Here is a 55,818-nt window from a genome sequence, read left to right on the forward strand (position 1 = left end):
CGCACGATACGCGCCATGTCCAGCCATTCCACCGCACCGACGGCAATGAACATCAGAATGAAGTTCCGGCCGAAGAACACGACGAGCATGATGACGAAGAAGATGAACGGAAGCGAATAGAGGATATCGACGACACGCATCATCATCTGATCGACCCGACCGCCGAGATAACCGGAGGTCGCTCCGTAGAGCACGCCGATGGAGATCGCCACGACGGTAGCCAGCAGACCGATGGTCAAAGAGACGCGCCCGGCAATGAAGGTCCGGGTCATCATGTCCCGGCCATTGGCATCCGTACCGAAGTAGAAATGCATGTAATTGACGTTGGCCCGGATGGTCGCCGACTTGTTGTCGTCTGAGAAATCCGTGACCTGCGCATCCTTGAACAGATCGCTGCGGTCGAAGTAACGCGACGTGCGCGGATCGATTTCACGGCTTGAGGTGACGCTGGCAACAACCGTATCGCCATCGCGCTCATAGCTGTCCACCGTCAGCCGCGCCCGCTTGGCAACCCGCTGGAAGGCCGGTTCGACCTGTTCCGGCCTCGGGTAAGCTTCCAGGCTTGCAGGCACCTTCACATAGTCACGGTAGACCGTATCGAACTGATGTGGCGACAGGATAGGCCCGAAGACCGAGATCAGCGCGATCGCCGCAAGAACGAACATGCTGGCAACCGCCGCACGGTTGGCCAGAAGCCGGTCTCGTGCATCGTCCCAAAGTGACCGCCCTTTTGCGGGCACTTCGTTGTTTGTTGCTGTAATTGTCATATCAGTGCCCTCCTCAATCGTAGCGCACGCGCGGATCGAGCAGCGCATAGAGCAGATCCACGAGGAGGTTGAACAGAATAACGAAGCAGGCGACGACCACGACGGTGCCCATCACCAGCGTGTAGTCACGGTTGAGCGCGCCCTGCACGAAGTAGCGGCCGATGCCGGGAATCCCGAAGATGGTTTCGATCACGACGGAACCGGTCAGCAATGCCGCGGCTGCCGGGCCGAGATAGGAAACCACAGGCAGGATCGCACCTCTGAGCGCATGAACCACGACGACCATGTAGCTGGTCAGACCGTATGCCCGCGCAGTCCTCACGTGATTGGACCGCAGAGCCTCGATCATCGATCCGCGGGTCAATCGAGCCACAACGGCCACCTGGGGCAGCGCGAGGGTAACAACCGGCAGGATAACATTGACGAAAGCACCGCCGTTCCAGCCACCGACAGGTAACCAGCCGAGCCAGACGCCGAGTATCAACGTCAAGATCGGTGCGACAACGAAGTTGGGAATGGTCACGCCAAGCGTTGCGGCAGCCATGATGGTGTAATCGGCCGGACGGTTCTGGCGAAGCGCGGCGGAGACCCCCAGAACTCCGCCGACGACCAAAGCCAGACAAAGCGCGGAAAGGCCGAGTTGCATCGAAATCGGCAAGCTCTGCGCAAACAACTCGTTGATGGTGAAGTCACGGAAGTAGAAGCTCGGGCCGAAGTCCAGCTGCGCGATGCTCTTCAGGTAGAGCAGGTACTGGTTCCAGAGCGGCTCGTCGAGATGGTAGATCTTGTTCAGATTCTCCATCACCTTGGCTTCAAGTGGACGTTCAAGATCAAACGGACCGCCTGGTGCGATCCGGATCAGGAAGAACGAAATTGTAACGATCAGAAAGAGGGTCGGGATTGCGCTGAGCAATCGACCGAGCACATAGCGGTGCATAGGCTTTGCCCCTGTTGTTTTGCCGGCGGTCTTTGCTTGCCGCCTTGCAAAAGACCGGCAGGGAATTCCCTGCCGGTCCTGGTGTTATCGATTATTCGGAGATGCTTATGAAGCGGGTCGGGTGAACATTGAGGAGGTTGTCCTCAAATCCGGAAACCTTGTCGGAAACCAGGTTCATGGAGCCGTAGTACATCAGCGGGATGAACGGCAGGTCACGCATGAACATTTCTTCCGCCTGCTTCAGGATCTCAGCACGCTTCTCCAGGTCAATGGTAGCTGCGGCTTCGTCCATAAGCGCGTCATACTCCGGGTTCTCGTAACGAGCGTAGTTGAAACCGGTGTTGTCGCTTTCGACCATGAACAGGAAGTTCTGCGGGTCGGAATAGTCACCAATCCAGCCGGCACGTGCGACGTCGAAGTCCTGACGGTCACGCAGCATGGCGTAGTGGGTCTTGGTGTCGGTGTTGAGCATGGAAACTTCAACGCCAAGCGGCTTCCACATGTCGGCAATTGCGACTGCCGTGTTCTTGTGGTTCTCGGAAGTGTTGTAGTTGATGGTCAACTTCAGCGGGTTAGATTCGCTGAAACCAGCCTTTTCAAGCATCTCGATCGCTTTTTCTTCGCGGTCGATCTGGGACATGTCCTTGTAGTCGGCAAATGCCGGATCACCGTAGTTGCCGATTCCCGGCGGTACGAAGGAGTAACCCGCAACCATCGTTGAACCCCAGATTTCGTCTGCAAGGAACTCACGGTCAATCGCCATGGACAGAGCCTGACGAACTTCCGGATTGCTCAAAGCCTCATCTTCGTGGTTCAGAGCATAGTAATAAGTGCCCAGATAAGGCGCTACGCGGAACTGATCGCCAAGGGTTTCCTTCATGAAGGCAACCTGCTCGGTCGGAGCATCGTTGTTTGTGTGCAGTTCACCAGCCTGGAAACGGCGGAGCGCAGCACCACGATCTTCTGTCGGATAGAAGAAGACCGTGTCGACGTTCACGTTGTCCGCATCGTGGAAGTTCGGGTTCTTCGTCGCCTTGACGTGCGCGTTCGGAACGAACTCGGCCAGGGTATATGCACCGTTGGTGACGATGTTTTCAGGCTTCACGAAGTCGGTGCCGTGTGCCTCAACTGTCGCCGGATGAACCGGCAGGCCGGTCTGGTGCGTCAGCTGTTCGATGAAGTAAGGCGTCGGCGCCTCAAGGGAAATTTCCAGCGTGTGGTCGTCAACCGCCTTCACGCCCATTTCTTCAGGCTTCAATTCGCCTTTGTTGACCTTTTCCGCGTTCTTGATCGGATAAAGGATATTGGCGTATTTGGCACCAGTTTCCGGTGTCATGATGCGGCGAAGCGAGTAGACGAAGTCACCTGCCACAACCGGGTCACCGTTGGACCACTTGGCATCGTCGCGCAGCTTGAAGGTGTATACCGTACCGTCGTCCGAAATCGTCCAATCGGTCGCAACACCCGGGATGACCTTGCCGTCAGCGCCGTAAGCAACCAAGCCTTCGTAAAGGTCGCGCAGAATGTGCGCTTCGTAGGTCGTGGAAGTCTTGTGCTGATCCAGAGTTTCCGGATCGGCGGTGTTGCCGCGGTGGTAAACCACCTCTGCAACTGCGGTAAGTGATGTAGCAGCCATTAGAGCAGCCGCAAGCGCTGTTACACGCATGGACTTGAACATATCGCTCTCCCCTCGTGGGTTATTGTTGAAGCTTAAGAAACGATGGCGCACAAGATTCCACGCTCTTTGCGCGCAATCAAGCATCCCCCAACGACACATTTCGACCTTTGCTGCAAAAAGGCGATGTTTTTGCACATTTTTCAACAATCCAGGAAAAATTTTTCGCCATTTTACTGCGTAATCAAAAATTCTGGTGTTGCGGTGAGAAATTATATTTCAAACCTAACGGCAAAATCGATACTTTCCGCTATAGGCCAAATATGTCCCCGTGTTGGGGTTAAACGATTTGAACTTATGGGAGCAGTAAGCCACCCATTGGGGCGTGAACGGAGCAAGCCCGTTTTTAGTATAAGGCACACGTTGCGGTTGTCCAACATATCTGCGCGGGGCGACATAGCGCGGTGGCGCGACGTAACGCGGCGGGTTCACATATACCCTTGAGCGGTAGGGATAGATGCGTGAGCGATAAGGATACGCGCGCCGGTCATAGGGATGGTAGTAGTAGGGTGGACCGTAAGGTCGATAAGGAGGGCCGTAAAACCCGAGTGGTCCATAGAAGAACGAGCCGCGATATCCACGATAACCGCCTGTGCCGAAGGCAAAGCCGACACCGCTGCCGCCGAAGTAGACGGCATCCGCCCTGACTTGCGAGGTCCCGGACATGACCGCAAGGCCGGTGCCGACAGCTAACAGAGACACTGCCAGGGTACAGGATTTCAATATTTTCCGCAGGCCACCGCAACCGGTATAGCCTCTGCTCAGTTCAAACATCGCGCCTTCTCCGACCGCCCATCCGGGCGGCATCAGGTGATCGGCCCTGTCCACTTCCTCAGATCTTATCTCAATTCTCCCGGAAAATCTCGGTGCGGCAATTCAAAATTGCGCGCGTTCCTTCCTGAACCGCTTGCGCGGCAGAGGGGCTACAAGTAAACCGAACGCCGATCCGAAACTTTGATCTAGCGCATCATAGGCACACATGGCCCCGCCCCTGCTGACACTCCGTGATATCCATCTGACTTTTGGCGGTACGCCGCTGTTGACCGGCGCCGAGCTTTCGGTTTCCGAAGGTGACCGTCTTTGCCTGGTCGGGCGCAATGGTTCCGGAAAGTCCACGCTGCTGAAAATTGCAGCCGGGCAGATCGAAATGGACAAGGGCGAGAGGTTCTTTCAGCCCGGACGAACGGTACGTTACCTACCGCAGGATCCGAATCTTTCCGCCTATGCTTCAACGCTCGACTACGTCAACGAAGGCCTGACTGAGGGCGACGACCCTTACCGCGGCGCCTACCTTCTGGAAGTGCTCGGGCTCAGCGGCAAGGAACACCCCAATGCGCTGTCTGGCGGAGAGGCTCGCCGGGCCGCCCTCGCCCGCACGCTTGCACCGGAGCCGGATATCCTGCTTCTGGACGAGCCGACAAACCACCTGGACCTTCCGGCGATCGAGTGGCTGGAAGAAGAGCTCAAGAGCCTCAAATCCGCACTTGTCCTGATTTCGCATGACCGCCGGTTCCTGGAGAACCTGTCACGCGCTACTATCTGGATCGATCGCGGCGTTTCCAGACGCATGGAAAAGGGCTTCGGTCATTTCGAAGCCTGGCGCGACGAGGTCTTCGAACAGGAAGAGATCGACCAGCAGAAACTGGCGCAGAAGATCAAGCGCGAAGAACACTGGATGACCTACGGCGTCACCGCTCGCCGAAAACGCAATATGCGCCGTGTGCGTGAGCTGGCGGAACTCAGAAAGCAGAAGCGAGAGCATCGGGGACCGCAAGGGTCCGCCAAGCTGAGTGCGACCGACGCGGAAGTTTCCGGCAAGCTGGTCATCGAAGCCAAGGGCATTTCCAAGACCTATGGCGAACGCGCCATCGTCAAGGACTTCTCCACGCGTATTCAGCGCGGAGACCGCATCGGTTTCGTCGGCCCCAACGGAGCCGGAAAGACGACGCTGCTCAAGATGCTGACCGGTGAACTGGCCCCGGACACCGGCACCACCCGGCTCGGTACCAATCTGGAAATGGTGACACTGGACCAGAAGCGTGAAAATCTCGATCTGAACGATAGTCTGGCAAGCACCCTGACAGGCGGCCGTGGCGACATGGTCGTCATCGGCACCGAAACCAAGCACGTTATGTCCTACATGAAGGACTTCCTGTTCTCTCCGGAACAGGCACGCACGCCCGTTGGAGCCTTGTCAGGCGGCGAACGCGCCCGTGCCATGCTTGCTCGCGCTCTTGCCAACAAGTCCAACATGATGGTGCTCGACGAGCCAACCAACGACCTTGACCTGGAAACGCTCGACCTTCTGCAGGAACTGCTTGCCGATTACCCTGGCACTGCACTGATCGTTTCGCACGATCGTGACTTCCTCGATCGGGTCGCGACCTCCGTCATCGTTTCGGAAGGCGACGGCCTGTGGCGCGAATATGCCGGCGGCTACACCGACATGCTGGCACAGCGCGGAGAAGGCGTCACGGCACGCAAGGTGGAAAAGCCATCATCGGTGAAGAAGGAAAAAAGCTCTTCAACGAACGGCACAATCTCAAAGCCTCAGCAAAAGTCCAAATTGACCTTCACCCAGCAGCATCTGCTCAAGACGCTGCCCGACACGATCGAGAAACTTGAAGCAAAGCTTGAAAAGCTTCAGTCGGAAATGAACGATCCGGCGCTTTACGCCAAGAACCCCGACAAATTTGCCAAGATTTCCCAGCAAATTACTGATCTGACAGCGGAAAAAGAGTCCGCAGAGGAACAGTGGCTGGAACTGGAAATGCTGAACGAAGCTGGCTAGGGGCTCTTTGTGGATTGCCGGATGCGCTCTGGCGAAGACAGAGCCAGCAGCAAATTCGGGATCACAACAACGCCAGGCCTCATTCTCCGATGAACGAGGCCTAGCTTGCTGCCTCAATTGGCCGGAATGTAGCTGATTGGCAATCCGGTTTCGTCCTGATTGACCATGTAATACTGGTTCTCGCCCGTGTCCCAGACAAGAAACGCATCCTGGCCTTCCGGCTTGGTCTGTTCGCCCCAGGGGGCCTGAATGGTCAGCGGAGCGTCGTTTGAGTAACCGATTGCCGATGTGCGGATCATTTCGACCGGAACTGTTTTCAACGCACCGACAAGACCCTCGGTCTTGGCGTCGTACATCGCCTTGACCTCCGGGATCAGCCTTTCCATCAGGCGGCTGTTTTTGGCGGCAACCTCTTCCAAGGCCACGACGGTGTATTTGCCGTCAAAGGTTTCCTTGCCGATGATGTAGAAGTCCGGTCCATCCTTGCGCATCTGCAAGGCAACTATCGACCCCTTGTTGGCGGCCACATAGGCATCGTCATACTTGGTCGCATCGGTGCTGCCCAGGACATCGCGGATGGGACCGGGAATATCCTGCAGACTGTCACCGCTCAGCGTCCAGCCGAGGATCGGACGATCCTTGATGTAGGGTTCCTTGGCAGGAGAATGCTCAGATACACGTGCTGCCAGGGTTTCCTGGTTCTGCACGTCTGCGGACAGAACAGGCGATGCCAGTAACCCGAACGCCACGACAGCGCCGGCCAGACTTTTTGAAATCGTTCTCATTTGAAACCTCGTGCGAAATCCCGTGAAGGAAGTCACGGGGCGAACCGCTTGTTACCCTTGAAATGTAACAGAAAAATTTCCTTCGCTCACTTAAAATGAGCGGGCTTATCCGGCTCTGAGATCCTTGTAGAACACCGTGGTCGCGTCCAGGGATCCATGACTGCCATATGCATAGTCCGGTATAATACCAACCTTCCTGTAACCGCATGTCGGGTACAGTCTTTCGGCACGATCGCCTGTGACGGTGTCCAGAACCAGAAGCCAGCGATCTAGCGACAGCGCGAGCCCGTCGACAGCCGCCATCAACTTGCGGGCAACGCCCTTTCTCCGATGATGCGGATGCACCATCAGCTTGGCGACTTCTGCTCGATGCCGGCCGTTGTCCTGAGGTGCGAGAACCAGCATGACAACGCCGGATATCTCCTCCCCTTCCCTGGCCACCATCATGAAGGCGTCACCATTTTCAATGCCCGATATGCGGCTGGTCCAGAAAGCTTCGGCCTGTTCCTGCTCTAGCGGAAGAACGAAACCGATGCCGGCTCCATCTTCGACACAGGCTCTCAGCAGCCTTCCAAGTTCCGGCATGATCTGCCGCAGGTCTTCCGGCTCACACAGAAAAACCGGAGGTTCAGGCAGAAAGCCTTTTGCGGTCCGGGAAGAGAGTACCACGGTCTCGTCAGTTTCAGTCATGGCGTGATCACCGTCAGGAGGTAGCGCGCCGGAGTATTGCCGGTCGCCGAATAGCTGTTGGATGTTTCAAGCCGAAAACGAAGCGCGTCGCCAGGTGTCATGTCATAGACATCCCGGCCCAACGTGCAGCGCAGATCACCTTCCAACAGAACCAGATGATGCTCCAAGCCGGGCATCGGAGGAGCCGCGTAGGATATCGTAGAACCGGCCGGCAGAACGCCTTCAATCACGGTGCCTCGGTAACCGCTTGTCGCAGGTGTCAGCGAGCGTCTCTGGAAGCCCGTTTCCGGATCCTGCCAGATTGGTTGACTGTCTCGCGGCAAATGCCGGTCGGCAACGACCGCGTCAGCGCCGAACAGCTCTCCCATGGACACACCGAAGGCGCTTGCCAACCGGCCAAGGACGGAGGCCGTCGGGCTTGTGTCACCGCGCTCTATCCTCGAGAGTGTCGCCCGGCTGATACCCGTCTTTTCGGCCAACTCTTCCAATGGCCAGTTGCGAGCCCGGCGAAGGTCAACGAGCCGCCGGGCAAGGTCTTGTTCAAGATCGGACATCACAAAATCCCATTTATGAGATTATTCTCATATACGAGATTCTGTTTTCTGCCAAGGTCTCTGGTTCTTGAAAGACTTTAAACTTTCGAGAACACCGCGCTGGCATTCACTCCGCCAAACCCGAAGCCGTTGGTCAGAATGTGGTTCACGTCCCTGGCAATAGCCTTGCCGGGCACCAGCTCAAACCGGGTCATCGCCTCGTCGGCGGCTTCGAGGTTTCTGGATGGCGGCAACAACCCGCTCAGAAGAGATTTCACGCAGACAATGGCTTCGACCGCTCCGGCTGCCCCGAGCAAATGCCCGAACATCGACTTGGACGATGAAACGGCAAGGTCCTTTCCTCTGCCCTCGAACAGGGTCGTCAGAGCTGCGATTTCTGCGGCATCACCTACCGGCGTGGAGGTCGAATGAGCATTTACATATCCAATGTCCGAAGGCGCGAGATTTGAACTTGCCAGGGCCTGTCGCATGGCCCGCAAGCCTCCTTCTCCATCGGGAGAAGAGGCCGTAACGTGATAGGCGTCAGCGCTTGTTCCGTATCCACTCAATTCCGCCAGAATATTCGCACCGCGAGCTTTGGCATGTTCATAGTCTTCGAGGATCAATATGCCTGAGCCTTCCCCCATGATGAAGCCGTCGCGATCCTGATCGAACGGCCTCGAAGCATGGGCCGGATCGTCATTTCTTTTTGACGACATGGCCTTGGCCGCGCAGAAACCAGCGTAAGACACCTTGTCGATACAGGCCTCCGATCCACCGGCGACCATGACATCAGCTTCGCCGCCGCGGATCAGGCGCGCGGCATCGCCAATCGCCTGTAGGCTGGCAGCACAAGCCGTGACAGGTGCACCCAGCGGGCCTTTCAATCCGTGACGGATGGACACCTGCCCGGCGGCGAGATTTGCCAGAAACGACGGCACCAGAAATGGAGATGCCCGGCGCGGGCCCTTTTCGTCAACCAGCCGGGTGCCGGCAGTCATGGCCGGGAAGCCACCAACACCGGTTCCGATGATCGTTCCGGTGCGCTCCTTCTCCTTGTCGGTTTTCGGTTCCCATCCCGCATGTGCCAGGGCTTCCTGCACAGCCCCCATGGCGAAGTGGATGAAGCGGTCCGACCGGCGCTGCTCTCGCGGTTCCATCACCGCGTCAACGTCGAACCCGTGCTCATCTTCCGCCTTGGTCGGTACTTCGCCCGCAATCTGACAAGCAAGACCTTCAGGATCGAAGTGACTGATTTTGCGGATACCGTTTTCACCCGCGGTGATCCTTTGCCAGAAAGCATCCAGACCGGTCCCGACCGGTGAAACCACACCCAGACCTGTTACTACGACACGCCGCATATCCTACCTCGCTCTGGCTCTTGTCCATTCGTGTGCTCAGCGCACATGGTGATGTTCAAACGTTCTTCCAAGTCCTTCACAAACTGATTCAATTCGTCGAACTCAAAGCTGCGAAAGTTTCTTCAAAGTATTGATTGTCTTTAGAAACTCGTCCTGACCCAAGAGGTTCCTGACGTCACTTTGCGCTTGACGCCACAACGGAACCGCCTCGTCCAGAAGCTTCTTTCCCTCATCGCTCAGCTGGTAACTCTTGCCTCGCCCATCAGTGGACGGCGAAGAGGTCACAAGCCCCTTGCGCTCCAAAAGGGCGATGTTTCGAACCAGCGTTGTCCGCTCCATGGAGAGCCTGTCCGCCAATTCGCCAGTCGTTTCATTCCGGGCCTGACGGATGGCGACAAGCACGGAAAACTGACCTGCGGTCATGCCGACTTTGCGCGCCAACCGGTCATAGTGACGGCTGACGGCACGTGCCGCTTTTCGGGCGTTGTCCAGGACACAGAGGGAAAAATCATCTTCCATACCCTCTTGTGTGCATATACACACCGAAAGTCAAGACCGGAGATTGTTGCGGCCGAACTCACAGAAATGTCATCAGGAATTTGCGTTTTCCTGCAAAGCGGTTACCGTTGCAAAGAGCAACCGGAACGTGAGGAGATTCAAATGTCGGATGCGGTTCAGGCTGTGGAAGATATGAAAGCAAAGATCCAGGACAATTGGGGCTGGTTCCTGGCACTTGGCGTAGCGCTTGTTATTGGCGGAATTATTCTGATTGCAGCCCCCCTGGCGACCTCGATTGCCGTAACGATTTTGATCGCAGCCGTCCTTTTTATCGGAGGTCTGGTACAGATCTACAATGCCTTCAAGACCCAGGGCACCTCGAGTTTTCTGTGGAACCTGATCACCGGCATTATCGCGGTCATCGGTGGCGTCATCATCTACATCAATCCGCTTGCGGGAACCTTTGCTCTTACACTCGTCATCGCGGCCATTTTCGTCGCCCAAGGCGTGAGCCAGGTGTTGCTTGCGTTCAAGCTAAAGCCACATGAAGGCTGGGTCTGGGTGCTTATCGCCGGACTTGTTTCGCTTGCCGCCGGCCTGATGATCTGGATGGACCTGCCGGGATCGGCTGCCTGGGCACTCGGGTTGATTGCCGGTGTATCCGTTCTGGTCAATGGCTGGAGCTACATTGCAATTGCACTGGCGGCTCGCTCGGCAAAGGGCTGATGTTTCGTTCGCCAATTCAATTGTTTGAGATCTTTATGTTCACCCGGCAGATTCGCTCTTGCCGGGTGAATTTTTTGATGTAATTTCATCGAAAATGTTCAACCGAAGGCAGAGCCTTCAAGACGGTTTCAAAGTGGATGCTCTCTGTCCTCGGGCGTAATCCCGGCAATCCGCATAACAAAGCCTACTGGTGGTGGCCGCCCCCCGCCAACCGTTGACGTGCGCGCCCTAACAGGCAGCGCTGAACACATCTCAAGACACATCAACGGACCAATTAATGACAACCGCATCCCTGCGCGGCGGTGACCGCGTGCTCCATGTTGCCTGGCCGGACGGAACCAGCGCCGAATTCCCTTACATCTGGCTCAGAGACAATTGCCCGAGCGGCTTTCACCCGCAAACCCGGGAACGGCAGTTCGATCTCACCAGCATTCCGTTCGACATCTCGCTCACCGATGCCGCTCTGGAAAACGGCGAAATCATCCTGACCTGGAACGGTGGCGACCATGTCAGCCGATACGACCCGGACTGGCTCTTCGATCACCGCCCGGGTATCGGCCTTGCCGACCCTGCCCGGGTTGAACCTGTTCTATGGCGGAGCGACTTTGAACCAGGCAATCTTCCGCGAGCTGCGGCCGCTGATCTCATGACCAGTGACGACGCCTTGCAGGACTTTCTGATCGCGAGCAAAAGAACCGGTCTTTCGATTGTCGACGGTATGGCCAACGACAAGGATGCCGGCATGGCAATCGCCCGCCGTATCGGTTTCCTGAGGGAGACAAACTTCGGCACGACCTTCGAAGTGATGTCAAAGCCCAATCCGAACAACCTTGCCTACACCTCCCACGCCCTTCCGCTGCATACGGACCTGGCGAACCAGGAACTGCCTCCCGGCTTCCAGTTCCTGCATTGCCTCGCCAATGAGGCCGAGGGCGGCGGATCGACCTTCTGCGACGGCTTCGCCATTGCTTCCGACCTTCGCGACGACGACCCGGATGCCTTCAAGCTGCTGTGCGAAACACCGGTCCCGTTCCGCTTTCACGATACCGATTATGACATCAGACGCCATCACACGGTGATCGATTTGGATCCGTTCGGGAACCTGCAGGAATTACACTTCAATGCACATCTTGCCGGGATATTCGATCTGCCTGCCGACAAGATGGAACCCTATTACCGGGCTTACCGTAAAATCATGGAAATGACCCGGTCGGAAAAATACGTGATGACGACGAGACTTGAAGGCGGCGAAATGGTGATCTTCGACAATCGCCGCGTTCTGCATGGCCGCGCGGCCTTCGACCCGAATACCGGTTTCCGTCACCTGCGCGGTTGTTACGTGGATCGCGGAGAATTCGACAGCCGCATCCGGGTCCTCAGCCGCACAGGAAAGTAACGGCAAACATTCACTGTTTCCGAAACTGGACGCCCGGCAAGCGCCGGGCGTCTTCTTGGCAGCGATCCAACCGCAAAAATTCACTCGAAAATCTGAGCCTTGTCGGCCTCGGAGAGAACTTTCCATGTCCCCTCTTCGATACCTTCCAGACCAAGAGAGCCGATGCGGCTGCGGGACAGTTCGTTCACGTGGTTTCCGGTGGCAGCAAACATGCGGCGGACCTGATGATATCGGCCTTCGTGGAGCGTGAGACGAGCGCTTGTTTCTCCGAGCACTTCCAGTTCTGCCGGCTTTAGAGGCTTGTCTTCGCTTTCAAGCATCATTTCTCCGGAAGCGAAAAGATCTGCCTCATCCCCCTTCAAGGGACGATCCAGCACCACTTCGTACACTTTCGGCACATTTGACTTCGGCGAAATCACCTTGTGCAGAAATGTGCCGTCGTCGGTGAAGAGCAGTGCGCCGGACGTTTCCTTGTCCAACCGTCCGATCGTCGAAAGGGCCGGTTTGCGCATGCGGAATCGATCCGGCAGCAAATCATAGACCAGACGCCCCTGGTCCTTGGCCGAACAGGTGTAGCCGACCGGTTTGTTCATCAATATGACGACACCTTGTGCGGGGTCGAGCGGCTCATCATCGAACAGGATATCTTCGTGTGCAGTCTTGCTGTCTGCCTTCAGTCGATTTCCTTCCCGATCGGTCACCCAGCCGTTGCGGATCGCCATCTGGATTTCCTTGCGGCTTCCATAGCCGAGATTGGCAATGAGTTTCACCAGCCGCATATCAACGCCCTCCTCTGGACTTGACCGCCCGGATCACCTTGTAGCCCCCCTCATCGGCCAGTTGAACGACATCTGCGAAGACCTGTGAGAGCGTCTGTTCGTAAGGAAGATGCCGATTGGCGACCAAGTAGAACTCGCCACCTGGCTTCAATCCGGCACTTGCTGCCCGAATGAACCCCTGGCCGACATCCGCCCGGTCGGCTTTACCCGCCTGGTGGAAGGGCGGATTTGAAACGGCAAAGTCGTATGGCCCTTCAATACCCTTGGTGACGTCACACCAGATACCGTTCATCACACGCTTACCTTTGAAGGCGGAAAGGTTCTGCTCAGCGAGATCTAGTGCCCTCTTTTCGGCCTCGTACAGATCCATTGCCGACACGCTGGAGGCTTTTTCAAATACCGCGCGGGTAAGATAGCCGAAGCCTGCACCAAGATCGGCGCCACGTCCCTTCAACGTCTCCGGCAAATGATCGACAAGAAGTTTTGATGCCGGATCGATCCGGTCCCAGGCGAAAATCCCCGGACGACTGACATAAGCTCCATCCAAAATGGGCCTTGCAGCATCGAGAGCCTGCCAATCCTTCAGCAATGCCGCGTTAACGCTTGCTGATCGGACCGTTTCCCAAACGACCCGGCATTTGCTTTTGGTCATTTTTTCGGCACCACCAAGCAAAACCGCCAGGTCGCTTTCCAGCGTCTTGGCACCTTCAGTATTGGGAGCACAGGCCATCACGACGCCGCCGGGTTTCACCCTGGTAACAGCTTGCGCAAGTTGCGCACGGGCTTCCTGACGCTGCCGGCCGGGGAGCACGAGCACTGCGTCAAATGTATCTGTCGATATTTCCGCCTCGACTTGAAAGCCGGCTTTCTGCAACGCATCGCGGTCTGGCGCAAAACTTTGCACACACAGGATGTCATGCTTGCTCAACGTGTTCAGGGCGCGCCCTGCGCGGGCACGCAGGAACAACAGTCTTGCATCAGCGGCAAGCTCAACAGCTTCCAATTCGAGAGGCAGCAAAAGGGTGTCGAGCGCTGGATCGGACATGACGGACCTTATTCGGGAAAACCAAGTGCAGCGCTCATAGCGCCAGTTGGCCTGCCCGTCAAAAGGTGCCGTCGGACTTGAACGCTTTTCCATCGACAAGCAGCGTCACCGGCAGGGATTGCCCGTCTTCATCGATGGCGACTTCAAGCAGAACCCTGCTCTTGTCCATTCGCTCGATTGCGAGGCCTTCCCCTTCCGGCAGGAAGAAGGCGTCGATGCCATAATCAACCTGAATGAACTCGTCAGCGACCGTGCGCACTGTTCCGGCAATCGCCAGTTCTCCAGCCCCCTCTCTCAGTCTTGAGACCGTATGGGGCCGCACAGGCCCTTTGCCTTCGGAGATCAGACCGACATAGACCGGGTCTCCCGCCTCAACGGTTTCGCTGCCGGGAACATCCTTGGAAACCCGGGAAATGGCGAGATTGATGATCACATAGTCTCCCCGCAAGAGATCTCTGGGGTCCACCGGGACCAGTTCCATCGGAACGACGATTCCGTTCATTTGAACCTGAAGGCGGTCGACCAGCGGAATGGAGACCAGCAGAAGCTGGACCAGAGCCAGAATTCCCCATTTAAGATACGCCGTCCCAGCAACAGACTTTCGGTCCAAGCCGATTGCGTCGGTGCTCGTATTCATGACTGCACCTCCTGCGTAATCGTTGCATTTTCAGTTCCGCCTTTGCCTGTTCTGAACAGACGTGCCAGCCAAAGAGCAACGCCAAGCAACAGGAAGCCGGCAACTAGGAAGAAAACGGACTGCCCAAGGAGCGATCCGATCGTCACTTGCAGGAGCCAAAGAGCGATAGCGGTCAAACCCAGGTAGGCACACAGGGCCCAGAAGCGATTGTTGTACCAGGTCGCCAGAGCGCATAGTCCAATGAGTGCGGTGAGAGTACCGGCCGAGAGCAGCAGAATGTTCATCGTGAAGATCGGCACCACAATCACAATCAACGAAAAGCCAATAGCAGCAAAAAGCGCTGCCGACTTCGTCGTTTTATAGGAAAGAAGCAAACCTGCACCCGTCAGAAGCAGTGCCAGACCAAGCGGAAGAACGGCCGTCCAGGTCAACAGACCATGTATCGAGAGGCCCGAACTGAACTCCGGCACAACAACCAGTGCGACGACAAGCAGAAAACACAGGACCAGAAACCCGGCATCCTGCATTGATCTCGTCATCAGCCAATGGCCATGCTTCCGATTGGGCCGGTCGCTTGACCATTTGACAAACAGATCACCCAAAGGATCGATGACAACCGACAGAGCGGCAAGACCGCCGATGCCGGCCAGTGCCATGGACAGGAGCGTCTTGTCGCCTGTCCCCGTTGTGCTTTCCAGAAACTCCGCCGTTTCCGCAAACCACCTGCCATAGGTTACCCAAAGCAGGCTGATGGCGATCCAGCGAGACAAGCGGGATGGATAAACGATTGCATGAGCGAATATGGCGGCAAGGAAGGCCAATCCGATCGTCCCCTCGATCACGGTTCCCGCCCCCAGATCCGAACGGGTGACTTGCCAGGTAATGGCCGCGGCCGCTGCGACAACCAAAGACGACTTTGATCCCGTCAACCAGGCGGCCGCCAGGCCACCGAGACTTACGAGAAACGCACCACCGGCCCAATCGGAGGGTAGATGGAAGATCTGACCGACAAGCGCCATGCCACCAACGAAGACCAGCGTTGCGAAACCGGTCAGCAAATCTGCAAGACCCTTGCGCCCTTTTCGGGCAGCATGCGCCGCAACTCCGTGACTGGCTGCAATCAATACTGCAATACCGATCAGCTTGAGCGCTTTGGGAATTGCCTCCCAATTGGCCGCAATAAAGGCAAAAATCGCCAGCGCCACGCACACCAGGCCGATGCCAGCCAGCACCGTCGGCAACCTGGAACGGCCATCTTCCTGATCCTGTTCCTTCAGTATCGCCGAAGCCCCGGCAGAGGTGATCCAGCCATTGGCGACCCAGGTCTCCAGATCATCCTTCAGACGTTTCTTGTAAGCCCAATCGAACATGCAACCCCGGACATAGGTTTTTGAATTCTCTAGCGCAATTTTAACGTGCTGCCCACCACCGGCCTGTTTTAAATGGCGTTTGTGGTCGAGAAACGGCGAAGGGATGGCTTGGCCGGCGTTGATGCCGATCAGATACAATTTTATGATCTTTCTATCGGGTTTGGGCTTGCTGCAAGCTCTGAACTTGGTATTCTTACTTACACCAATCCAGCTAGGACGATTGCTCTATCGGCCCGGTCGCCGACGCGACAGAGGCTGGTTAAAATAGTGAAGTCTATTCAGTTCAGAGCCGCACTCCATCCATAATCCAGGGGGGCTCTGTGGGGCGTCCGAGAGGCCCGGGCGCCCCTTTCTACTTTATGTGACCTGCCTCATTCTGCAGGTTCTTCCGATTTCTTCGTCGTATTACGAGGCTTGTTGCGTGCTGCCGGTTTACGCGCGCTCTTTTGACCAGCAGCAGATTTGCGAGCCGTGGGTTTTGCCGTGGTCCGACGAGGTGTACGGCTGGCAGCGGACACTGCCTGCTGCGTTTTCTCTTCCGTCTCCGCCGGCCCCTGCTTCACAGCTGGCGCTGTCGTGACAGCGGCATTTTCCTTTCCGACTGCGGACAAGGCAGCAGAGTAACCTGAGGCGAGTGGATCTTCCGTGACATCACCGAAGTTCGGGTCCAGGCCAAGCACTTGATGGAATTTTTGCAGCATCTCGAGAGTGTGCGGATCCATTTCACTGATGGCGCCGGGGATGTAGCGCACAACTTTAGAAGCAAGCTCGCGTTCCGCTTTCGTCTTCAGCAACTCAGGCAAAGTGGTCACGGCCTTTTTCGGTGCAAACTCGACGATAAGCGTCTGTTCCTGAAGAATGAAGCTGCGCTCGTCCTGAGTAAGCGACTTGAACGGCTCCTGCTGATTAAGAAGTCTGGAGGAGCGCTCCAGCCTGTCCCGACGCACATTGCCCCGGCTTTCGGCCAGCAGGATCAGCATCCTGACGATTGCCTCGCAGAAACCACCCTTGTCGACATGCATAAGCGCGCCCTGGACCGGCGGCAGGCTGCGCAGCTCTTCCTTGCGCTTCAACGTTCGTCCCGGCTGATGCGTGCGGCCGAACCAGCGCATGTAAGGGGTGCCCCAGATCGAGAAGAACATGTTCTCATACGCGGCGTCGCGCATATCCCTGAAGAAGTCCATCGACTGCTCAAACAGCGCGGCATTGGCTTTCTGAAGTGCCAGGAAAGGATTGTCCTCCTCGACGGGTTCCCGTGTTTCCTTGACCTTTTCGGCCCAACCCGGAAGCCAGTTCAGGAACGGGTTCATGCTGGACAGCGCGGTGTGCTGCACTCTGAGAGGATGAGTCTTGCGGCGGAACTCCGCGCTTTGTTCTGTAACACCTGCTTGCACGAACGGACGCACACATACGTCGTAGAACTCGGCCTGATGCTCTGAGGCCCGCGCCACAGCGGCGAACGGAACTTCGTCTTCCCTGCCGTCGTTGATCTTCCTAAGATCGTCCATCTTGCGTTCGTGGAAGCTCACGGTGAAGGAGCGCTCCATGAGGTCTCCCTCATAGTCGTCGATGGTCATCTCATAAAGACCGGGAGCCAGGGCTTCTATCGTCTTCAGCGTCGAAGTGACTTCCGTGTGCTCCTTCTTGGCAATCTTTGAAGATACGAAAATGCCAAGATGGCCGACCTGATCATGGACCATGTAGATGATCCGTTGACCCCATATCGCAATCTCGCGCTCGTCGGTATAGTTGTCGACGATCCAGTCCAGTGCCTGGGGCGGAGGCGTGATGTTGTCGCCCCAACTTGCGAACACGATGATGGGCGCCTGGACCTTCTTGATATCGACATTGCGCCCGGGCTCCAGCTGGGCCTCGTTCTTGCAAAGCTTGTTGCCGACAAAGAGCTGTTCGACGATCCATTTCATTTCCGCTTCATTCAGCAGGAAATAACCACCCCACCAACGTTCGAAATCAAGGAAGCGCTGCGGTTCGGTATCGGCCTTGGCATAAAGATCGTAATATTTGCCGAAATAGTTCCTTCCCGGATTGAGCAGTTCGAAATTCTGAACAATGTCGGCCCCGTCGAAAATGCCGTGGCCGAGATCGGAATAGTACATTGCGTTCCAGGTGCCCCCCAGAAGACCGGCGTTGTAGCGCATCGGGTTTTCACCAATGAGTCCGGACCATGTCGCCACGGGAGCGCCGTTCAGGATCACCGGGCCGGTCAGATCCGGATTGGAAGCGGCAAGAAGAAGCGTTGCCCAGCCACCCTGGCAATTGCCGGTGACGACCGGCTTGGGCGCATCGGGGTGCAGGTCCATCACCTTGCGGACAAAGGCAGCTTCAGCGCTGGTAATGTCCGCAAGCGTCTGCCCTTTTTCCGGCATGCGCCGGAACGCCACGAAATAGACGGGGTGCCCATCCCTCAAGGCGACGCCAACCTGGCTGTCCGGCTTGAAGCCGCCGATACCGGCACCGTGACCTGCCCTCGGATCGATGATGATGTAGGGGCGCTTGAAGGATTTCGGTTCACGGAACTTGGAATCCTTCGGCGGGATGATTTTCAAGAGCACGTAGTTGCAGGGCTTCGGCAGATCCGCGCCGTCCATGACTTTTTCATAATCATAGACAAGGACCGGCGGACAGCCTGCATCCTCATGCTCCAGGAAATTGTCTCCACGCTGGCGCAGCGTATCCAGGGTCAGTATCATGCGCTGACCGGCATCTTTCCAGTAGCTTTCCAGTGCCTGTGGCAGTGTGCCGGCCCCTTGCGCCTTCGCAACTCCCGTCAGCGCATCGCCAAGTTCGCTCAGGTTCTTCTGCAGGCGATCCCTGTGTCCGTCGACGGCCTTCATGAAATGACTGGTCAGCTCAAGCCCAAGCGTTCCGGTAACATTGGAAATTTCTGTCGCCTGCGCCTCCAGGGCGGTTAGTCGCTCAGAGGGAGACCAAGCGGTCGCGTCGCTCAGAGCGTCCAGGAACTTGTTGTGACCAATTTCAAGAGCGTCAAAAATGTCCTTCATCAGGACCTCCTGTCATACGATGCTGTAGCCGCCGTCGATTGGATGTATTCCGCCGGTAACATTGTGGGCCTCCCGGCTGGCCAGAAAGGCTGCGTAGGCGCCGACGTCATCTATGGTTGCAAGCTGGTGTGTCGGTGCACGCTCCGCGGCATCATTGAGCAATGCATCAAATTCGGCAATTCCGGAGGCGGCTCTTGTTTTCAGCGGTCCGGGCGACAAGGCATGAACGGAGATCCCCTTGGGCCCCAATTCAGCCGCCGCATATCGGGTTGCCGCTTCCAGTGCGGCCTTGACCGGTCCCATGACACCATAGTTCTCAACGACACGCTGCGCGCCCATGAAGGACACAGTCATGCAGGTGCCACCTTCCGGCAAGAGAGGCTCGGCCTTGCGGATCAGACGCAGAAAGGAATGCACGGAAACGTCCATCGCGAGACCGAACCCATCGGCCGAGCAATCGATCACACGCCCGTGCAGATCTCCTTTTCTTGAAAAGGCGATCGAGTGAAGCAGCGTATCGAGCCTGCCCCATTTTTCGGTGATGGTCTGGAAAAGCGTGTCGAGCTCTTCATGGCTGGTCACATCGAGAGGCGCGATGATTTCCGCGCCCAGCTCTTCCGCCAACGGGCGCACGTGGGGCTCGGCTTTCCCGTTGAGATAGGTCACCGCAATGTCCGCGCCCTGTGCCCGGAAAGCCCTGGCACAACCATACGCAATGGATTGATCATTTGCGACACCGACAACAAGTGCCTTTTGTCCCGTCAAATCAAACATGGGTCATCAGTTTCCCGAGAAACTTCCTGCAATGGGAAGTTATTTCCTGCACTCGCGGTAGCCAAAGGAACAGGCGCAACCAGAGCCTGCTTCGCAGTGCAACATAAACCTTGTGACGAAATAATGACTTTTCAAGAGACGGAGAACGAGAACCTGTAAAACCTGTCCAAAATTTAAAGGAAACGGCACCTCAGATTGCTCTGAAGCACCGTTTCAATCATCGGGCATCAAGCCGGGTCAGATCATTTCAGATCAAATCGATCCGCATTCATGACCTTGGTCCACGCGCTGACGAAATCCTTGACGAATTTCTCCTTGTTGTCGTCCTGGGCATAGACTTCAGACAAGGCCCTCAGTTCGGAATTGGAACCGAAGATCAGGTCGACACGGGTCGCGGTCCACTTCAGATCTCCGCTCTTGCGGTCACGGCCTTCAAAGATGTCGGCCTCGTCGGAGGTCGGCTTCCATGCCGTTGCCATATCGAGCAGATTGACGAAGAAGTCGTTGCTGAGCGTGTCGGCCTTGTCGGTAAAGACACCATACCTGGAGCCTCCATAGTTGGTGCCGAGCATGCGCATGCCGCCGACCAGAGCGGTCATTTCCGGCGCGGTCAGCGTCAGCAACTGCGCCTTGTCGACGAGCATTTCCTCTGCCGTCGTAATGAAGGCCGCTTTCTGGTAGTTGCGGAAACCGTCAGCTTCCGGCTCCAGCGGATCAAAGGACCCTGCGTCGGTCTGGGCTTCGCTCGCATCCATGCGGCCCGGAGCGAAAGGAACAGTGATCGCATGACCGGCATTCCCTGCTGCCTTTTCAACCGCTGCCGCACCTCCAAGGACGATCAGGTCAGCAAGCGAGATCTTCTTGCCGCCGCCAGCTGAAGCGTTAAAGTCTTGCTGAACGCTCTCAAGCGTTTCCAGCACCTTGGCAAGTTTTGCCGGCTCGTTTGCTTCCCAGTCCTTTTGTGGAGCAAGGCGAACACGCGCACCGTTGGCGCCGCCGCGCTTGTCGGATCCACGGAACGTGGATGCAGATGCCCAGGCTGCAGACACGAGTTCGGAAACCGACAGGCCCGACGCAAGGATCTTTGCCTTCAGATCAGCAACATCTGCCTCATCTACCAGAGTATGGTCGACCGCCGGGATCGGGTCCTGCCAGATCAGATCCTCTGCTGGAACTTCGCTACCGAGATAGAGAACTTTCGGCCCCATATCGCGGTGGGTCAGTTTGAACCACGCACGGGCGAAGGCTTCGGCCAGCTGGTCCGGATTTTCATGGAAGCGCTTCGAGATCGGACCGTAGATCGGGTCCATGCGCATTGCCATGTCGGCCGTGGTCATGATGATCGGCACTTTCTTGCTCGGATCTTCTGGATCCGGTGCCATGTCTTCTTCTTTCAGGTCCTTCGGCGTCCATTGCCAGGCACCAGCCGGGCTCTTGACCAATTCCCATTCATAACCGAAGAGCACGTCAAAGTAGCCTGTGTCCCACTTCGTCGGGTTCGGTGTCCAGGCGCCCTCGATACCGGAGGTGATTGCATCGCGGCCCTTGCCGGATCCATAGGTGCTGATCCAGCCAAGACCCATTTCCTGGATCGGGGCAGCTTCCGGGTCCGGGCCGACATGCGACGGGTCACCGGCGCCATGGGTCTTGCCGAACGTGTGGCCGCCTGCCGTCAGTGCAACCGTTTCCTCGTCGTTCATCGCCATTCGGGCGAAGGTCTCGCGGATATCGCGGCCGGAAGCCAGCGGATCGGGATTGCCGTCCGGTCCTTCCGGGTTCACGTAGATAAGACCCATCTGCACGGCTGCCAACGGATTGGCAAGGTCGCGGTCGCCGGAATACCGGCTGTGCGGCTTGTCGCTTGTCGCCAGCCATTCGGTTTCTGAACCCCAGTAGATATCTTCCTCGGCATGCCAGACATCAGCGCGGCCTCCACCGAAACCGAAAGTCTTGAACCCCATGGATTCCAGAGCTGCATTCCCTGCCAGGATCAGGAGGTCTGCCCAGGAGAGCTTGTTGCCGTATTTCTGTTTGATCGGCCACAGCAGACGGCGGGCCTTGTCGAGATTGCCGTTGTCCGGCCAGCTGTTGAGCGGTGCAAAGCGCTGCGTGCCGGTCGAGCCGCCGCCGCGACCATCCGCGGTACGGTAGGTTCCTGCACTGTGCCAGGCCATGCGGATGAAGAGGCCGCCGTAGTGACCGTAGTCGGCCGGCCACCAGTCCTGGCTGTCGGTCATCAGGGCGTAAAGGTCTTCCTTCACCGCCTTCAGGTCGAGCTTGTTGAATTCTTCAGCATAGCTGAACTCCGGGCCCATCGGATCGGACAATGCGGAGTTCTGGCGCAGGATGTTGAGGTTCAGCTGGTTCGGCCACCAGTCCCTGTTGGAGCGAACCCCGAAAGTCGCGGCCAGAGGCTGGCCGTGCATGACCGGGCATTTACCGGTTTTGTCAGTTGGTGCGTCCATTTTTCTCTCCACTGTCGTAATCAATTTATCTGAGTAACTGAGCTGCGTGAGATGACCGTGAATTCCCAAGGGCATCGGGCTTGATGCCGGAACCGGATTTCCGCTGGCAGATCAGGTTCTTCAAATCTCCCAAAATTCGTATTGCAAGGACCTCAGCACCAATCACCGGACGTGGGGCATCCGGCCCGTGCCGGCCCTTGCAATTTAGAATCTATCAAAACAAATTCATCAGAAGAAGTTGAATTTTCTGATCGGTTTGATAGGTATTTCTTATGATAAATATCACCCTGAAACAGCTTCGCTATTTTGAGGCCCTGGCGCGGCACGGGCATTTCGGACGTGCGGCAGAAGCTTGCGCCATTTCTCAGCCCGCTCTTTCCATGCAGATCAAGGAAATGGAGGACGCATTGGGAGCCCCGCTGATCGAGCGGGGAGCCCGTCAAATCCGCCTGACACATTTTGGTGAAGTGGCGGTGGAGCGTGCAAGAGAGATCCTGCGGGCAGCAGACGAGCTGGGGGATCTGGCCCGCGCCTCGCGCGAAAGGCTCGTTGGACGGTTGCGAATTGGCGTCATTCCGACGATCGCCCCTTACCTGCTGCCGAAGGTTATCGGTGACCTGTCGGCCCGCCACCCGGAACTCGATATCCACGTTCGGGAAACCGTGACACCGAAACTGATCCAGGAGCTCGGGGATGGCCGCCTCGACACGGCAATCGTGGCGTTGCCGGTTTCTGAAACCACGCTCGCCGAGACGCCGTTGTTCCAGGAAAACTTCGTGCTGGTCAGACCGGCCAGCGAAGCGAATGTGCCATTGCCAAGCGCTGACACCTTGCGGGAAATGCGTCTTCTCCTTCTGGAGGAAGGTCACTGTTTCCGCGACCAGGCCCTCTCCTTTTGTAACCTGCCATCAGGTCCGCCACGGGAAGTCCTGGATGCAAGTTCGCTCTCGACCCTTGTGCAAATGGTAAGCGCCGGGATGGGAGTGACCTTGATCCCGGAAATGGCCGTTCCCGTCGAGACCCGTTCGGCATCGGTTTCCATTTCCCGCTTCGAAGCCCCGGAACCAACCCGCACGATCGGTATGGTCTGGCGAAAGACCAGCCCCCTGGCCGGACAGCTGCGCGAGATTTCCGAGATTGTGCGCAGTTCCGCAGACAATGGTCCGCTTCAAACACTGAGCCCCTAGCGGGATTGCCTCTCAAGCCGCAGGAGGAAACACGCGCCGAGCGCCGTTTCCAAATGTCAGAACCCCAAGCACTGCCATCGCACCGGCAAGACCCAACAAGACCGCGCGCGCATCATCTCCCGCAGCGAACATCGCCACCACCAGCCCAGCCAAAGGCTGGGACAGGTTGTTCAGGCAAATGATCACTCCCGTGGTCTTGCCGAAATCTTCTGCCGGAATGATTTCCTTGCGCAAGGTACGGACATAGATATTGAACATCTTGTCGAACCCGGCAATGAGCAGAAATCCGGCAGCGTAGATAAGCGGATGCGCTCCCGTCCCGGTCAGGATCGCACCGGCACAGATCAGACCATAGGCCGTCAGGCCGAGCGTTTTCAGGCTCAGATGCACATGCGCGGTCAATGTCAACACCGCCAGTGTGGCCAGGGCACCTGCGACCTGAAGCCAGGCATAGATCTGTTCGCTCTGGGAAAAGAAGCCTGTCATCATGGCCGCCGCTGTGGCCAGAGTTGCACCGATGATGAGATTGACGCCGGCGGCTTGCAGGATCGCCCGCATCAGTCCCGGCAATTGCCAGACAAGACCAAGAGCTGTTTTGAGGTCTCCTATTGGGTGACGCTCAACCTGAGTTTTCGGGGCCGCCTGCATCCGGGATTGTCCCGGCCACAGGATGAACATGATATCGGCCAGCACAAACAGCACTGTTGCAACGATCACAACAGCTTCCCAGGGCCAGATTGCCATCAGGTAGGCCGCGGTCAACGGACCAAGAACGACGCCCATCTGCGAGGCAAGTTGGCCGTAGCTGACGACCTTCTCAAACCTCTGATCGGAAAAGGCCCGCACCAAAACCATTTCCAGCGCCAACATGCCCTGCGTCGTCAAGACACCGACGACAGCGGAGAGCCCTATCAGCCACCAGACACCACCGAAGACAATCTGTCCGGCAATGCCGATGATACAGGCCACTGCCCTCAGGATGCGGCTGACCCGAAGAAGCAGGATCGGGGAGATCCGGTCACACAGAATGCCCGCGACCGGAAAAGTAAGATAGCGAGGCAATGTTTCGAAAAAGAAGGCAAGGCCGGACCAGGCGACATTCCCGGTAATCTGAAAAATGACAAGGGGCACCAGAAACAACAGGATCTGATCGGCCAGAACCGTCAGAAACATGGACGCGAAGAAGGCGCGATCGCGAAAGAGCATGGACAGCTTTCGGTGGGAGGGCCTCGGAGAGAGCTCAACTCCTAGCACTGGCTCCCCCACACGACAAGCTGCTCACTCGAGTAGTTTCAATCGATTTAAATGACTACGCTCGATGTCAGAGCGCCATCACCTCATATCTTCCTGGCGACCACAAAGCGGCTGCGTGGTTCCGGATAGGTTCCGGTCTCAATGATCTCAAACCCGGCCTTTGAGATCATATCTTCCAGGGATTGGAACGAGAGCATGCTGACAAAGGGTGCTTTGCCGAAAAGCTGCATGATCTTGATCATGGGCCCAAAGATCCAGGCCTTGTCCTTCAGGCAGACCGTTTTGGAAATGTAGAGGCCTCCGGGCTTCAACAGCCCCCTCACCCGCTCCAGCAAGTCCTCTGGATTTTCAACCAGATGCAGAAAATTATAGGCAAGAACCGCATCATATCCTGCCATTGAACCGGACGGTTGCACCTTGTCGCTGAAGCCGTCCGCTACCGCGAAGCGAAGTCCCGCCGGCCCGGCTCCATCGGCCATTTCTGTTGCGAGTTTTTCGTTCGCTATTTCAATCATGCCGGAGGAGAAATCGGTTGCCAGATAGGACGCTACGTTGCCGGCAAGCAACAGCGCGGTTGAACCGGTACCACAGCCCAGTTCCAGGACCGCGTCTTGCGGACAGAGGTGTTCGGTCGTTCGGGCCAGTGTCTTTTCATATGCCGCCTGGTTCTTGATGGGGGAAGCAGCATATTTGCGCGCTGCTCGATCCCAGAAGCTCTGTGAAGGCGTCAAATCATCGGTCCATGTTGTTGCCATGGTCAAACTTTCAATCCCTTTCGAGAAATTGTCCTGGTCGCCAGCATGGCGCTACTTCCGTGGGCGTCCACTGCCGCGCAGTCCGATCTTTTCCAACAGGTCACGGCCAATGTCTCGCCCTCCCGTCGGAGAGGACAGAAAATCCAGAACAGACACAACCACATTCGCAAATTGCAGGAACAGCCAGTGCAGGTTCATCGGCGTCACTCCTTTGCAAGATTCAATACACCCTTCATAAATGAATGGAAATTGCCGAAATCCTGCTAGGTGATATACATATTTGCATGAACTGGCAGAGCATCACATTTGACTGGAACCAGGCCCGCGCCTTTCTCGTGACTGCGGAAGAAGGGTCGCTGTCCGCAGCCGCCCGCGCACTGGGACTGACCCAGCCGACCCTGAGCCGTCAGGTTGCCGCCCTGGAAGAGGCCCTTGGAGTGACGCTATTCGAGCGGGTCTCCAAGAGCCTGATCCTTACCGAGGCCGGAGTGGAACTTGCCGAACATGTCCGCGCCATGGGCGATGCGGCGAGCCGGGTCTCCCTTGCGGCTTCTGGCCAGTCGCAGCAGATCGAGGGACTGGTGACGGTCTCTGCCACGGATTTGATGGCGGCACATCTGCTTCCGGATATCCTGCGCGACATTCGACAGAAAGCTCCCGGCATTGAGGTCAAGATCCTGTGCACCAACAGTCTCAGTGATCTGCGCCGTCGCGAAGCCGATATCGCCGTCCGCCACGTGGAACCGGATCATCCGGATCTGTATGCACGCAAACTGCGCGAAGCCCCTGCCCGCATTTACGGTGCGCGCTCCTATCTGGAGAAATTCGACAGGAAGCTCTTCAGGAAAGACGCCGAAAATCTCGATTTCATCGGCTTCGACAACAACGAGGAGCTTGTCGGGTATCTGCGGTCATTCGGCCTGAAGGTGAGCGAAGCCAATATCAGGCTGGGATCGCCCAGCGGGGTCGTCGCGTGGGAATATGTGCGACATGGTCTCGGTCTGTCCATCATGGCGGATGAGATCGCGGTGCGCTGCGCCGATATTCTGCCGGCTTTTGAAGATGTCACCCCGGTAACCTTCCCGATCTGGCTGGTCACCCACCGGGAATTGCATACAAGCCGGAGGATCCGGATTGTGTTTGATCTCCTGGCGGAAGGACTGCTGGCAATAGAAACAGATCCATGTTTACGAGCGCCGGCAACCAAAGTCCTCAAGCACGAAACATGACCGGAGTTTCGTTTTGAAGGCCGGTCCGCGACTAGCCGTCTGGTCCCGGGTTCCACGCCGGATCAAGAATAAGGACCGGCCCAAAGATCTTGGCCGGCACGTTACCTTCAAGGACTTTCATCCTGAAGGACAATTCCTGCCTGTTGAGTTGCGGTCTGCCGATTTCAACCACCGCATTCTCAAACACATAATCCGCCCCAAACACGATAACGGCTTTGGACGGACCTTTCTTGAAACTGTTCGGCCCGTCGGGCCAAAACCTTTCGATAAACGCCTGGACAGACAGAGACTGAACGATTCTTTTGGGCCGGTCCGCGAATGCCGCGGTTTTCTCCGAGATCCGATGGAGCCGGAGCGTCGTTCCGTCAAATTCACCGGATGAGGCTTGAAGCACAAAATTAGAGCTGGGTGCTGGTTCTTCGCCTTCCGAGGCCGCCAATGGTGAAACCGCGGACATGATCAGCAAGAATGCAGACAAAACCCAGTACGACGTTCTCATTCAAAAACACTCCAGACATCTGACATTTGGTGCGGCCATTTCGGCCTCAGCTTGACAGAAAGCATGACCTGGCGTTATCGCTCAAGCATCGAAATGGAGATTTTATGTCCCGGTAAGGTGGGGAGACGAAACGCTCTCCCGAAGCAAAACCAAACGTTTTCAACGCTCCGGCCTATGCAAGCCGGGCGCACGCGGTTTTGCAGCTAACACCGAATGCACCTTATGGCCCGGAACCATCCGAGGCCGGACATGAAAGTTCAAGACAATGACACGGGACTACTCCCGATTTCTTCCGTCGGCAACAAAGGCCGGCACCTTCAAACCTGAGCGCTCCCCACTGGAAAATCTTGGCTGGCAACCGTTCTTTGCCCAGCAACTCAGCCTGGATGACCTGAAAGAACAGCCTCCCGTCAGGGTCGTTGAAGTCCATCGAAACGGTCTGCACGTTCTTGGTGACGGCGTGGACGAACTGGTTCCACCAAGCCTTGAGGCAACTGTGGGAGACTGGCTTCTTCTGGATCGGCAGAGACCGGCGCATAGCAGGGTCCTGCACCGCAAAAGTCTGTTCAAACGCCGCGCACCGGGAAAGGAGCGAAAGCTTCAGCTGATCGCTGCCAATGTGGACACAGCCTTCATTACCTCCTCCTGCAACCATGATTTCAACGTGGCGCGTCTGGAGCGCTACATAGCCATGGCGTTCGAGGCGGACACGATGCCCGTCATCGTTCTGACCAAGGCCGACCTCTGCGAGGATCCTTCCGGCTTCGTGAGTGCTGCGAATGTTATCTCGGACCGTGTTCCTGTTGTGCTTCTCAACGCTCTGAGCGGGGACCCCGCACGAAAACTGGAGACGTGGTGCCAGCCGGGACAGACCGTCGCCTTCATGGGCTCCTCGGGCGTTGGAAAGTCCACACTGGTCAATGCACTGTTCGGAAACGAGGACATCAAGACCGGCGGAATTCGGGAAGACGACAGCAAAGGCCGTCACACGACCACCCGGCGGCAACTGCACTTCAATTCCGAAGGATGCGGTTTTCTCGACACGCCGGGAATGAGAGAAATTCAGCTCACCGATGTTGAAACCGGCGTTGCCGATGTCTTTGAAGACCTGACGGCCTTGGCGGGTCAGTGCAAGTTCAACGACTGCCAGCATGACAGCGAACCGGGTTGTGCGATCAATGCCGCGATTCAAGACGGCAGCATAGATCCTGCGAGGTTGGCGAGATGGCGAAAACTGGTTGCAGAGGAACGGTTCAATTCGTCCACTCTGGCGGAACGCAAAGCCAAGGACAAATCGCTGCAAAAGCTGATCCGGGCGGTTCAGAAAGAAAACAAAAAGAGGAAGTGATTTTCTGACAGGAACCGGCCCTGCTTTCCGTGCTTGCTGAAAAGATTGAGGCGATGCCGGTTTCGCCACCGGGAACCTGCCCTTCACCTGGAGCTTCACGCAGAAAAACTGCGTGAAGCCCTGCCCGCCTTTGTTGTGAGCAATTTGCCAATCCAAAAAACCTGAATCCGAGATTCATTATTAATGGTTTCTTAACACGTTCAGCCTAGAGATTTCCTGCAGACAATCGCCACTTTGAGTTGCTCATATCGGGAGTGCAGGATGGCAATCGAAGCAATTTCGTCGAGTCCACCGCAAAACTCACAGCAGTCGAACGTCTCTAACGAGACGAATCCTCAAAAGCTGAAATCCCTGCTTACCCGCGAAAAGCAGAACCTGCAGCAAGCCGCCGATGCTCAGGAAAAGCAGAAGATACAATCGCGAATTACCAAGATCGAAGCGCAGATCACCAAGCTGCAGAAGTCTGACCAACCGAGCGAAGCCGACAGCACCAATGCAGTTGCAGGAAAGACCGCCGATACGGCAGCTGTAGAACAGGCCAAGGCAACCTCGCCGACAGAGCTGGATCCGCGCAAACCAGGACACAGGGTCGACAAGACGGTCTGAATTCCGTTTCTGGGCGCAGGTGCAAATCTGGCAGGCTGAGTTGCTTATCCCCGCGTTGCTCTCAGGATTTATGAGCAGTCAAACTGTTCCAGACGGAATAGAGCGTTGAATGCAAAAGCGCGTGCCGCTTGCCAAACCGGACGACGACCAGGTTCCTGTCAGGCATCATGTAAACGATCTGTCCGCCCTGCCCCATCATGTAGGTGAATGGTCCCTGCAGGCCTTCGTTCTTCCGGTCCAGAACGTTGTGACGAACGTGAAGGCCGTAAACATCTCCGGCCAATTGCTGCTTGCTTAAACTCCGGTCGAAATAGTCGCTCCAAAGTCCTTCCGGCAAGAAAGACTTTCGCGAAGTGCCGTTGTTCATCAAATAGCTGCCGACACGCGCCCAGTCCCGCGCTGTCGCGTAAAGACAGCAATACGCGGTTACATCACCTCCCTCCGGATGGCGCAGCCAGAAGGCGTCGTCTGCACCGGCAGGTTGCCAGATTTTTTCCGCAAGGAGATTATGAACCGGTTGCCTGTAAACCTTGAATAGCACTTGCCCGAGCACGGCCGTATTCACATTCTGATAGGAAAACCGGCCTTCCTGGCCCTCGGCAACCGCCAACGACTTCTCGACACCCGACAATCCGTGGGCATGCAATTTTGCGAGTTTGCCAAGCGGATTGACTTGTCTCAGTCGGTCCTGTTTGTCCGAGCCGTTCGCTTCAAACTCTAGGCCGCTTCGCATGGTCAGGAAACTGCGCAAGGGCCGCATCTGAAATGCATCTGAACCAACACCGGGAAGATAGATACCTACCGGGTCTTCGAGGCTAGCGATTTTTCCTTCGGCCTGCGCTTTCAGGATCAGTGCCCCGACGAGGCTTTTGACCAGCGAATAGGAATTCATCCTTGTGCCCGGTCCAATTCGTTCCTCGTAGGTCTCCAGCGCCAATTCATCGTCATGCATGACCAGCAAGGCACGTCCGCCGGACGCTTCGAAAAGCTCGTTTCCACGATCATCCAGTTCAACAGGAATGGGACGTCTTGGGATTGGTTGCGGAGTGCCGGCAACGGTTTCAAATGGGGCCGACGCAGGCCAGAGGGCCGGAGGATAACCAGCCGTTACCAATCCCAGGGTTCCTGAACTGAAGGCCACGGCAAAACTCAGACCGGTCAGAATGAGTATCAGCGCACTGATTTTCAATAATCGCATGTTTTGAACTGTTCGCATCGATGCGTGCAGAAATGCAGGAGAAAATGACCAGAAAACGGCCATTTCGAAGATCTGACGTCAATCAGAACCGCCGAAAGGCAATCCTTCTCGGTCTCTGCTTCATCTCGCAGACAAAAAAGGCGTTAAATCTCAACACATTAATAATTGGTAATGCGCAAAATCTCGCCACAGTCCGCCCCATCATTGGTGCCAGATAAAAGCTGAAAATCAGCCAAGCCGGAGGAATGGACATGAACCGCAGAGAATTCATGCTGTCGGCCGCAGCCGTCGCAACAATCGCCGGAACAATGAGCCTTGGTGGACGCAGCAGCAGCGCGCGTGCGGAAAGCACAGCGCAGCTTTCCCCAAAGGCCGCAGAATATGACGTTACCTATTTCGACGCCGTTCCCGGTTCGCGATCGCGCGATATCGCTTTCAACACGGACGTTTCTGTCTGGTATTGCGGGCAGCGGGATGGGACGCTGACGCGGCTCGACCCGGAAAGCGGAGGTCTCGACCCTGTCCCGCTTGGCGAGGGTTCCGCGCCGCATGGCGTGGTCCTGGGCCCCGACAACGCTTTCTGGATCACCGATGGTGGCCAAAACGCCATCGTCCGACTGGACCCGGCGGACAAGAGCATTTCACGTCTTCCTCTCCCCGGCGAGTTTGCCCGGGCAAACCTGAACACCGGTGTCTTTGACCGAAACGGCATCTATTGGTTCACCGGACAGAACGGCGTTCTTGGCCGTGTTGACCCGAAGACTGAAAAACTGGATGCCTGGGCTGCACCCGGTGGACGCGGGCCATACGGGATCACGGTCACACCCGACAACAATGTCTGGTATGTCTCGCTGGCCGGCAATCATCTTGGTGTCATAGACAGGGAAACCTTTGAGGTCACCCGGTTCGACCCACCAACGGCAAATGCCGGTCCGCGCCGCGTGTGGTCGGACAGCAATGGCATTTTGTGGATCAGTGAATGGAACAGTGGTGATGTGAGCCGGTTCAACCCTGCAACCGCTGAATGGAAGAACTGGAAGCTCCCAGGAGAAGCACCACGCTGTTATTCCGTCTATGTCGATGAACGGAACAAGGTCTGGACCACCGACTTCGGCGCAAATGCCATTGTGATGTTTGATCCGGAAAGCGAGCAATTCACATCCTTCCCGAGCACGATGCCGAACGCCAATGTGCGGCAGATGGCCGGGCGCCCGGGTGAAGCCTGGGGCGGGGAATCGGGAACCGACCGCCTTGTTCGCATTCGCTTCCCGGTCATTACATGACGGTGTCCTGCCGCATACTGGCAGGTATGCTGGTGCTGCCATTCATGCTTGCCAATGCGCAGGCTGACGGGAACAGCATCGAAACCGAAATCGGCCCCTGCCTCGCGTGTCATTCTCTTGACGCGAACAAGACCGGTCTACCCGGCCCGAACCTGGCGGACCTCAAGGGACGGCGGCTTGGCGGGGACCTCGATTTCGGCTACTCGCCTGTCCTCAAGGAAGCCTTTGAGGGCGGCGATGTCTGGACCGAAGATTTGCTGGATCGGTTTCTGGCCGATCCGGAAGGCATGTTTCCAGGCATGTGGATGTCTTATCCGGGTATTGAAGAGCCTGAAACGCGCGAGGCATTGGTGGAGTTCATTCTTCGCGGCGAGACGATTAGGTGATGCGCGCAATCACAAACGAAACCCATCCGGCGCAGGCAGCTCCGACGCGAAAAGGTTAGAAGAATTCAACCGCACGCGGCAGGATCAAACTTTGAGATACGGCAGCGGATCCGAGTGATGGGCGATCAGCTTCCAGTGGCCTTCTTCCTTGCGAAAGACATTTGTTCCACGCATCCGAAACGTCCCGTGATCCGGTCCCTGCCCGGAAACTTCAGCGATATGGTGGACAACGGCCAGGCCGTCTCCAACCGTCACGTGCCGGTTGATCACTTTAATGGATCCGGACAAATGGGTCTTTGATTGCACGATCCAGTCCAAATCTATCGCTTTCCAGCCAACATGAAAGAGCTCCGGCACCGGCCCCATGTAGATCACGTCATCAGCGTGTGACCAAAGGTCTTCCATCCGTTTGACGTTGCCTGCGAACATCTCGTTCAATGCTTCGAAAAAGCCTTCATCGGCCTGTTCAATCTCGTTTTGATCCGACATGTTCACCTCTTCCCTTATCAATTTTTGCTAGCGCTATCTTGCCGCTGGCTTGTCTGCCAGACAGTCTCACACCCCACTTCGTTCAAAAAAATGGCAAGCCCTCAATGAGGGCACAACACACGCGCGTTACCTACTTCCCTAAGATCAGATCAACATGAACCTCAGACCGCACCGATGCGAAAATTCCGGGCTATCCTAGCATCACGGCCCCTGAAACAACAATCGTGCGTTGTCAAACCGCTATTCAGAAGCTGGAACAGATTGCACCTGAATTGCATATTCAGATTGTAGATCTGAAGCCCGGTCAGTTTGCGGCAGTTACAGGCTCGTAAAAAGCAAAATCCGGAGTGTTTGAAAGTGATACATTTTAATGTTGCCTCGCAAGTGTGACACAATTAACACGTGCACGTCGGACGAGCCCGCCCCTTGGCACTCTCAGCTTGATCTGTCGAAAACATCCGATAATGTAACGGTGTCTGAGCGCGCTTGCATTAGGCGTGTCCGGCCACATTCGTTATCAATAGTTATCTAAACGCAAGAGGTCACTGTGCAGAGTTTCGGTCTCAAATAGACCGACACGCAGACCAAGTTCGGTTCCCGTGTCGGTATCAGTCTTTCATCCGTACCGCCCGCGACCCGAATCTCAAATGAGAAACTCCGTGCCGGTACGACTTTTTCGCAAATCTCGAACCTTTAACGGAGCACCGGACCGATGAATGCGGTCTTCTCTTATCTTGAAAATATCGTCTCTCCCTTCAAGCACCATGACGGAACGCCACCGCCTTCCGATCTGAGTGCTTTTTATTGGCATTTCGTTCGCCAAATCTGGAAGCCGTTGGCATGGCTCATGGCGTTTGGTTTCGTCGTTTCTATTATCGAGGTTGCCATATTCGATTACCTGGGGCGGATCATTGACTATCTGAACACGACCAGCCCCGATCAACTGCTGACGGATCACGGCGACGAACTGATCTGGATGCTGGTGGTGGTTGTGCTGCTGCGCCCCCTGTTCGGCGCGGGTCACACGATGATCAAGTTCCAGATCATTGAGCCTGCCATGACCAACCTCATTCGCTGGCAGACGCACAAACACGTTCTGGGACAGTCGTTATCCTACTTCAACAACGACTTTGCCGGGCGGATAGCAAACAAGATCATTCAGACGGGTCCGTCCTTGCGCGGTTCCGTTGTGTCACTGATCGACGCCATCTGGTTCGTTCTGATTTACGTCGCGTCGGCCATCTATCTCTTTGCGGGTGTCGACGCCTGGCTGATCGCGCCGCTTGCTGGCTGGCTAATTATTTATGTGGCGCTGCTCAGCTACTTTGTTCCGCAGATCAAGGAGCGCTCGGCCATCATGTCCGAAGCGCGCTCGAGCCTGACCGGACGGATCGTTGACAGCTACACCAACATCCTGACCGTCAAACTGTTCGCAGCGGGTCGAAAAGAGGAAGCCTATTCCCGCGAGTCGTTGGAGGATCATACAAGGAAGTTTTACGACATACTTCGGCCGCTGTCGCAAATGGTCATTCTGCTCTGGATCGTCAACGGCGTCTTTATTGCGTCCCTGAGTGCGCTCGGGATCAGTCTGTGGCAGAGCGGTCTCGTGACGGTTGGTTCGCTGACGCTGGCCATCACGCTGTCAGTGCGCATCGTCAACATGTCCGCCTGGATCATGTGGATCACAACCGACATCTTCGAAAATGTCGGAACGGTTCAGGAAGGCATGGACACGATCTCTCAACCTCACGCGCTGGTGGATCGCGCAGGTGCCAAGCCGTTGGCAGTCCCCAAAGGGGAGATTGTCTTTGACGGTATTCGGTTCCATTACGGAAAGGACAAGGGTGTCATTGACGATCTGTCCCTGAGGATCGAACCCGGTGAGAAAGTCGGTCTGGTCGGGCGGTCCGGTGCCGGCAAGTCGACCCTGGTCAATTTGCTGTTGCGCTTCTACGACCTTGAGGGCGGGCGAATTCTCATTGACGGCCAGGACATCGGCGCTGTCACTCAGGACAGCCTGCGGGCGCAAATCGGCATGGTGACCCAGGACACCTCGCTGCTGCATCGTTCGGTGTTTGAAAACATCGTTTATGGCCGGTCCGGCGCAAGCCGGGAAGACGCCTTGCTGGCAGCGGAAAAGGCCCACGCAATGTCCTTCATTCCCGAACTTCAGGATCTCAGGGGGCGGCGCGGACTTGACGCGCATGTCGGCGAGCGTGGTGTCAAACTGTCAGGGGGCCAGCGTCAGCGGATTGCCATTGCCCGTGTTCTTCTGAAAGACGCGCCGATTCTGGTTCTGGACGAGGCGACATCCGCGCTCGACTCCGAGGTCGAGGCCGCTATTCAGGAGAGCCTGTTTGATCTGATGAAGGGCAAAACGGTGATCGCAATTGCCCATCGCCTGTCAACCATCGCCGCAATGGACCGGCTCATCATTATGGATCAGGGGCGGATCATAGAAGAGGGTTCTCACCAGACGTTGCTGAAAAAGGGCGGGGTTTATGCCCAGCTCTGGAACAGACAATCCGGTGGTTTCCTGGATCCCGCGGCCGTGGCCTGAAGCATTTCGTGAAAAGAAAGCATCACCTATCGCTGCCTGAAATCAAGAATTTCAACGCGATAGGTGATGCTCCTTGTCTCAAGGTCATTACGAAACGCCAAAGAGCAATTCTCGCGATCATTGGATTGCTGGATTGCTTCAAACAACCATGCCCGTCAATTCATGCGGCAGCGGTATGAGACGTCTTTGTGCAAGGAAGATACCCTGGATCTGCTTTTCTAATGAGAACGATGCATGACAAACCCAGTACACTATTTCGAGATACCGGTCACAAATATGGATCGTGCCGTCGCGTTCTATCAGCGTGTCTTCAGCTTCGAATTCGATCGCCGGGTTGTCGATGGATACGAGATGGCTTTCTTTCCCCGTGCCGATGATCGTCCAGGGGCAAGTGGTGCCCTGGTGAAAGGCGATGTTTACAAACCCTCGCTCGCTGGCTGCATTCTCTACTTCGATGTGGACGACATCGACGAGGTGCTGCGACTGTCTCAAGCCGAGGGCGGCACAGTGCTTTACCCTAAGAAAGATATTGGAACGGCCGGCTTTGTCGCAGAGATCGAGGACAGCGAAGGAAACAGAATTGCACTGAATGCTGTGAACTCGTGATCAGCAGGGGTTCGCTCCTTCGAAGCGACGAACTGCAACATAGTGGGTTCTGAACGGCCTCAGTTGTGCATCGCCAGGATTACGCGCAAGCTCAAGTGAATATGAAGGAATTCGTCGACGCAGCCTTTCATGCTCCCCCCAGCATCCGTAGCTCCGGGATTGAAACTGTCATTCACCGCGTTTTGCTGCGTGGACGAAGCGGTCGTTCGCGCTGCGACCTCCGCCAACAGTTGGCATTTCGCAATATCCAGATCACGGTCTCGTCTGACTGGAAAGCTTCTCGTGAGACCAATCGAACACGATATTGAAGAAGAAGGTATAGAAGACAATAAACACAATCAGCACCGCTTCCAGCCGCAACGCGTCCCACAATGTCAGGCCCATGGCCCAGGCGAGAACTGGCAAGGTGATGGCGACAAAGGTGCCTTCAAACAGCAATGCATGAACCACCCGCACCGCAGCGGATTTGTACGTGTCTTTTCTGATGTTTGCCAAGCACCAATCAAACGTCAAATTGAAAACCACATTCCACAGCATCGCCGCCATCGAAAAAAACACCCCCAGGATCAGCGATTTCTGCACGTCGACCTCCGAGATTATCGGCAGCAGCAAGGCGATGCTCAGCAGTGCAAAGATCTCATACAACACCGCATGAATCATTCGGCCGGCAAATTTCATGATTGATTTCCTTCATCCCACTCTGAGCTGACGTTTCACCCGGTTGAAGCGATTAATAAAGGCATATACCATAGCCTTGATAGATAGAATGATTGATAGATCAGGATCGAAATGCGCGCGTCATTCGAGCAATTGGAGGCATTTGTCACCACTCACACGGAAGGGTCATTTTCGGCAGCGGCCCGAAAATGCAACAAGGCACAATCAGTGATCAGCACTCTGGTCGCAAATCTTGAGATCGATTTGGACGTTGAACTCTTTGACCGCAGCCGGCGGTATCCGACGTTGACCCCCGCGGGGGATGCGCTGATCTCTCAGGCCGAAATTCTGCTGGAACGGCACAGCCGATTTCTGGCCATCGCCGATGCGCTGTCCGCACCCCTTGAGAGCCGCATCACGCTTGCCATGGCACCGCATATCAAGCTGGCAAACCTGGGTGAGATCATTCGCGACTTGAGTGCTGAATTCCCATCCGTTGATGTTGAAATCCAATCTTTTGCCGCTGAAGAAATCCAGCGCTTGATCGGTCAAGGGGTGGTGGATCTCGGTATCATTCTGGAGCCGGAAGGTATCCCCAAGGCGCTGGATTTTCGCTCATTGGGTACACTCAAACTGGTCTGCGTCGGCCATCCGGAAAGCCCGCTGGCGCAAAGACCTTCAGTCTCTTGGGAAGAGTTGCGCCTGCATCGTCAGATTTTGTTGATAGAAGCCGACAATCCCAATAGTGCGATCCTCAAGGCATCGTCATCTATCTGGCAGGTTAGCACCGCGGCGGAGGCGGTCGATCTTGTACAGGCCGACTTGGGGTGGTCGGCGCTGCCACTACATGCGGTGGATGTCTTTGTTCAAACCGGTGCGCTGAAAATACTTCCGCTGCAATTTGAAACCAAACCCTATGCCGAGCGCGCCGTTGATTTAATCTGGTCGTTCCAAAGGCCAATGGGTCAGGCGACCGCCAAGCTCCTGGAAAGCCTGGCGGAAAACGCCATCATTAAAAATTCCGCCAATGCCTAGGTATCGCTGCGAAGCTCTTCGGCAAAGGACGAAATCGTGTGTTTTGGCGTCCCGAGTATTTTCCAGGTTTCGCCGCTCACCTGCTCTTCCCGCAATTGCTGCACGAATGTCAGCACATGTTCGATAAAAATTGCCTGTTCCTCAGGCAACCCCATCTCGCCGGTCGCCTCCATCGGCAATTGAATGACTTCTGCCTCGGGGGCGAATGTTCCCAGGAACTCCTTCGCCGCCTCTGAATAGGTCATGGCTTGCCGGCCTTGCACGGCAAACTCTTTGTTTTTGGCCGCTTCGTTGCCAATGGCATTAAAGACCAGATCCGCCAGATCGCTCGAGTTGGTGAACCAGATCGGATGAACGTGGTTTCCGATAACGGCCAGTTGGTTGTCCATCAGTAGTTTGGTCAGGGAATCGAGAAAGAACGAGCAATAGAAGAATGTAAAAGGGATGCCAGACGCCTTAATGGCATCGATCCCACCCTTTCGGATAGCATTCGTACCGTAGGCCATGCCATCAGTCGAGAATTCGGGATGCATGTAGTCGACGCCTGCGATTTGCATGATGTGCTGAACACCCGCCTCTTGTGCTGCAGCGACAACATTGATCACGCCCTCGCGTTCCGTGTGGAAGGGCTGTGACGTGTCCAGCGACTCCGTGTTCAGCGTAATATAGAGCGTTTCAGTTCCCCGCAGCGCTGCCGTCAGACTGGACGGATCCGACACGTCACCCTGAACAAGACGCATCTCGGAAGGCAGCTTGGATTCTGCGGCCACCGGGTCTCGTACAATGGCGGTTACTTCAGTGCCTTTTTCGACAAGTTTGGCAGTTACCCGATGCCCTAGATGGCCTGTGGCGCCGATGATGGTGATCTTCCTGGTCATGGTGCAATCTCCTGTTTCAGCAACGCTTCTACAAGCAGGACTGCGATATGTTTAATTATTACCTATCTTAAAAAGAGATAGAACTTTGGAGTAAGCAATGGACTGGACCAAACAATGGCCAAGTCGTCCGTCTGCTCCCGCCCCCCCAAAAAAAATTGCCGAACATTCTTGAGTGATGGGCACATTTACAGGACGTACTCTGTTGCAGAGCCGCAATGCAGAATGTCGCAAAGTGAGGAAGGTTCGCTTTTGACAAGGAACATTCGCAATCAATCGAATTTCCAAGTGACTTGTGAAGTTGGACCGGACCTCACAATTTCCGTGGCGTAAATCGGCGATGTGTTGGATGATGCTCGCTCGGTATTCGTCTAATTCACCAGCCGCATGAACAGTGGCTGACTGGAGCCTCTATGCGCTTGCTTGCTCTCACTCTTGCTCTCTTTGTTTTTTCCAAACCGGCCCTGGCTGGTATCCAAGACAAGGTCGCGGCCGTTGCGCCTTCGGGTGTCGTGCTCGTGTTGGATAAAGAGGGCGACGATTTGGTGGCACAAAACGCTGACCAGGACTTCGTTCCGGCCTCTGTCGCGAAGGTCGTCACAGCATGGTTGGCCCTGGAGGTCCTGGGCGCCGACTACCGGTTCAAAACCCACTTTTACCTGGACAGCGACAGGGTATTGTATGTTCGCGGCGGCGGCGACCCTTTCCTTGTCTCCGAAGAGCTCGCGCTGCTCGCACCCGAACTTGTCGCCGTGACCGGCAAGGAGCCGTTTACAAGTCTTGTTCTAGACACAAGCTATTACCCTGCAGATCTTCGCATCCCTGGTATCGAAGACACCGACGAGGCGTATGACGCCCTAAACTCGGCACTCGCAGTAAACTTCAACACGATCCATGCGGTGCGCCGCGGAAACTCCGTCCGCTCCGCAGAGAAACAAACTCCGATAACTCCTTTGGCGGTGAGTCAGTTCCGCGAGCGAGGCCCCAAAGGACGCGGCCGTATTAGCCTTGCCCAAGAAGATCCTTCTGTGGGCGTGCGGTACGCCGGCGAGCTTCTCGTCGCCTTTGTCGAGCAAGCCGGCGGAAGCGTTGAAGGCGAAATATCAATCGGATCCGTACCAGAGAACCTGGCACCTGTTCATGTGCACCACCAGTCACGCCCCCTTTCGGAGATCCTGACTCAGCTGATGCTTGGGTCGAACAATTACATCGCCAACCAGATCTTTCTGGAAATTGGCGCATATCGTCTCGGTGGGCCGGTCAGCCTTGAGAAGTCGCTGCAAATCGCTGAGAAGGTCTTCGCCGAACACGACATTGTCGAGGCCATCGAACTCAAGGAAGGTTCGGGCATCAGCCCCGAAAACCGTTTTTCGACATATGGCCTGGCCAAAGTGCTGCAACAGTTTGCTCCGCATGCCGAGCTCCTCCCCAAGACCCGGGCCGGTTCCCGGTACAAGACAGGCACGATCCCCGGTGTGCGCACGCTGGCCGGATATGCCAACACTTCCAAGCACGGGTTGGTGCCCTTCGTGATCTCTCTGGGAGGCAGTACCGGAAAGACACGCTTCCGCGTGCTCCGGACCATCGAACGCGGTCTTTAAACCACTTCGAGAAATGACTGGATCACTTAATCGTTTGCCTAAAATCTACGACTTTGACGCGACAAGCCACGCCCTTTGTTTCGAGGCTTTCATAACAACCTAAAGTCGAGCTTAGGCCAGCGCTGCTGAAGAGCCTGGGTCGTCAGCTTTCTGGTGCGAGGTCAACCAAGCATCCAGTTCAGCACCAGTCGCCAGTCGGTCATGCGGATAGGTGTCCCGTGCGTACCGGTGTCGAACAGGGTGAACTTGATCGGGTAGTTCGGTGCACGCGATTTGATCTGCTTGTAGAAGTTGGCCTGGGTCTCCCAGTTGTAGACCCTGTCCAGGGTTCCCTGCCCCATATAGATCGGCACGTTGCGCGACAGTGCACCGGAGGACAGGAAATTGGGGTCCTTGGGAGAACCGAGCAGCAAGATACCGTTGAGCAAACGGGAGTATTGGGCGCTTTTTACCAGGTTCCAGCATATGATGCCGCCCATGGATCCGCAGGCGACGACAACCTTCGCTCCCGGCGACAGCTGTTTCTGATATTGGATCAGAGCCGCAACATCGGCCGTACCGCGTTTGCCAAAATCCTTGATATCGACAGTCAGATAGGCACCGCCGTTGCGAACCATCAGGTTTTGCACCCTGTTGAAATTTCCGCCGAAGGAAACGTCGTTCATGCCTTGAAAGCGGTTGCCACCCTGACCGTGGATGTAGATGACGATCGCCTTGGCGCCACCCTTCCACTTGCCCGTTCCCATATAGCTGATGGTGCGGCCATTGGCATTCAGCTCGGCACTGCCACGCCCGCGTTTGGGCTTGTAGGAAACGTAGTTGCCGTAGACCCGGCGCTCGTCGACTTCGTCCCGGTCTCGCAAGTCCCGTTGCTTTGAATATTCGACGACGATGAAATCGCCATTGTAAAGCGTTTCGGTGACCTTCTTGTAGCGGAACAATCGGTCCTTGTAGGGTTTAAGCGCTTCGGCATGACCTGTTCCGGCTGACGCCAGTGTCACAGCGGCAGACAACAATATTCCTTGTGCAACACGGGCCGGTCGGGCTGTCAGAAACCGGTACAGCATCAGGCGTCCTTCATTCGGGCAAATCACTTGTTCAAAACCAGTCCACACCCTACGCAGACCCCGCCGCCCACGCAATCGGCATGCGAAGCAAAACGAGAGAGGAATTACATCCGCTCCCTTGTTGGATATCCGGATTGAAGACCAAGTTTTCGGGAGGTTTTGACCGGAGAGAAAGTAAACAAAACCTTCACCGAACCAGCACTCTCGCGATTTGTACCAAGACTTCGACGCGCCTTATCCACAAAACTTTATGACTTCTGAATAACTTCCTTCCAATTTGCGAATTTAAGGAATTGGTAACCATAAAATTTCCAGACTGCCAAACAGAGAAGTCCGGAAGAGACTTTTCAAAAGACGATGCACGGCAAGGTCAGGAGAGCCCACATGCCAGTCATTTCCTTCGCAAATGCAAAGGGCGGTGCCGGTAAAACCACTGCTGCTTTGTTGCTGGCGACAGAAGTCGCCGCACGGGGAAAAAGTGTCACCATCTTCGATGCAGATCCGCAGAAGTGGATTTCGAAATGGTACGAGCTGCCGCAAAAGTGCCCGGGAATTTCGGTCATCAGCGAGATTTCACCGGCGTCCATCACCGAGCAGATTACATTTGCTGCCGAACACTCGGATTATGTGATCGTTGATCTGGAGGGAACGGAAAACCTTATCGTCGCCAACGCGCTTTCCGTTTCGGATCTGGTGGTTGTGCCGATCCAGGGGTCTTCCATGGATGCCCGGGGCGGTGCCAAGATCCTGACACTGATCAAGAAGCTTGAAAAGATCGTCCGTCACGACATCAAGCACTGCGTGGTGCTGACCCGCACGAATGCGGCTGTGACCACCCGTGCAATGAAGGCCGTGCAGGACTTCCTTTCCGCCCAGAATATCGACGTGTTGATGACGCCCATCGTCGAACGTGCTGCCTTCCGGGACTTGTTCGAATTCGGCGGGGGTCTGGCGGATCTGGAAAAGTCCCAGGTGTCCGGCCTGATCAAGGCCAAGGAGAACGCTTCCCTTTATGCCGCTGAAGTTCTGGAGCGCGCAATCAAGGTGCCGAAAAAGCGCTGGTACAACATCTTCAAGCGCGCAAGCTGAAGCAGTCGATCTCAGGAAATTCTGGAAGCCGGGCCCTGCCCGGCTTTTTCATTTGCAGAGATGGTGCCGGGCAGACAAGCGCGCTAAGGTAGCGGACATCCAGCGCCTCATCTGCGCCATGTTGCTGATCCTCTGGAGGAATTCATGCTTGCGACGCTCTTTCGTTCAACCCGGGTTGCTACCATTTGCCTGCTGTTGGCGGCTTGTTACGGCGAAGATGGCAATGTCGCACTCGGCACGCTGGAACGAGACAGGGTTGCGCTTACGGCAACTGCAAATGAAATTCTTGTCGCCCTCCCGGTTCCGCAGGGAACGTTCGTTTCCGCAGGAACCGTGCTGGCACAGCTGAACCCGGATGAACAGCAGGCCATCGTCAACCAGTCCCGCGCCGAAGTTGAGCAATCCAAGGCCAATCTGCTGAAGCTGGAAAACGGCGCCCGGGAGGAAGACATCGCCAAGGCGGAAGCAAGTGTCGCCGGCTCCAAGGCCGAGCTGGTCGACGCGGAAGCAACGTTTCAACGCTACAAGGATCTTACCGGTCGCGGCACAACGAGCCAGGCTCAACTCGACAGCGCGCGCGCCTCGCGTGACGCAGCCGTGGCCAGCCTGAAGAGCGCCGAGGAACAGCTGAAGGAGCTGGTCACCGGGACGCGCCCGGAAGATCTTGATATTGCCCGCGCCGAACTGGCTGCGGCCGAAGCGAGCCTTGCCACCCAGGAAAAGATCCTGTCCGACCTGACGATTACTGCATCACGCGATGGCGTGCTGGACAGCTTGCCCTGGAACCTTGGCGAAAGGGTCACCGTTGGCAGCCCGGTCGCAGTGCTGCTTGCCGGGGATGCTCCTTATGCCCGGGTCTATGTTCCCGAGCCGCACAGGGTCAAGATCAACGAAGGCGACAAGCTTCAGGTCAGGGTCGATGGCCTGGACGATCCAATTGAAGGATCCGTGCGCTGGATCAGTTCCGAACCTTCCTTCACGCCCTATTACGCGCTCAACCAATCGGAACGCGCCCGCCTCATGTATGTGGCTGAAGTGCAGCTGCCCAACAGCGCCTCCAACCTGCCGAACGGAGTTCCGGCCCAGGTGATGCTGCCGTGAGCGGGGACGCTGCCGACATCGTGGTCCGCGCCCAAGGGCTGGTCAAGAAATTCAAGGACTTCCGGGCGGTTGACGGATTGGACCTGACGATCGAGCGCGGCATGATCTACGGATTTCTGGGCCCGAACGGCTGTGGCAAGACAACAGCAATGCGCATGCTCACCGGACTGCTGACGCCGACAGAAGGCACTGTTGAGGTTCTTGGTCTTTCAGTCCCAAAGGATGCGGAAACCCTCAAATACAAGATCGGCTACATGACCCAGGCGTTCTCGCTTTATGGCGATCTCACGGTCCTGGAAAACCTTGATTTCATGGCGACCATCTATGGCATGCCCGCCAAACAGCGAAAAAAGCGTATCGGCGAAGTCATGGAGCGTTACTCCCTGACGGATCTCAAGAACCGCTTTGCCGGCAAGATGAGTGGAGGTCAGCGGCAGCGTCTAGCACTTGCAACCGCAGTGCTGCACGAACCTCAACTCCTGTTTCTGGACGAGCCGACATCTGCCGTCGATCCGGAATCCCGCCGTCACTTCTGGGAGCAACTTTTCGATCTTGTCGAAGGTGGCACGTCCATTGTCGTTACCACGCACTTCATGGACGAAGCTGAACGCTGTCACAAGATTGCGATCATGGAGGCCGGTCAGAAACGGGCCGACGGTGCGCCGAAAGACCTGATGGCGGCCATGGGAGCCAACGTGGTCGAAATCGAGGGGCCGAACCTGCGCGATATTCGTCGGCATCTGCTGGGCACGGACGGCATCATGGCAGCCGCCCAGCTGGGTGCCCGGCTGCGGGTTCTGGTGAAAGACGAGGTTCCCGACCCGGAAGGTTTCCTTAAGGCGAAACCGGAAACAGACGGCGCCACCCTCATCGAGAAGGTCAGGCCGAACCTGGAAGACGTGTTCGTAACCGCGACTGGGGAAGGTCGCCAATGATGAGATCCCTTACTCGCATTTCAGCAGTCTTCTTTAAGGAACTTGCCCAGCTGCGCCGGGACCGAATGACCTTCGGGATGGTGATCATGATCCCGCTGATCCAGTTGATCTTGTTCGGCTACGCCATCAACACCAATGTCCGCGACATCCCAGTCGCAGTGGTCGACCAGAGCCAGACTGCCCTCAGCCGGATTCTCATCCAGATCGTGGAAGCGACGACGGTAGTCAAGGTCACCGAACGCCTGACATCCGTTCAGGAAGCCGAAGAGGCCATCCGGTCGGCGCGCGTACGCGCCGCCTTCATCCTGCCGGATGATCTGTCTCAACGCATTGTCCGCTCGCCTTCGGTAGGGCTCGAAACACCACCATCGACAGATCAGGAAACCAGCCGGCCGGTCGCACAATGGATTGTCGACGGATCTGACACGATGATTGCAGGGGCCATCAAATCTCTGCGCAGCATGCCGCTCTCCGAACTTAACCGGCAGCCGCCAAACAGGTCCACCGCCACGTTTGAAGTGGCGCTATTCTTCAACCCGGAACAACGCACGGCCATCAATATCGTGCCCGGTCTGGTGGGGATCATCCTCACCATGACCATGATCATGTTCACGTCCGCTGCGATCGTGAGAGAACGCGAACGCGGCAACATGGAAATGCTGATCAACACGCCTGTCCGGCCGATGGAGCTGATGATCGGCAAGATCATCCCCTATATTTTCATCGGCCTCCTGCAAACGGTCATCATTCTCGGACTGGGACATCTTCTGTTCAATGTGCCCTTCGGTGACAGAACGCTCGACCTTTTCATCGGAACCCTTCTTTTCATCGGTGCAAGCCTGTCCCTTGGACTGGTCATGTCGACCATTGCCAAAAGTCAACTGCAGGCGACCCAGATGACGGTGTTCGTGTTGCTGCCGTCGATCCTGCTATCCGGCTTCATGTTTCCCTATGAAGGCATGCCGCTGATTGCCCAGTACATCGCCGAAATCTTTCCCGCGACCCACTTCATGCGCATGATCCGCGGCTTCGTGCTGCGGGATGCGACGATCCTGGACCTGCATCGCGATGTGCTCTGGATGTGCGGTTTCTTTGTGCTCGGGATGTTCGTCGCAGCCCTGAGATTCAAAAAGAAGCTGGACTAGGCGAACTTGCCAGCCCCTGTTCCCCGAAGCCCAAGAGCATCACTTCGGTTGCGGCCCCGTGTCGAAGCGCGGATTAGCAGTCTTCAGAACGGGTGTGCGTTTGGAGACGTTTTCCCGGCTTTCACGCCAGACAACAAACAGGCCGGACGAGATAATCACAAAGGAACCGAGCGCAACGTAAAAGTCCGGTGTTTCGGAAAAGAAAAGCGCTCCGAAAAAGGTCGCCCACAGGATCTGGCTGTATTGCAAAGGCGCAACGAATGCCGCAGGCGCCGCGCGGTAGGCACCGATGATGAACAGCTGGGCAATCACGGACAGAAATCCGATGGTCGCCATCAACCCGAGATCTTCAAGGGCCACGGGTTTGTAAACGAACGGCAGCGTCGTCGACATCGCAAGCATCGACAGGATCATCGGATAGAGAATGAGCACCGCCGAGCGCTCCTCTCCCCCGAGTTTCCTGGTCAGGATTGAGGACAGGGCACTGGAACAGGCTGCCGTCAATCCGCTGATGTGACCGAACGACAGCTCCGTCATTCCCGGACGCAACACGATCAGAACCCCGATCAAGCCGATGACGACAGCAGCCCACCGCTGTGCCCTCACCGTTTCTCCCAGAAGTGGAACGGACAGGACAGTGACGATCAGCGGCATTGCGAACAAAAGCGCATAGACCTCTGCAAGCGGCAGGACCGTAAAGGCATAAAATGCGCAAGACATGGACACGATGGCCAGGACCGAGCGGAGGAGAACCAGCCAGGGATGGTGGGGCTGGAAATTGTCTATGGCCTTGTCGGCAAGAATGATCATGGAAACCGGCACAAAGGCAAAAAGCATGGAAAAAAAGATGATCTGAAACACGGGATACGTGCCACCCAGCGACTTGATGACGGCGTCGTGGGTGGAAAAGAATGCAAACGCAAGAAGCGCAGCGACAAATCCCTTGAACGTTTCAGTCATAGGCACGGCCTTTGGTATTTTGTGGTAGTCGCCGGCAGCACTGACACGGCGCAGGCGTTAAATTCCTGGAGGCGATACGGCCGCAGAGCCGTTGCTCCGGATCCTTGCAGTCAATCATCGGCAGAAGCAGAAGTTCTTTCGGATCATCTCCGAATAATGAAAAAGTGCAAGGTCGCACAGGTGGTTTGTGGCGATTTCCTGTGTCTTGTCGCTTGCCCGCAACAATAAATAGGCAGCGGAAACCGGTTGGCTCCCGCTGCCTTTTTGCCGTTATGACAGTGCCTTAGATCAAAGACTGCATCTATTGGCTTCGGCGAATGAAACTCCTGTGCGCAGATTTCATTCGCGGCTTCAAAGTATCTTGCGCCGCAGATAGGAGGAAACGACTTCCCCGGCCACGACGAGCGCAATAATGGCAAGAAGAACCGTGGACACTTCCTGCCAGTTGAACGTGTCGATGGCACCCTGGAGGATGACGCCGATCCCCCCTGCTCCAACCAGCCCCAGAACAGTCGACTCCCTGAGGTTGATGTCCCAGCGCAGAATGCTGACGGCAAAGAAAGTCGGCAGGACCTGAGGCACGATCGCGTAGAGCACGACCTTGAAGTGGGATGCGCCACATGCCTGCAGAGCCTCGACGGGTTTCGGATCGATCTCCTCGATCGCCTCACCGAGCAGTTTGCCCAGGAAACCGATCGAGCGGAACATGATTGCGACGATCCCCGCCACCACCCCCGGCCCGAAAATGGCGACGAACAACAGTGCCCAGATAATGGTGTTGACCGAGCGGGACGAGACCAGAATGAACCGGCCGATCCAGAGTGTCACTGCATTGGGTGTGGTGTTCTGAGCTGCGATATAGGCAACGGGCAGTGCCAGAACCACGGCAAGCGCCGTCGCAATGGTCGCCAGGTTCACCGTTTCCCACAAGGCCTCCAGGATCTGCTGGAGGTTGGTTGGATCGGGCGGCACCATACGGCTGAAGAGGTCACCCATCTGGGTCGGAGCGTCCCAGACCCATTCCCAGATGATGTTCACGCTGCTCAGGGCCCAAGCCACGATGAGAGCGGTCAATGCAAATATCGCATAGCGTTGAAAGCGCTGCTGTGGCGTAAATCTCGCCCACTCTTGAAGATGAACCTGTTCCATTATGCGATCCGCTTTCTGATTGCACCGCTGACGGCTTCGGAAATCAGGATGACCCCAACGATGACCATCGTGATGGCCAGGGCAAAGTCATAGTCATAACGGCCGAAGGCATTTGCCAGAGTGGCCCCGATTCCGCCGGCGCCAACGATGCCGACCACGGCGGATGCCCTGAGGTTGCTGTCGAGCTGATAGATGCCGAGACCGATCTGGCGCTGCATGATTTGAGGAACGACGGCGTAGACCAGAGTGGACAGAAACGGAGCACCTGCGGCTTTCATTGCTTCCACGGGGCCCGGGTCGATTTCCTCGATACGCTCGGCCAGAAGCTTTGCGACAAACCCGATGGAATAGACAATCAGTGTCAGAATGCCTGCAAAAGGCCCAAACCCGACCGCCTTCACGAAGACGATCGCCACGATCACCGGGTGAAAACTGCGCGCGACAATGACGATGGCCCGCCCGAGATAGTAGATGGGCAGCGGCGCGATGTTCCGGGCCGCCATGAATGCAATCGGTATCGACAGGAAGATCCCGCCAACCGTCGCAAGAATGGCAATCTTCAGGCTTTCAAGAAAACCGTTGATCAGCAGTTCGCTACGCTGAAAGCTTGGAGGAAATGCGCCGCCAAAGATCCTGCCGGCACGTGCCAGGCCCTGTGCGACACGATCCCAGTCGATAGGCAGGGTCGCGAGCGTGAGAACGACATAGAATGCGATTGCCGCATAGAGACCGTATCGCAGAACCGGGTTGGTTATGAAGGGCTGTTTGCGCCAGTGATCCCGTGCCGCGCTCATGCCGCCGCACCTTCAACCTGACGGTCGGCATGTGGAATGCCGGAATAGATCTCGTGCATCGCTTCATCGGTAAGCGCGGCCGGCAGATCGTCAAAAATAATGCGGCCGTAGCGCATGCCGACGATCCTGTCGCTGAACTGTTTTGCTTCGTTGACGTTGTGGATGTTGATGATGACCGGCAGCTTCAATTCGCTCGCCAGATCCCGCAGAAGGGTCATGATCTGCTCGGACGTTTTCGGGTCAAGCGAGGCGGTCGGCTCGTCCGCGAGCAGAATTTCCGGTTGTTGCATCAGCGCCCTGATAACGCCGACGCGCTGGCGCTCGCCGCCGGAGAGCTCGTCGGCGCGTTTGTCCGCATAGTGCGCGATACCAACCCGTTCCATCAGCTCGAATGCACGCTGAATGTCTTCCTTCGGGTAACGGCGGCTGAGCGCAGCCCATGTGGAAATGTACCCCAGTCGTCCGCTTTGAACGTTTTCCATCACCGTCAGGCGGTCGACCAGATTGAAACTTTGAAAAACCATTCCGATCCGCCGGCGCGCAACGCGCAGGTCACGCTTGCCCAGTGCGGTAAATTCGGTGCCGTTCAGGGTGATCGTTCCGGAGGTGGGCTCAACCAAACGGTTGATGCAGCGCAGCAGCGTGCTCTTGCCTGCGCCGGACGAGCCGATTACCGAGACCACCTGCTCGCCAGCGACTTCAAGGTTCAGACCCTTCAACACAGGATCTCCAGCCCCATAACTTTTTACAAGGCTTGATATTGTAAGCATGATTTACCCCGTTTGGAGCGGCCCGCCGGAAGACAGAGTGCGGCGGGCCGACTGGCCAGTTTCTTATTTGGCAAGACCTTGCGGCGTGTACTCGACGCCGTTGCTGGCCTGGATCTGCCGGATTACGGCCCACTGGTCCTTGTAGGTGATGGGAACGAACTTGCTTACGCCTTCGAATTCCTCACCGAGCTTGTTGCCCTTGAAGTCGAAGCTGAAGAACGCTTCCTTGATCTTTTCAACCAGTGCCGGGTCCAGGTCGTGAGCATAGTTGAAGGACGTGGTCGGGAACGGGTCACTCTCCCAGACAAGGCGAACCTCTGCCGGGTCGTAAAGCCCGCGATCCGCCATGCGTTCCACAACCTCGGAGGCAACCGGTGCAGCGTCGTAGTCACCTGCAACCACGCCCAGCATGGACTGGTCGTGTGATCCGGAATAGATGACTTCATAATCCTGATCCGGCACGACGCCGAGCGCAGGGAAGAGAGCGCGCGGGGCCTGGTTTCCGGAGTTTGAAGTCGGAGACGTGTGGGCAACGCGTTTACCGGCAAGATCCGCCGGCTTCTGAATATCGGAGTCAGCCTGCGTAAACACCTGCAGGCGGTAACCGAACTGGCCGTCTTCGCTGCCCATGATCGCAAACGGCACCGCACCGGCGAGGTTCACTGCAAATGGCGTCGGTCCGGTCGAAAAGCCTGCAATGTGCAGACGGCCGGAACGCATGGCTTCCACTTCGGCCGAGTTTGACTGAACCGCGAAGAACTGAACGTCCTTGCCGGTCACGTTTTCCAGATGATCGATGAACGGTGCCCAGATGTCGGCATAGACCGCAGGATCCTCGACAGGAGTATAGGCAAAAACCAGTGTGTCGGGATTGGTGAGTTTGGCCGGATCGGTCGGCGCATCGGCAACGAGGTCGCCATTGGCGTCACAATAGATAGTGTCCAGCGCACCCTGGTTCGCACAGTCCGCGGCATATGCAGACGAAACGGCGAAACCGGTTACGAAAGCCGCGGAACCGAGCCGGGCCAGCAAGTTCTTCATAATTTCCTCCCAAATGGATCGTTCTGGCCTCGCAATGAGTTGCGAAGGCTCCTTGAAGGACCGAGGCAAGCCTAGCGGTAGTCGGCGCGGGAAAACGAGCAGGGAAGTGTTAACAGAACAGCCCGCTCAGGGCTTTTTCGTTAACAGTGTTACAACGCTCACGCGTGTACTGAAACAATTGTAATTAAATTCTGGTCTTCCGGCCGGTTCTTCATGTTAGACAGCTCAATAAACCTGCAAAAGAGCTGCATCATGGAAGCGAACGCACAAAATCCGGTAATCGCCATCATCGATGATGATCCGGATGTGCGCGAAACGCTTTCCGCTCTCATGGAAGCAAGCGGCTTCGCTCCCGTCGCGTTTCACGACAGTGACAGTTTCAAGTCTTCAGGCAGCCTGCAGGACTACGATCTGGCGCTGATCGACCTGCGGCTCAAAGGTGAATCCGGTCTCACGCTGGCAATTCATATTCGTGAATCCAGCGAGCTTCCCATCGTCATGCTGACTGGCGTCGGCGATGAAATCGACAAGATCATCGGATTGGAAACGGGTGCCGATGACTATCTGATGAAACCGTTCAATCCACGAGAACTGGTCGCTCGCATCCGTGCGGTGCTGCGGCGGTACGGTCATGGTGTCTCGGCTTCGGCCAAGGCCGGCAAAGACCATGAAATCACCTTTGGCGACAAGCGGGTCAACCTGAAACGACGGGAGTTGCTGGACCCCAACGGTGACGAGATACCACTGACCAACGCGGAATACGTCTTGCTGGAGTATTTCGTGAAGAATCCCGATCGCATCATTCCCCGGACGGACCTGATGCGTGAAATCGGCAGCGACATGCAGCGATATGTGGACAGAACAATCGATGTCCTGATCTTGAGACTGCGCCGCAAGATCGAAGACGTTCCGTCCAAGCCGGTCCATCTGCAGACACGCCGGGCGCAAGGCTATATTTTCGTTCTTCAGGCGGACAGGCCATGAGCACCGCCCGTCTCCGGCAGCCCAGTATCCGGTCTTTGCTGCTTTCGGCGATCGGCCTGCTGCTGGTCGGTATCTTGGTCGTTGGAACAATCTCCCTCATCACGCTCAACAATGCGGAAGAGCAACTTGGAACGTTTCATGACCAAACTCTGACCGAAGTATCCAACGCTCTGGAACTATCCGGCAGCGCATCCCAGCTGGCAACGTCCGCACCGTTTCTGATGACGCTTGGACCTAGTTTTCAGTTGGAGAGCGAGGCAATGGAAATTCTCGCAATGCTCGAACGGATCGAGGAACTCGGCGGAAACGATCCGGATCTCGCACGTCCCCTCGCCCGCATCAGAGCGGCAATCCTCGACCTTGTCACAGTGATGGATCCACGGGGCAAGACCGCTTCCACGCTGACACTGATTGATCAGGACCTGGAACGGCTTCTGAGACGGTTCCGCAGGCTCGCACAGGCCCCCGAGCAACCACCGCAGAACAAACAGAGCTGGTCCTCGCTGCAACAGCTGGTCATGACCGCCATGGGCGCACTGCGGAGCCAGGAACTGATCAAGATCGGCGACCATCAGCGCACCTATCGCCGCATCAGGCAGGACATCGGTGTCAACCAGCCCATTCACGTTCTTGCGGCTCTGACTGAAGTTGAAGAAGTCGTTCGCAAGAGAGGCGATCTGTTTTCGCTCCGCTTCTCGGACCTTGCCGCCAGGCTTGATGCGGAAAATGCTCTTTTCCGGATCCGTACGGAAGTCGCCCAGGTGAACGCCTATGCCTTGCAGAAGGTTGCTGACGCCAGAGCCAGATTGCAGGTTTCCAGAGATCAGACGACAACAAGCATTACGTTTGCAAAGGCGGTTATTCTCGTCCTGACCGCCATCAGCATGATCGTGGCCGCGGGCGCAGCGCTTTTCGTTTCGCGCTACGTGGTTGGCAACCTGCACCAGATCACGGACGTCATGAAGCGCCTCGCAGCCGGTGACCTGAAGGCCCGGCTTCCCAAGAAGACAAGCGCTTCCGACGAAATCGGCCAGCTGTCGGAAGCCTTCCGGAAGTTCCGTTCCAATGCCTTGAGACTGGAGCGCAAGACCCGGGAAGTCTGGCGGCGGAACGAGCTTTTCATCACGGTGTTTCAGAACATCAGCGACGGTGTTGCGGTCCTGTCTCCGACCGGTCAGATCATCGCCGAGAACGGACGTGTCCGCGAACTCCTGCGCTTGGATCCGGTTAGCGGTGACAATCGGCTAACGCTTGCCGAACTTATCGAACGTTCCTCATTTGAACGCAGAGCCAATGAAAACGACCGGGCCGGGTTCGGCGAATACGCAAGCCCGGCTGGGAATGTTCTGGAGGTACGCCAGTCCGCCCTGCCCGATGATGGATCAGTCTGGCTTTTCTCGGAAACCACCGAGCGCAAACGCATAGATGAACGTCTGGAGGAAATCCGGCGTGTCGAAAGTCTTGGCAAGGTCACCGGCGAAGTCGCTCATGACTTCGGCAACATCCTTTCGACGATTTCCGGCAACCTGCACATGTTGGAGGGCGAATTGTCGCCCAAAGCATCCATGCTCCGTGCCAGGATCAATGATGCGGTCGAACTCGGCGTCTCGCTGATTGAAAGACTGCTGGCCTTTGCCCGCAAACAGCATCTGGCCCCTCAGGAGACGGACATTGCGGCCATCGCCGAAGGGATGGAAGACCTTCTTTCCATGGCGTTGCCGGAGACCGTGAACCTCGTCATCAATTGCGAGGACGGACCGTTGATGGCCAGGATCGATCCGGGTCAGCTGGAGAGTGCAATCCTCAATCTGTGCGTCAATGCCGGTCAGGCGATTGCGGATGACGGGCAAATAGAGATCGGCGTGGCACGGCAACCGGACGGAAAAATTGCGCTTTCGGTCAAGGACAACGGTTGCGGCATGGACGCAGACACGCTCCGCCAGGCCGCCGAACCTTTCTTCAGTGCTCGTCCCGACGGTGAAGGCACGGGGCTCGGTCTGTCCATGGTTCACGGATTTGCACACCAGTCGGGAGGATCCATCCAGATCGTCTCCCAGCCCGATCAGGGTACCTGCGTGACCTTGCTCTTTCCGCAGCAGCAAACCTCGTCCGTTTTTTCCCCTGCGCCCTGTCTCCGGGGGCAGGCTATGGTTGTCGACGACGACCGGAAATCCGCAAATGTCATTTCCGGTCAACTAAGAAAGCTTGGCTATTCGGTCACGGCAGTCCACACGTTCGACGAAGCTCAATCCATCATTAGGCAGGGCGAACCGCTTGCAGCCGTCGTAACGGACCTGCAACTCGACAATGGCCATTCCGGATGGGACCTGGTTCCGCAGGTTCTGGACAGGCACGGCGATTGCAAACTGGTTGTCGTCTCCGGGCACCTGCCGGAAAGGGCGCCGGTGTCGCACGCCTATCGCAATCGGTTCGCGATGCTCTCCAAACCGGTCGGCGAAGCAGCCCTTGCCGAATATCTTGCCGCGTCCCTTCAGGACGCTTGATCGAACAGAGAGAGCAGACCTCATTCCGGTCCGCGTTCACTGTGTCGCGTTCGAAACGGCAGAAAAAGGGTCAGACGAACACGCGCGCCAATGCGGCCACGGCAAGCGCGGTCGCCGCCCGCTTGGGGCCGGCAAATTCAGATGCGGCCTGCCCCGGAACCATCAATTGAACGCTGTTGAGGTCTGATGCATCCAGGTGGTCAAGATCGGCCCCTTTGGCAGCTTCTTCGGCGGAGTAGCGGATTTCGTCGAGCATACGCACCAGGCTTTGCCAAATATGCAAAGGTGGCGCATCACTCGTGCTGCACCAGCGAACAATTTCATCTTCCGATACATTCAGAGCAGCGGCCGCCTCCCCCGTCGAGAGGCCGACATAACCCATTATGTCACTGAAATTACTCATGCACATCCCCAAGACGCCTCAGCGCCTCACACTTCCGACAGGTTATAGTGCATTGCAATATGACAAATTTCCAGCCCTTTACAAGAAATTAGTTAACTCATGTCGTGGCGAAGGAGTTCACTTTTTGTCACGGGATTGATTCTCACAAGGCGCATTGTCAAAACTTGCAGGTACGGGCAATACCTTTTTCCTCATCGACTCACCGGAACCGCCAATTGCCTGAAATTGCATGTGAAAATTGATATCGGTGGAAAACGGCCGACTGCCCAAATGTGAGGTTCGGTTAATGTTACGTTTATAGGACCAAATCAACTGAACAAATGATGCCGTCGGACCTCTTAAATGAAGTTCAAGGGAAAATCCTTTATTGCCATCGTGCTCTCACCCGAACCACCCTTCGAGGACTGGTTCCGGGAAATTGACCGCATCATCTTGCGCTCACCCGGCTTTTTCATTGACCGGCCGATCGTTCTTGATGTTCGTGGCAGCAAAATTCCGATCGAAGACCTGGAAAAACTGCTTGCAGGTCTGTCCGAGCGTTCAATCAGGGTCATGGGAATTGACGGTGTCGCAGGAACCCGGTTGAAACCCGGTATGCCGCCAAGTTTCTCCGGTGGCAGACTGGCTTCGGAAGTGGAAGTGCCAACCCCTTCCAAAGAGACTTCAAAGTCGAACGAGGGGGCTGAAGCAAAGCAGTCCGAAGGCACGACTTCTTCAAAGAAAAAGAAGACAAGTGCCAACGGACCGTCCGCCAATGGCGCCTCGGAAGAAACCGCTCCGCAGGCCGAAGCTCTCGACAATGAAGCGTCTATCGTCATCACCGAACCGGTTCGATCCGGTCAGAGCATTTTGCACCCGGATGGTGACGTGACCGTCATTGGGTCCGTCAGTTCCGGCGCGGAGATTATCGCCGGTGGATCCATCCACGTTTACGGCGCCCTGCGCGGTCGGGCGCTTGCGGGTGTTGCGGGCAAGGACGACGCCCGGATCTTTTGTTCGAGGCTGGATGCCGAGTTGGTCTCGATCAACGGACTTTACAAAGTCGCGGACGATTTCGACCGGTCTCTGCGCAATGCGCCCACTCAGATCCGCTTTGAAAATGAAACGCTGGTCTTCGAAGAACTGAACTAACCCCTGCCCTGGCGCACAGAAAGTGGCCAGTGCCGAAAACAAAAACAGGACAAACACCATGAGCAACGCTACCGTCGTTGTGGTCACGTCAGGCAAGGGCGGGGTCGGGAAAACGACCACAACCGCGGCCATTGCCTCGGCGCTAGCCAAAGAAGGTTACCAGGTTTGCGCAATCGACTTCGACGTCGGTCTTCGCAATCTCGATCTCATCATGGGTGCGGAACGCCGCGTTGTGTTCGATCTTGTCAATGTGGTTCGGGGTGAAGCCTCCATCAAGCAGGCACTCGTCCGCGACAAGAAACTCAGCAACCTCTATCTTCTGCCGGCTTCCCAGACACGTGACAAGGATGCCTTGACGGAAGAAGGTGTAGCCAGCGTCATCAACGAACTGCGCATGTATTTCGACTGGATCATCTGCGACAGCCCCGCCGGGATCGAACGCGGCGCAACCCTTGCCATGCGCCACGCGGATGAAGCCATCATCGTGTCCAATCCGGAAGTATCCTCGGTACGCGACTGCGACAGGATCATCGGTCTTCTGGATGCCAAGACCAAGGTGGCAGAAGACGGCGGACGCATGCCGAAACACCTGATGATCACCCGCTACGACACGGACAGAGCCAAGACAGGCGACATGCTGGCAACAGATGACGTTGTCGATATTCTCTCCGTGCCGCTCATCGGCGTTGTGCCGGAAAGCAAGGACGTTCTGAAAGCGTCCAACGTTGGCCTGCCCGTTACTCTCTCGGATGAAAATTCGGCGCCGGCGAAAGCCTACACGGAAGCGGTTCGCCGGTTGCTGGGCGAAGAGCTGCCGGTCACCATCCCCGAAGAGAAGAAGAGCCTGTTCGGTAAGCTCTTCAAAGGGAGGGCTGCATGAACATCCTCAGCTTCTTCGGCAAGAGAAACGAAAGTGCTTCGGTTG

Annotated in this window: 53 protein-coding genes (2 of these 53 cut by a window edge); 22 read left to right on the plus strand and 31 right to left on the minus strand. The window is 56.4% G+C overall.

Going from position 1 to position 55,818, the window contains the following annotated elements:
• The 4 genes from ABLQ08_RS03700 to ABLQ08_RS03715 form a co-directional block, all read right to left on the minus strand.
• Positions 1–767 carry the 5' portion of an ABC transporter permease subunit gene (locus ABLQ08_RS03700; protein WP_352939699.1) on the minus strand. The gene continues 358 nt to the left of window position 1, outside the view, so only the first 767 of its 1,125 coding nucleotides appear in the window; its start codon is at positions 765–767; its stop codon lies beyond the left edge, outside the window.
• 13 nt (positions 768–780) lie between these two features.
• Complete coding sequence (gene oppB / locus ABLQ08_RS03705; RefSeq protein WP_352939701.1) at positions 781–1,704, minus strand: oligopeptide ABC transporter permease OppB; 924 nt, start codon at positions 1,702–1,704, stop codon at positions 781–783.
• Positions 1,705–1,795: 91 nt separating this feature from the next.
• On the minus strand, positions 1,796–3,382 hold the full coding sequence (locus tag ABLQ08_RS03710; protein WP_352939703.1) for a peptide ABC transporter substrate-binding protein: 1,587 nt from the start codon (positions 3,380–3,382) through the stop codon (positions 1,796–1,798).
• Between the two features lie 222 nt (positions 3,383–3,604).
• Positions 3,605–4,153 carry a BA14K family protein gene (locus ABLQ08_RS03715; protein ID WP_352939705.1) on the minus strand — a complete coding sequence of 183 codons (549 nt, stop codon included), beginning with the start codon at positions 4,151–4,153 and terminating at the stop codon, positions 3,605–3,607.
• A gap of 205 nt (positions 4,154–4,358) precedes the next feature.
• On the opposite strand from ABLQ08_RS03715, the gene ABLQ08_RS03720 reads away from it, so the two are divergent.
• Complete coding sequence (locus ABLQ08_RS03720; RefSeq protein WP_352939707.1) at positions 4,359–6,170, plus strand: ABC-F family ATP-binding cassette domain-containing protein; 1,812 nt, start codon at positions 4,359–4,361, stop codon at positions 6,168–6,170.
• Between the two features lie 113 nt (positions 6,171–6,283).
• Here the strand turns inward: ABLQ08_RS03720 and ABLQ08_RS03725 are convergent, their stop codons facing one another.
• The 5 genes from ABLQ08_RS03725 to ABLQ08_RS03745 all read right to left on the minus strand — a co-directional run bounded on the left by ABLQ08_RS03725 (position 6,284) and on the right by ABLQ08_RS03745 (position 10,058).
• Positions 6,284–6,955, minus strand: coding sequence for a hypothetical protein (locus tag ABLQ08_RS03725; protein ID WP_352939709.1), 672 nt, complete (start codon positions 6,953–6,955; stop codon positions 6,284–6,286).
• 105 nt (positions 6,956–7,060) lie between these two features.
• A complete protein-coding gene (locus ABLQ08_RS03730; RefSeq protein ID WP_352939711.1) occupies positions 7,061–7,645 on the minus strand; it encodes a GNAT family N-acetyltransferase in 585 nt (194 codons plus the stop codon).
• Positions 7,642–8,199, minus strand: a complete 558-nt coding sequence (locus tag ABLQ08_RS03735; RefSeq protein WP_352939713.1) for a helix-turn-helix domain-containing protein — start codon at positions 8,197–8,199, stop codon at positions 7,642–7,644. Before ABLQ08_RS03735 ends, ABLQ08_RS03730 begins: the two co-directional genes overlap by 4 nt.
• Before the next feature lie 77 nt (positions 8,200–8,276).
• Positions 8,277–9,539, minus strand: coding sequence for a beta-ketoacyl-ACP synthase II (gene fabF / locus ABLQ08_RS03740; RefSeq protein WP_352939715.1), 1,263 nt, complete (start codon positions 9,537–9,539; stop codon positions 8,277–8,279).
• Positions 9,540–9,641: 102 nt separating this feature from the next.
• Positions 9,642–10,058: a MarR family winged helix-turn-helix transcriptional regulator gene (locus tag ABLQ08_RS03745; protein WP_352939717.1), complete on the minus strand. Its 417-nt coding sequence runs from the start codon at positions 10,056–10,058 to the stop codon at positions 9,642–9,644.
• Between the two features lie 141 nt (positions 10,059–10,199).
• On the opposite strand from ABLQ08_RS03745, the gene ABLQ08_RS03750 reads away from it, so the two are divergent.
• Both ABLQ08_RS03750 and ABLQ08_RS03755 read left to right on the plus strand, forming a co-directional pair.
• The gene (locus tag ABLQ08_RS03750) at positions 10,200–10,763 is read left to right on the plus strand and encodes an HdeD family acid-resistance protein (protein WP_352939719.1); all 564 of its coding nucleotides are present in this window, start codon (positions 10,200–10,202) and stop codon (positions 10,761–10,763) included.
• A gap of 277 nt (positions 10,764–11,040) precedes the next feature.
• Positions 11,041–12,159 carry a TauD/TfdA family dioxygenase gene (locus ABLQ08_RS03755; protein WP_352939721.1) on the plus strand — a complete coding sequence of 373 codons (1,119 nt, stop codon included), beginning with the start codon at positions 11,041–11,043 and terminating at the stop codon, positions 12,157–12,159.
• 80 nt (positions 12,160–12,239) lie between these two features.
• Here the strand turns inward: ABLQ08_RS03755 and ABLQ08_RS03760 are convergent, their stop codons facing one another.
• The 7 genes from ABLQ08_RS03760 to katG all read right to left on the minus strand — a co-directional run bounded on the left by ABLQ08_RS03760 (position 12,240) and on the right by katG (position 22,252).
• Entirely contained in the window at positions 12,240–12,938 is a 699-nt protein-coding gene (locus tag ABLQ08_RS03760) for a pseudouridine synthase (RefSeq protein ID WP_352939723.1), read from the minus strand.
• A 1-nt stretch (position 12,939) separates the two neighbouring features.
• The gene (locus tag ABLQ08_RS03765) at positions 12,940–13,983 is read right to left on the minus strand and encodes a class I SAM-dependent methyltransferase (protein WP_352939725.1); all 1,044 of its coding nucleotides are present in this window, start codon (positions 13,981–13,983) and stop codon (positions 12,940–12,942) included.
• A 58-nt stretch (positions 13,984–14,041) separates the two neighbouring features.
• The gene (locus tag ABLQ08_RS03770; protein WP_352939727.1) at positions 14,042–14,620 is read right to left on the minus strand and encodes a GDYXXLXY domain-containing protein; all 579 of its coding nucleotides are present in this window, start codon (positions 14,618–14,620) and stop codon (positions 14,042–14,044) included.
• On the minus strand, positions 14,617–15,990 hold the full coding sequence (locus ABLQ08_RS03775; RefSeq protein ID WP_352939729.1) for a DUF2157 domain-containing protein: 1,374 nt from the start codon (positions 15,988–15,990) through the stop codon (positions 14,617–14,619). Before ABLQ08_RS03775 ends, ABLQ08_RS03770 begins: the two co-directional genes overlap by 4 nt.
• Before the next feature lie 371 nt (positions 15,991–16,361).
• On the minus strand, positions 16,362–19,013 hold the full coding sequence (locus ABLQ08_RS03780) for a DUF3141 domain-containing protein (RefSeq protein WP_352939731.1): 2,652 nt from the start codon (positions 19,011–19,013) through the stop codon (positions 16,362–16,364).
• A 12-nt stretch (positions 19,014–19,025) separates the two neighbouring features.
• The gene (gene fabI / locus ABLQ08_RS03785) at positions 19,026–19,787 is read right to left on the minus strand and encodes an enoyl-ACP reductase FabI (protein WP_352939733.1); all 762 of its coding nucleotides are present in this window, start codon (positions 19,785–19,787) and stop codon (positions 19,026–19,028) included.
• Between the two features lie 242 nt (positions 19,788–20,029).
• Positions 20,030–22,252: a catalase/peroxidase HPI gene (gene katG, locus ABLQ08_RS03790; RefSeq protein WP_352939735.1), complete on the minus strand. Its 2,223-nt coding sequence runs from the start codon at positions 22,250–22,252 to the stop codon at positions 20,030–20,032.
• 272 nt (positions 22,253–22,524) lie between these two features.
• On the opposite strand from katG, the gene ABLQ08_RS03795 reads away from it, so the two are divergent.
• Positions 22,525–23,439 (plus strand): LysR substrate-binding domain-containing protein, encoded by a 915-nt coding sequence (locus tag ABLQ08_RS03795; RefSeq protein ID WP_352939737.1) that lies wholly within the window; start codon positions 22,525–22,527, stop codon positions 23,437–23,439.
• A 12-nt stretch (positions 23,440–23,451) separates the two neighbouring features.
• On the opposite strand, the gene ABLQ08_RS03800 is transcribed toward ABLQ08_RS03795, so the two are convergent.
• The 3 genes from ABLQ08_RS03800 to ABLQ08_RS03810 form a co-directional block, all read right to left on the minus strand.
• Positions 23,452–24,645 (minus strand): MFS transporter, encoded by a 1,194-nt coding sequence (locus ABLQ08_RS03800; protein ID WP_352939739.1) that lies wholly within the window; start codon positions 24,643–24,645, stop codon positions 23,452–23,454.
• A 131-nt stretch (positions 24,646–24,776) separates the two neighbouring features.
• Positions 24,777–25,448, minus strand: a complete 672-nt coding sequence (locus tag ABLQ08_RS03805) for a class I SAM-dependent methyltransferase (RefSeq protein ID WP_352939741.1) — start codon at positions 25,446–25,448, stop codon at positions 24,777–24,779.
• A 51-nt stretch (positions 25,449–25,499) separates the two neighbouring features.
• Positions 25,500–25,646: a hypothetical protein gene (locus ABLQ08_RS03810; RefSeq protein ID WP_352939743.1), complete on the minus strand. Its 147-nt coding sequence runs from the start codon at positions 25,644–25,646 to the stop codon at positions 25,500–25,502.
• A gap of 86 nt (positions 25,647–25,732) precedes the next feature.
• Between ABLQ08_RS03810 and ABLQ08_RS03815 the strand changes: the two genes are divergently transcribed.
• Positions 25,733–26,677, plus strand: a complete 945-nt coding sequence (locus ABLQ08_RS03815; protein ID WP_352939745.1) for a LysR family transcriptional regulator — start codon at positions 25,733–25,735, stop codon at positions 26,675–26,677.
• 31 nt (positions 26,678–26,708) lie between these two features.
• On the opposite strand, the gene ABLQ08_RS03820 is transcribed toward ABLQ08_RS03815, so the two are convergent.
• Positions 26,709–27,176: a hypothetical protein gene (locus ABLQ08_RS03820; protein ID WP_352939747.1), complete on the minus strand. Its 468-nt coding sequence runs from the start codon at positions 27,174–27,176 to the stop codon at positions 26,709–26,711.
• A 265-nt stretch (positions 27,177–27,441) separates the two neighbouring features.
• Between ABLQ08_RS03820 and rsgA the strand changes: the two genes are divergently transcribed.
• Positions 27,442–28,524 carry a ribosome small subunit-dependent GTPase A gene (gene rsgA, locus ABLQ08_RS03825; protein WP_352939749.1) on the plus strand — a complete coding sequence of 361 codons (1,083 nt, stop codon included), beginning with the start codon at positions 27,442–27,444 and terminating at the stop codon, positions 28,522–28,524.
• Positions 28,525–28,785: 261 nt separating this feature from the next.
• A complete protein-coding gene (locus ABLQ08_RS03830; RefSeq protein ID WP_352939751.1) occupies positions 28,786–29,130 on the plus strand; it encodes a hypothetical protein in 345 nt (114 codons plus the stop codon).
• Positions 29,131–29,191: 61 nt separating this feature from the next.
• Here ABLQ08_RS03830 and ABLQ08_RS03835 read toward each other — a convergent pair whose 3' ends face one another.
• On the minus strand, positions 29,192–30,328 hold the full coding sequence (locus tag ABLQ08_RS03835; RefSeq protein ID WP_352939753.1) for a serine hydrolase domain-containing protein: 1,137 nt from the start codon (positions 30,326–30,328) through the stop codon (positions 29,192–29,194).
• A gap of 251 nt (positions 30,329–30,579) precedes the next feature.
• Between ABLQ08_RS03835 and ABLQ08_RS03840 the strand changes: the two genes are divergently transcribed.
• Positions 30,580–31,611, plus strand: a complete 1,032-nt coding sequence (locus tag ABLQ08_RS03840) for a virginiamycin B lyase family protein (protein WP_352939755.1) — start codon at positions 30,580–30,582, stop codon at positions 31,609–31,611.
• Entirely contained in the window at positions 31,608–31,997 is a 390-nt protein-coding gene (locus ABLQ08_RS03845) for a c-type cytochrome (protein ID WP_352939757.1), read from the plus strand. The genes ABLQ08_RS03840 and ABLQ08_RS03845 overlap by 4 nt, the downstream gene beginning before the upstream one ends.
• Positions 31,998–32,081: 84 nt before the next feature.
• Here the strand turns inward: ABLQ08_RS03845 and ABLQ08_RS03850 are convergent, their stop codons facing one another.
• Positions 32,082–32,486 carry a YybH family protein gene (locus tag ABLQ08_RS03850; protein WP_352939759.1) on the minus strand — a complete coding sequence of 135 codons (405 nt, stop codon included), beginning with the start codon at positions 32,484–32,486 and terminating at the stop codon, positions 32,082–32,084.
• A 712-nt stretch (positions 32,487–33,198) separates the two neighbouring features.
• Here ABLQ08_RS03850 and ABLQ08_RS03855 point away from each other — a divergent pair.
• Both ABLQ08_RS03855 and ABLQ08_RS03860 read left to right on the plus strand, forming a co-directional pair.
• The gene (locus ABLQ08_RS03855; RefSeq protein ID WP_352939761.1) at positions 33,199–35,046 is read left to right on the plus strand and encodes an ABC transporter ATP-binding protein; all 1,848 of its coding nucleotides are present in this window, start codon (positions 33,199–33,201) and stop codon (positions 35,044–35,046) included.
• Positions 35,047–35,280: 234 nt separating this feature from the next.
• Complete coding sequence (locus tag ABLQ08_RS03860; protein WP_352939763.1) at positions 35,281–35,652, plus strand: VOC family protein; 372 nt, start codon at positions 35,281–35,283, stop codon at positions 35,650–35,652.
• Between the two features lie 252 nt (positions 35,653–35,904).
• On the opposite strand, the gene ABLQ08_RS03865 is transcribed toward ABLQ08_RS03860, so the two are convergent.
• Positions 35,905–36,330 carry a PACE efflux transporter gene (locus tag ABLQ08_RS03865; RefSeq protein ID WP_352939765.1) on the minus strand — a complete coding sequence of 142 codons (426 nt, stop codon included), beginning with the start codon at positions 36,328–36,330 and terminating at the stop codon, positions 35,905–35,907.
• 111 nt (positions 36,331–36,441) lie between these two features.
• On the opposite strand from ABLQ08_RS03865, the gene ABLQ08_RS03870 reads away from it, so the two are divergent.
• Entirely contained in the window at positions 36,442–37,344 is a 903-nt protein-coding gene (locus tag ABLQ08_RS03870; protein ID WP_352939767.1) for a LysR family transcriptional regulator, read from the plus strand.
• On the opposite strand, the gene ABLQ08_RS03875 is transcribed toward ABLQ08_RS03870, so the two are convergent.
• Positions 37,341–38,222: an SDR family oxidoreductase gene (locus ABLQ08_RS03875; protein WP_352939769.1), complete on the minus strand. Its 882-nt coding sequence runs from the start codon at positions 38,220–38,222 to the stop codon at positions 37,341–37,343. The genes ABLQ08_RS03870 and ABLQ08_RS03875 overlap by 4 nt on opposite strands.
• 410 nt (positions 38,223–38,632) lie before the next feature.
• Between ABLQ08_RS03875 and ABLQ08_RS03880 the strand changes: the two genes are divergently transcribed.
• The gene (locus tag ABLQ08_RS03880; protein WP_352939771.1) at positions 38,633–39,820 is read left to right on the plus strand and encodes a D-alanyl-D-alanine carboxypeptidase/D-alanyl-D-alanine-endopeptidase; all 1,188 of its coding nucleotides are present in this window, start codon (positions 38,633–38,635) and stop codon (positions 39,818–39,820) included.
• A 161-nt stretch (positions 39,821–39,981) separates the two neighbouring features.
• Here the strand turns inward: ABLQ08_RS03880 and ABLQ08_RS03885 are convergent, their stop codons facing one another.
• Positions 39,982–40,887: an alpha/beta hydrolase gene (locus ABLQ08_RS03885; RefSeq protein ID WP_352939773.1), complete on the minus strand. Its 906-nt coding sequence runs from the start codon at positions 40,885–40,887 to the stop codon at positions 39,982–39,984.
• Positions 40,888–41,271: 384 nt separating this feature from the next.
• On the opposite strand from ABLQ08_RS03885, the gene ABLQ08_RS03890 reads away from it, so the two are divergent.
• From ABLQ08_RS03890 to ABLQ08_RS03905, 4 genes are all read left to right on the plus strand, one after another.
• Positions 41,272–41,976: a ParA family protein gene (locus ABLQ08_RS03890; RefSeq protein WP_352939775.1), complete on the plus strand. Its 705-nt coding sequence runs from the start codon at positions 41,272–41,274 to the stop codon at positions 41,974–41,976.
• A 144-nt stretch (positions 41,977–42,120) separates the two neighbouring features.
• A complete protein-coding gene (locus ABLQ08_RS03895; RefSeq protein ID WP_352939777.1) occupies positions 42,121–43,077 on the plus strand; it encodes an HlyD family secretion protein in 957 nt (318 codons plus the stop codon).
• Positions 43,074–44,012, plus strand: a complete 939-nt coding sequence (locus tag ABLQ08_RS03900) for an ABC transporter ATP-binding protein (protein WP_352939779.1) — start codon at positions 43,074–43,076, stop codon at positions 44,010–44,012. Before ABLQ08_RS03895 ends, ABLQ08_RS03900 begins: the two co-directional genes overlap by 4 nt.
• Complete coding sequence (locus ABLQ08_RS03905) at positions 44,009–45,157, plus strand: ABC transporter permease (RefSeq protein WP_352939781.1); 1,149 nt, start codon at positions 44,009–44,011, stop codon at positions 45,155–45,157. The genes ABLQ08_RS03900 and ABLQ08_RS03905 overlap by 4 nt, the downstream gene beginning before the upstream one ends.
• Positions 45,158–45,196: 39 nt before the next feature.
• Here the strand turns inward: ABLQ08_RS03905 and ABLQ08_RS03910 are convergent, their stop codons facing one another.
• The 5 genes from ABLQ08_RS03910 to phnD all read right to left on the minus strand — a co-directional run bounded on the left by ABLQ08_RS03910 (position 45,197) and on the right by phnD (position 49,871).
• Positions 45,197–46,117 carry a DMT family transporter gene (locus ABLQ08_RS03910; RefSeq protein WP_352939783.1) on the minus strand — a complete coding sequence of 307 codons (921 nt, stop codon included), beginning with the start codon at positions 46,115–46,117 and terminating at the stop codon, positions 45,197–45,199.
• 351 nt (positions 46,118–46,468) lie between these two features.
• The gene (phnE, locus tag ABLQ08_RS03915; protein ID WP_352939785.1) at positions 46,469–47,266 is read right to left on the minus strand and encodes a phosphonate ABC transporter, permease protein PhnE; all 798 of its coding nucleotides are present in this window, start codon (positions 47,264–47,266) and stop codon (positions 46,469–46,471) included.
• On the minus strand, positions 47,266–48,060 hold the full coding sequence (gene phnE / locus ABLQ08_RS03920; protein ID WP_352939787.1) for a phosphonate ABC transporter, permease protein PhnE: 795 nt from the start codon (positions 48,058–48,060) through the stop codon (positions 47,266–47,268). Before phnE (ABLQ08_RS03920) ends, phnE (ABLQ08_RS03915) begins: the two co-directional genes overlap by 1 nt.
• A complete protein-coding gene (phnC, locus tag ABLQ08_RS03925; protein WP_352939789.1) occupies positions 48,057–48,830 on the minus strand; it encodes a phosphonate ABC transporter ATP-binding protein in 774 nt (257 codons plus the stop codon). The genes phnE (ABLQ08_RS03920) and phnC overlap by 4 nt, the downstream gene beginning before the upstream one ends.
• Positions 48,831–48,893: 63 nt before the next feature.
• Positions 48,894–49,871: a phosphate/phosphite/phosphonate ABC transporter substrate-binding protein gene (gene phnD / locus ABLQ08_RS03930; RefSeq protein WP_352939791.1), complete on the minus strand. Its 978-nt coding sequence runs from the start codon at positions 49,869–49,871 to the stop codon at positions 48,894–48,896.
• A 252-nt stretch (positions 49,872–50,123) separates the two neighbouring features.
• Between phnD and ABLQ08_RS03935 the strand changes: the two genes are divergently transcribed.
• Together ABLQ08_RS03935 and ABLQ08_RS03940 are read left to right on the plus strand one after the other, a co-directional pair.
• Entirely contained in the window at positions 50,124–50,855 is a 732-nt protein-coding gene (locus tag ABLQ08_RS03935) for a response regulator transcription factor (protein ID WP_352939793.1), read from the plus strand.
• Positions 50,852–53,359, plus strand: a complete 2,508-nt coding sequence (locus ABLQ08_RS03940) for an ATP-binding protein (RefSeq protein WP_352939795.1) — start codon at positions 50,852–50,854, stop codon at positions 53,357–53,359. Before ABLQ08_RS03935 ends, ABLQ08_RS03940 begins: the two co-directional genes overlap by 4 nt.
• Before the next feature lie 70 nt (positions 53,360–53,429).
• Here the strand turns inward: ABLQ08_RS03940 and ABLQ08_RS03945 are convergent, their stop codons facing one another.
• Positions 53,430–53,762 (minus strand): hypothetical protein, encoded by a 333-nt coding sequence (locus ABLQ08_RS03945; protein WP_352939797.1) that lies wholly within the window; start codon positions 53,760–53,762, stop codon positions 53,430–53,432.
• Positions 53,763–54,104: 342 nt separating this feature from the next.
• On the opposite strand from ABLQ08_RS03945, the gene minC reads away from it, so the two are divergent.
• The 3 genes in view from minC to minE are tightly spaced (at most 58 nt apart) and all read left to right on the plus strand, a layout consistent with a single transcriptional unit that may run on beyond the window.
• Positions 54,105–54,893 (plus strand): septum site-determining protein MinC, encoded by a 789-nt coding sequence (minC, locus tag ABLQ08_RS03950; RefSeq protein ID WP_352939799.1) that lies wholly within the window; start codon positions 54,105–54,107, stop codon positions 54,891–54,893.
• Between the two features lie 58 nt (positions 54,894–54,951).
• Positions 54,952–55,773: a septum site-determining protein MinD gene (gene minD, locus ABLQ08_RS03955; protein ID WP_352939801.1), complete on the plus strand. Its 822-nt coding sequence runs from the start codon at positions 54,952–54,954 to the stop codon at positions 55,771–55,773.
• Positions 55,770–55,818 carry the 5' portion of a cell division topological specificity factor MinE gene (minE, locus tag ABLQ08_RS03960; RefSeq protein WP_352939802.1) on the plus strand. The gene runs 212 nt beyond the window's last position, so 49 of the gene's 261 nt are visible here — the first part of the coding sequence; it begins with the start codon at positions 55,770–55,772; the stop codon falls past the right edge of the window. Before minD ends, minE begins: the two co-directional genes overlap by 4 nt.

The sequence above is a fragment of the Roseibium sp. SCP14 genome, assembly GCF_040329475.1.
In the GTDB taxonomy this organism is placed as follows: domain Bacteria; phylum Pseudomonadota; class Alphaproteobacteria; order Rhizobiales; family Stappiaceae; genus Roseibium.

Bases quoted from the DNA above. Each gene is read 5' to 3' on its own strand.
- ABLQ08_RS03795 (WP_352939737.1), top strand. From the start codon at position 22,525: ATGATAAATATCACCCTGAAACAGCTTCGCTATTTTGAGGCCCTGGCG.
- ABLQ08_RS03805 (WP_352939741.1), bottom strand. From the start codon at position 25,448: ATGGCAACAACATGGACCGATGATTTGACGCCTTCACAGAGCTTCTGG.
- ABLQ08_RS03760 (WP_352939723.1), bottom strand. From the start codon at position 12,938: ATGCGGCTGGTGAAACTCATTGCCAATCTCGGCTATGGAAGCCGCAAG.
- ABLQ08_RS03905 (WP_352939781.1), top strand. From the start codon at position 44,009: ATGATGAGATCCCTTACTCGCATTTCAGCAGTCTTCTTTAAGGAACTT.
- rsgA (WP_352939749.1), top strand. From the start codon at position 27,442: ATGACACGGGACTACTCCCGATTTCTTCCGTCGGCAACAAAGGCCGGC.
- ABLQ08_RS03855 (WP_352939761.1), top strand. From the start codon at position 33,199: ATGAATGCGGTCTTCTCTTATCTTGAAAATATCGTCTCTCCCTTCAAG.
- phnE (WP_352939787.1), bottom strand. From the start codon at position 48,060: ATGAGCGCGGCACGGGATCACTGGCGCAAACAGCCCTTCATAACCAAC.
- phnD (WP_352939791.1), bottom strand. From the start codon at position 49,871: ATGAAGAACTTGCTGGCCCGGCTCGGTTCCGCGGCTTTCGTAACCGGT.
- ABLQ08_RS03880 (WP_352939771.1), top strand. From the start codon at position 38,633: ATGCGCTTGCTTGCTCTCACTCTTGCTCTCTTTGTTTTTTCCAAACCG.
- ABLQ08_RS03935 (WP_352939793.1), top strand. From the start codon at position 50,124: ATGGAAGCGAACGCACAAAATCCGGTAATCGCCATCATCGATGATGAT.
- ABLQ08_RS03780 (WP_352939731.1), bottom strand. From the start codon at position 19,013: ATGAAGGACATTTTTGACGCTCTTGAAATTGGTCACAACAAGTTCCTG.
- ABLQ08_RS03770 (WP_352939727.1), bottom strand. From the start codon at position 14,620: ATGAATACGAGCACCGACGCAATCGGCTTGGACCGAAAGTCTGTTGCT.
- fabF (WP_352939715.1), bottom strand. From the start codon at position 9,539: ATGCGGCGTGTCGTAGTAACAGGTCTGGGTGTGGTTTCACCGGTCGGG.
- ABLQ08_RS03885 (WP_352939773.1), bottom strand. From the start codon at position 40,887: ATGCTGTACCGGTTTCTGACAGCCCGACCGGCCCGTGTTGCACAAGGA.
- ABLQ08_RS03895 (WP_352939777.1), top strand. From the start codon at position 42,121: ATGCTTGCGACGCTCTTTCGTTCAACCCGGGTTGCTACCATTTGCCTG.
- ABLQ08_RS03845 (WP_352939757.1), top strand. From the start codon at position 31,608: ATGACGGTGTCCTGCCGCATACTGGCAGGTATGCTGGTGCTGCCATTC.
- minD (WP_352939801.1), top strand. From the start codon at position 54,952: ATGAGCAACGCTACCGTCGTTGTGGTCACGTCAGGCAAGGGCGGGGTC.
- ABLQ08_RS03715 (WP_352939705.1), bottom strand. From the start codon at position 4,153: ATGTTTGAACTGAGCAGAGGCTATACCGGTTGCGGTGGCCTGCGGAAA.
- ABLQ08_RS03810 (WP_352939743.1), bottom strand. From the start codon at position 25,646: ATGAACCTGCACTGGCTGTTCCTGCAATTTGCGAATGTGGTTGTGTCT.
- ABLQ08_RS03720 (WP_352939707.1), top strand. From the start codon at position 4,359: ATGGCCCCGCCCCTGCTGACACTCCGTGATATCCATCTGACTTTTGGC.
- ABLQ08_RS03890 (WP_352939775.1), top strand. From the start codon at position 41,272: ATGCCAGTCATTTCCTTCGCAAATGCAAAGGGCGGTGCCGGTAAAACC.
- ABLQ08_RS03765 (WP_352939725.1), bottom strand. From the start codon at position 13,983: ATGTCCGATCCAGCGCTCGACACCCTTTTGCTGCCTCTCGAATTGGAA.
- oppB (WP_352939701.1), bottom strand. From the start codon at position 1,704: ATGCACCGCTATGTGCTCGGTCGATTGCTCAGCGCAATCCCGACCCTC.
- ABLQ08_RS03860 (WP_352939763.1), top strand. From the start codon at position 35,281: ATGACAAACCCAGTACACTATTTCGAGATACCGGTCACAAATATGGAT.
- ABLQ08_RS03910 (WP_352939783.1), bottom strand. From the start codon at position 46,117: ATGACTGAAACGTTCAAGGGATTTGTCGCTGCGCTTCTTGCGTTTGCA.
- ABLQ08_RS03865 (WP_352939765.1), bottom strand. From the start codon at position 36,330: ATGAAATTTGCCGGCCGAATGATTCATGCGGTGTTGTATGAGATCTTT.
- ABLQ08_RS03875 (WP_352939769.1), bottom strand. From the start codon at position 38,222: ATGACCAGGAAGATCACCATCATCGGCGCCACAGGCCATCTAGGGCAT.
- ABLQ08_RS03820 (WP_352939747.1), bottom strand. From the start codon at position 27,176: ATGAGAACGTCGTACTGGGTTTTGTCTGCATTCTTGCTGATCATGTCC.
- fabI (WP_352939733.1), bottom strand. From the start codon at position 19,787: ATGTTTGATTTGACGGGACAAAAGGCACTTGTTGTCGGTGTCGCAAAT.
- ABLQ08_RS03730 (WP_352939711.1), bottom strand. From the start codon at position 7,645: ATGACTGAAACTGACGAGACCGTGGTACTCTCTTCCCGGACCGCAAAA.
- ABLQ08_RS03710 (WP_352939703.1), bottom strand. From the start codon at position 3,382: ATGTTCAAGTCCATGCGTGTAACAGCGCTTGCGGCTGCTCTAATGGCT.
- katG (WP_352939735.1), bottom strand. From the start codon at position 22,252: ATGGACGCACCAACTGACAAAACCGGTAAATGCCCGGTCATGCACGGC.
- ABLQ08_RS03945 (WP_352939797.1), bottom strand. From the start codon at position 53,762: ATGAGTAATTTCAGTGACATAATGGGTTATGTCGGCCTCTCGACGGGG.
- ABLQ08_RS03815 (WP_352939745.1), top strand. From the start codon at position 25,733: ATGAACTGGCAGAGCATCACATTTGACTGGAACCAGGCCCGCGCCTTT.
- minC (WP_352939799.1), top strand. From the start codon at position 54,105: ATGAAGTTCAAGGGAAAATCCTTTATTGCCATCGTGCTCTCACCCGAA.
- ABLQ08_RS03725 (WP_352939709.1), bottom strand. From the start codon at position 6,955: ATGAGAACGATTTCAAAAAGTCTGGCCGGCGCTGTCGTGGCGTTCGGG.
- ABLQ08_RS03745 (WP_352939717.1), bottom strand. From the start codon at position 10,058: ATGGAAGATGATTTTTCCCTCTGTGTCCTGGACAACGCCCGAAAAGCG.
- ABLQ08_RS03830 (WP_352939751.1), top strand. From the start codon at position 28,786: ATGGCAATCGAAGCAATTTCGTCGAGTCCACCGCAAAACTCACAGCAG.
- ABLQ08_RS03940 (WP_352939795.1), top strand. From the start codon at position 50,852: ATGAGCACCGCCCGTCTCCGGCAGCCCAGTATCCGGTCTTTGCTGCTT.
- ABLQ08_RS03755 (WP_352939721.1), top strand. From the start codon at position 11,041: ATGACAACCGCATCCCTGCGCGGCGGTGACCGCGTGCTCCATGTTGCC.
- ABLQ08_RS03750 (WP_352939719.1), top strand. From the start codon at position 10,200: ATGTCGGATGCGGTTCAGGCTGTGGAAGATATGAAAGCAAAGATCCAG.
- phnC (WP_352939789.1), bottom strand. From the start codon at position 48,830: ATGCTTACAATATCAAGCCTTGTAAAAAGTTATGGGGCTGGAGATCCT.
- ABLQ08_RS03850 (WP_352939759.1), bottom strand. From the start codon at position 32,486: ATGTCGGATCAAAACGAGATTGAACAGGCCGATGAAGGCTTTTTCGAA.
- ABLQ08_RS03840 (WP_352939755.1), top strand. From the start codon at position 30,580: ATGAACCGCAGAGAATTCATGCTGTCGGCCGCAGCCGTCGCAACAATC.
- ABLQ08_RS03800 (WP_352939739.1), bottom strand. From the start codon at position 24,645: ATGCTCTTTCGCGATCGCGCCTTCTTCGCGTCCATGTTTCTGACGGTT.
- ABLQ08_RS03735 (WP_352939713.1), bottom strand. From the start codon at position 8,199: ATGTCCGATCTTGAACAAGACCTTGCCCGGCGGCTCGTTGACCTTCGC.
- ABLQ08_RS03775 (WP_352939729.1), bottom strand. From the start codon at position 15,990: ATGTTCGATTGGGCTTACAAGAAACGTCTGAAGGATGATCTGGAGACC.
- ABLQ08_RS03835 (WP_352939753.1), bottom strand. From the start codon at position 30,328: ATGCGATTATTGAAAATCAGTGCGCTGATACTCATTCTGACCGGTCTG.
- phnE (WP_352939785.1), bottom strand. From the start codon at position 47,266: ATGGAACAGGTTCATCTTCAAGAGTGGGCGAGATTTACGCCACAGCAG.
- ABLQ08_RS03870 (WP_352939767.1), top strand. From the start codon at position 36,442: ATGCGCGCGTCATTCGAGCAATTGGAGGCATTTGTCACCACTCACACG.